We start from the raw sequence: 57671 nt of genomic DNA, 5'->3' as shown, positions 1-57671 counted from the left end.
ACACGAGAAAAACTGGTTGCGTCTGGCTGGATTTGCCCTGCGACCAGGATTTGGCGATCCAACTGATCCTTGGCGTATGGAACAAATGTGGAATCTGTATCAACAAGGTATTCAATTCCAAAATCATCAAGGCTGGAGCGATTGGTGGGTATTTTGGCGGCGTGTGGCTGGCGGACTGAGTCAAGAGCAACAAGAAACGATTCTAGCGGATATCGCTAAGTATCTTCACCCTAGCGCAATCAAAAATCCAAAATCAGCTCAAGAAGCGCACGACAAAGGGTACGAAGCCATGGTACGGCTTGCCGCTTCGCTGGAACATCTAGAAGTGGAAGATAAAGTATTACTTGCAACGTGGTTTTTGAACAAAGCGATTAATAAAACTCAATGTGAACAAGCACACTGGTGGGCCGTTGGGCGGTTAACCTCTCGGACGCTACTGTATGGTAGTCAACATTCAGTCATCCCAAGAGCGCAAGTGGAACAATGGTTACCGAAGTTGCTTGATCAAAACTGGCAAAAAGAACCGATGATTGCCTTTGCCGCGGTAATGATGTGTCGCAAGACAGGAGATCGTCTTTTTGATATTAGCAATGATGTTCGTCAGCTCGTTTTAGCCAAGATAAAGCAAAGTAAGGTTCCAGAAACTTGGTTTACTTTGGTGAATGAAGTGCATGACCTGTCTGACACAGAATCCAAACGTGTCTTCGGTGATACTCTGCCAAGTGGGTTGATACTGCTTAAAAAATGAATCGACCTAATTTGACCACTCTCGTTGCTATGATGACGAGAGCGGTCAAAGATAACGCTGAATGTAGATTACAATTTCCTAAAAATCGCTTCGCAATCCGTTTGCTGCATGTATTTTGGCGCAGGATAATTCCAAAACGCTTCACGAAAAGCTTGTTTGGCCAATTCTGGAATATGCTCTGGCATGAGCCCCTGTAACTGTGTAGGTATATGCAGTGTGTGATTGAGCTCTTTCACATACCCAATGAAGGCGTCCGCTTTCATTGAATCGGTCAAATGTGGATCGGTTATTTTGAGTACGTCGGCCAGTTTAGCCAGCTTATCTTTCGCCGCCTCTTTGGAGTATTCCAATACATGTGGCAACACAACCGCATTCGCTAAGCCATGCGGGAAATGGTATTTCGCCCCAACAGCATGGGCGATGGCATGTGTATACCCTAAACTGGCTTTGGTAAAAGCAAGTCCAGCGTAATAAGAGGCCAGTGCCATGTTTTGTCTCGCCGTCAAATTTTGGCCAAAGAACGCCGCTTTTTCCAAGTTATCGTGGATCAGTTTAACCGCAGCGATAGCATAGCGATCAGTCTCTGGCGTGGCATTACGTGATATAAAGGCTTCCACTGCATGCGTGAGTGCATCCAACCCCGTTTGCGCAGTAATATGAGTAGGTAGGGCCATCATCAGCATCGGATCTAACGCTGCAATAAGTGGCACAAGTTTCGGGTCAGTAATCGGTGTTTTTTGCTGAGTTTGAGGGTCAGAAACCACCGCAATGACGGTCACTTCAGAGCCCGTACCTGCCGTGGTTGGGATCACAAACAGCGGCGCAGGTGTTTTCCATACTTTTAACAACCCCACTAAACGTTTGATCGACTTGCGGTTAGTAGCACAAGCGGCGATCACTTTTGCACAATCGATTGAAGAGCCGCCACCAATAGCGACAACGCCTTGGCACTTCTCCAATCGATACTGATGGAGGCCGGCTTCAACTTGATCATAAGTAGGATCAGGCAATACATGGTTAAACACCACACAACTGACACCAACGCGCTCAAACTCAAAGGTTAGTTTTTTTACATAACCAAGCTTTTCAATGCCTTGGTCTGTTACGACAAGCACGCGTTCAATACCCATCAAAGAAACCGAATAACAGAGTTGCTTGAGCGATTCTTTACCAATAAACAAGGTTGGCTTGGAGATGGGCAGAATCGCTGCGGCCAATTTGAGCACTTTCATGTATAGCTTATGCTGCCACTGCTGGTACTTGATCTCCATGATTGGTCTCGAGTTGTGAAGTTCTATTAGCTAGACTAGGCAATACAACGAGTTATCTCTACCTAGAAAGTCAAATTTTGCAAGATAAGGCAAATAATCGCTGATCATTATTAGATTTAACGCCAACTTAAGCTCGCATTTTAATGCAAACCTTGTAAAATCCACCTCGCTCACTTTTTATACTTATAATTGAAATCATTAGCTGAGTACTCTGCACATAATTTTATGTGTCATAAAATAATCGACACGTCGTTTGGCTTTCGTCTTTGAGGTGCATTCCCTGCACTCAAATGGCATTCAAAAATTGTATTTTATTCAACCAATTACTGTAGAAGTCATGAACGAAGATAAGTTTACCAATGTCTATCGCTTGCCTGGTTCATTGCAAATTCGCATAGCCACATGGCAGCAAACCTTTAAAGGCACTTCTGATTTAGTGCTTCATCAAGTATTAACCGCTAGAAATAATCAGTATAAACAGGCTGACTTTTGGCCTAAGGGCTGGTGTGTGAATCTGTTTGATGAGAGCGATATTTCCATTACGCAGCACGGTACTTACATTCAAACCAGTATGCGAACGATGATTGATCGCAAAATATCGTATAAGCGTGTTTATCTCTCTCGGCTACCTTTAGAAAAAGCCGAACCCGCCTTGCTTCGCTTTAAGAAAGAGTGGATCCGCAACTACAATAATGTCGCCCAAGAGTATAACAAGAGGAAAAAGAAAGAGTTTATGGCCTTTGCCAGGGAAGAGGTCGAAACACTTTATCCTGCCATTTCTAAAGAACCTTTTGATAAAGCGCTATGGAACCGTTTAGTGGTTTCAATTGTTGGTCACGCCAATAAATTCAACAATCCTTACTTTGTTAAACATGCTGATTTTTAACGTAATAAAATTTAGCGTAATAAAAAAGCCAGAGTGGTTTCACTCCGGCTTTTTTGTCAGACATCGCAAATGAAAAGCACTGGCTGAATAACGTAGAATAGAAGAGCAATTAAGCGTAATTGGCATCCACTAATTCACCAGCAACAACTTTGCTCACTTCAGCACGATTTTCTAACCATTTTACAACCAACGCTTTATCTTCTTCTGTTGCTGAACGGTAGCGATCGGCTGCGCACACAAAGCCGTCAAAAATCTCTAATCCACCACCACCGAAACAAAGACCGATGTTATCAACGTAATCAATAAACTCATCAACGAAGAGATCGTATTGTTCAAAGTCTTTGATAGACGTTGTACAGCTAACTTCAAAACCGAGGATCGCAAATTCACCTAAAAACAGTTTCTTACGGATACGGCGGTTTTTATTTTCTAGCTTGTCGATTTTCATCATATTTTCTCTCTCTGTTTGAATGCGGCATTTATACACCTTTCAGCACCATTTCCAAAATGATTCTTTATATAAACCGCCACAAGCGGACACTTTCACAACAAATTGTTTCAAGATATGCCAAGGCAAAACAAGTTAAAACAAGCCGCTCGTCAAGCTTAGTGACGTCAAATTAAAGTCAAGAAAATCATAATTATTGACTGCTTCGCAACTTAATCTAAAAACTTCGCACAACTTTTGAGCCTGCCACCCATGCACATTTTTATTTCATAGTGCATGGTTAAATCAGCTCATTTAGCCCTTGTAAATCGTATTTTTTGAGGTGGATTTATGTTTGATTTAAACGGTGAATGGCGATTGAGCTCACCCGAGTATCCCGATATCCAAATCGCGATGACACTGCCCGGTGACCAATATCATGCATTACTGCAAGCGGGTTTGATCCCTCATCCCTATTATGCATCCAATGAGTCTCAGGTTCAGTGGGCTGGTTTATGTCATTGGGTATTAACAAAAGCGATCACTTTAAATGCGGCAGACCTTCAGTGCCCAAACCACTTACTGGAGCTGAATAAGGTCGATACGTTTGCTGATCTATGGATCAACGGACAGAAGGTTTTACAGTGCCATAATGCTTTTCAAACCTATACCGTTAATATTCGCCCTTATCTGCAAATTGGTGTAAATCATTTTGAATGGCGATTTGAACCTGCCGCTTCGGTAGCCAAGCAAAGAGCCGATGAGCTGCCCTTTCCCATTCCGTGGGCGCAAGGGAATAATCAACTTCCTCACATGAACACAGTGCGAAAACCTCAATGCCACAGTGGTTGGGATTGGGGTATATGCCTTGCTGTTTGTGGTATTTTTGCACCAATGCAATTAAAAACGGTACAAGAATATTCACTGCTGGGTGTGGATATTGAACAAGTTTGGCATGCTTTAACACACGTTACGCTGCACGTGAGAATACGGCATAGCGAATCGCTCTCCACACCCATCACACTTACTTTTGGCGATCAAACTATTACGATCGATAGTGAGGCATTTTGCAACCAAAGCAGTGTGGATATTGATGTTCACCATCCGCATCTCTGGTGGCCAAACGGTTACGGTGACCCTTATTTATACACACTGTCTATTACCATGGCACAGCAGCAGATCAATCGCCAAGTTGGCTTAAGACGTCTCACGTTGCGCACTGAGCAAGATTCCATCGGCAGTGAAATGACCTTTATCGTGAATGAGGTCTCGATATCAGTGAAGGGCGCGAATTGGATACCAATGGACGCCATGCCAAGCAAAGTCAATTTTTCCCGTTATCAACAGCTGTTACGAGCCGCACAAGAAGCTCACATGAATATGATTCGTGTGTGGGGAGGAGGTGATTATGAACACGATCATTTTTATCAACTTTGCGACCAACTCGGATTATTAGTCTGGCAAGATCTGATGTTTTCCTGCGCACAATACCCTTCAACACCGAGTTTCTTAGAAGAGGTAAAGCAAGAAGTCACACAACAAATACAACGTTTGAAGCACCATGCTTGCCTTGCCATTTGGTGTGGTGATAATGAGGTGATTGGTTCATTAACTTGGTATCCAGAATCTCGAGAAAACCGTGAAAAATACCTAGTCAATTACGACCGACTCAATCGTTTTTTAGAAATCCTCGTCAATGAACAAGATCCAAGTCGCCGTTTTTGGGCAAGCTCACCTTGCAATGGTGAATTAGATTTTGGTGACGCTTGGCATGATGATAATAAAGGTGACATGCATTTTTGGGATGTGTGGCATTCAGGTAAATCTTTTGACGCTTACCATTCAATATCCCCACGATTTTGTTCAGAATTCGGTTATCAGTCTTGGCCTTCATTTAGTGAAGTGAAGCAGATTATCCCAGAAAGCGACTGGAATATCAGTGCGCCTCATTTTGAACATCACCAAAAGAATGGTCGTGGTAATAGCATCATCACCGAAATGTTTACTCGCTATTTCCGTTTCCCGAATGGCTTCCAGCAGATGCTTTATTTGAGCCAAGTTCAGCAAGCCATGGCAATTAAAACGGCTGTCGAAGCGTGGCGGGCAACCTCACCGATTTGCCGTGGCATATTATATTGGCAACTCAATGACAACTGGCCCGTCGCGTCTTGGTCAAGCATTGAGTATTCTGGACGCTGGAAGCAATTACATTATCACGCCAAACGGTTTTATAACCCGCTTTTGGCCTGTTTTTCTGAAGATGAGAAACACCTATCACTGAGAGCCATTAATGATGCGCCCGGTGAGCAATACCTTGTAGGTGACATATATTGGTTTGGATGGGAAGGAGAATTGCGAAAGCATTGGTCAATCAATGAACGACTGCCCCAAGAGAGTAACCAAATCGTGTGGCAACACACAATAAGGGATTTCACACCAGAAAAAGGCGCGATCTACTTTGTCAGTACGGATGGCCAACGGGATAATTTTTGGCTGCCGGATGTACCAAAACGTTTGCCCTTAAAATCGGCTCGCATATTGTGTGAATATCGTGCGGGCAGTCTCTGTTTGACTACTGACCGACCTGCACTTTACGTTCACCTAGAACATGACAACGTACTACAATTTTCTGATTCCAGCTTCTTTTTGCTCCCCAACCAAATGCGGACAATCGCCTTTAGCTCAGACGATAAATCTTACTTAAACTGTACTATTTATCAACTTGCTGAATGAAGACAAACGCTCAGCCTTAAGGAAGGAAACGAAAAAGAGCTGCGTATCAAGCAGCTCTTTGCAAGCTAAACCATTTTTGCTAATGCATGTTCAACATTGGCTCATGTCAAACACTGACTAATGTTGAACACCAGATGGATTTTCACCAAATTCAGTCTGTTGATAAATATCTGCAAGGGTTTTTGCACGTTTTGCTGCCTTGCGTCGTTTCGTTGGTTCAAAGTATTGCTCGACCTGCTTCAATGTCTCTTCATGGTCTTGCGCGGATTGGACAAAGTCTGGGTTGGCTAACGCTTCTTGGCGAAGGCGGTTAACTCGTTCTAGCGTTTCCCACAACATATTTCACCTCCAACTTAACTGTGCATACATACAGCTTAGTAAAGAGTGACATAATGTCAAGCAATTAACTGTGGATTTATACAGTTAATTAAAATAAATGCTCATTATTTCAATGAGTCATTAATCTACGAGGCCTCTTAAGGTGCACACGTTGATTCTCGAAGCACCAGCTTACCTAGATAGCGATGTATCTTGGCATCATCCGAGCTCTTCCCTTCAGCCAATTGTAGGGCCAAGGCTACTGCGTCCTTCGTCAGTTGCTCAATGGGAAGCGATATTGTTGAGAGATTGGGCACCGAATACGCAGCAGCAGGCTCATCATCAATCCCCATCACAGAGACCTGATTGGGTACCAAAATGGCATGTTCGTAAAGTGCGCGCATTGCTCCTAGTGCCATATCATCGTTACAGGCAAAAATAGCGCTGAACTCACTCTGTTGTTCTAATAACCGTTGAACCGCGACATAACCCGCCAGCATAGAATTATCACCTTCAACAACGAGCGTGTGATTGAGCTCAATACAAGCCTGCTGTAAGCCTGACTGGTAAGCAGCAAATCGCTGTTGTCCTGTATCACTGTCCAAAGGGCTAGTGATGCAAGCAATGCGACGATGGCCAAGTTCAAGCAAGTGATTAATCGCTAAAGAAGCGGCTTGATGCTGCTCAAAACCAAAACTATGCAAACCGACTTCTTCCAAGGTTCGATTGAGTACAATCAGTGGCACTGAAACATCAGATTGCAATGATGCCAGCTCATGATTCGACAAATGGCGGCTGTAAAGCATGATGGCGTCACAACGCTGAGTGAGCAATGAGCGCACTGCTGCTAATTCGCCTGCCGCGTTATCGTGACTGTCCATGACAAGTAAGGTCTTACGTGCTTGCTCGGCACCTTGTGCTGCTTGATGCAACAAGCTGCCAAAATAACTCCCTTGAAACTGAGGAAGTATCAGCCCAATCGCATTTGCACTGTTTGTGGCTAATGCTTGCGCCAACACATTAGGCTGATAACCCAAGGTGGACATGGCTTGTAAAACGGCTTCTCGCGTACTTGCTTTTACTTGGCCAGTTTGATTGAGTACGCGCGATACGGTGGCTTTAGACACGCCCGCTGCTTTACAAACGTCATTGATTGTCGCCATGGTGACTCCTAATAAAAACCCCCGACTCTTGGAAGCCGAGGGAGTTTACCTAATTCCCTAAGCTGGATGAACGCTCTCAATCAACAATTATTATCGTTATTCTACGTTTATAATTGTTCGCCATTGGTTTTGATCACGGACTGATACCAGTAAAAGCTTTTCTTTTTACTGCGAGCCATTGAACCAGAACCATCATCGTGTTTGTCTACATAGATGAAACCGTAACGTTTTTTATATTCACCAGTGGTGAACGACACACAATCGATGCAGCCCCAAGGGGTGTAGCCCATGACATCAACGCCGTCTATAGCAATGGCCTTCTTCACTTCTCGTATATGTGCTTGTAAATACTCAATCCGATAATCGTCTTGCACTTGGCCTTGTTCATCGACTTCATCGATCGCCCCAAAACCATTTTCGACAATAAAAATCGGTTTCTGGTAGCGTTCATACAATTCAGAAAGCGCGTAGCGAAGCCCTACCGGGTCAATTTGCCATCCCCAATCAGACGCTGTGAGATAAGGGTTTAAGCGACTTTGTTTAAATAAACTGGTTGTTTCACCTTCAGCGTTGCGATCATCAGAGACAATATTCGTCATGTAATAGCTGATCGCAAGGTAGTCGGCACAACCCTTACGCAGTATCGCTTCATCGCCATCTAGCATATCAACGGTTATCGATTTTCGCTCCCATTCACACCAAATATAGCTTGGGTAATAGCCACGAACTTGCACATCGCTGAACAAGTACTTCTCTCTCATCATTTCTTGAGAGCGGATCATATCTTCTGGACGACACGACGCGGGATAAAGCGGCATCATATGAATCATGCTACCCATTTGAAATTGAGGGTTGATCTTATGACCGAGATCGACCACTAAAGCACTGGCAATAAATTGGTGATGCATGACTTGGTACATCACCTGCTCTGGGTTGTCATGTTCAGTGAAGATCACCCCTGAGTTACAGTAGCCAAACAGTGGGAATTCCCAATTTCGCTGGTTATTGATCTCATTGAAGGTAATCCAGTATTTCACTTTCTGTTTATAACGCTCCATCACCACTTGGCTAAAGTTAACGAAGAAATCCACAAGCTTGCGATTTGCCCATCCCCCGTATTGTTGTACAAGGTGGAATGGCATCTCAAAATGCGAAAGCGTAATAACTGGCTCAATGCCGTATTTCAGCAATTCATCAAAAAGATCATCATAAAATTGTAGCCCTGCTTCATTGGGCGAGACTTCGTCACCTTGTGGAAAAATACGAGTCCAAGCAATTGAGGTTCTAAAACATTTAAAACCCATCTCAGCAAAAAGTGCAATGTCACCTTTGTAATGACTATAAAAATCAACGGCTTCATGATTAGGATAGAAATAATTTGCATCCACACCGGAGGTCATCACCCTAGGTACTTCATGCGCTCCTTTTGAGAGCACATCGACAATGCTGACTCCTTTTCCACCTTGGTTCCATCCACCTTCAACTTGATGTGCTGCTACAGCCCCACCCCATAAAAAATCTTTTGGAAAACCATTCGTTGCCATCGTCATCTACCTCGTCTTCATTTGCTGACTCAATGTACCCTTATGTCGATCTAATATGCTATTTCACGCCATGTGGACACGTTGTATAGAAATACATCATCGCTTTGCTACTTTGCGTGACATCATAAACGATTATCGTAAAAATGTAACCGGTTTCGGAAACCGGTTACATTGAAATTAATAATTCTAATGTTCTCGGAAGAAAATACGCACTATTTGTTACTGACAAGTGGCAAACAGAGACATTCCGTAGCACTTTTGCTGTGACTACTGTATGCTTGCGCCTTTCCGCAACGTGATGCGGATCACTTCCTTATTTACATATCGAGACATTTTAATGAGTTTTGCCTCTCTGGGTTTATCCCATGCCATCCTGAAAGCCGTTGCTTCTCAAGGTTACGAAACACCATCGCCAATTCAGGCGCAAGCTATTCCAGCCGTTCTTGAAGGCAAAGATGTGATGGCAGCGGCCCAGACAGGTACCGGGAAAACAGCAGGATTTACCCTGCCCATTTTGGATCTATTAGTTAAAGGCCCAAAAGTAGGCCCCAACCAAGTGCGTGCATTAATTCTGACGCCGACACGTGAATTAGCCGCGCAAGTTGCCGACAACGTGGCAACTTACGGACAAAACCTTCCACTACGCTCTGAAGTTATTTTCGGCGGTGTGAAAGTTAACCCACAGATGATGAAAATGCGTCGTGGAGTAGATATTTTGGTCGCGACACCGGGTCGACTGTTGGATTTATACAACCAAAATGCGATTAAATTTAACCAATTAGAAATTTTGGTCTTAGACGAAGCGGATCGCATGTTAGACATGGGCTTCATTCGTGACATTAAAAAGATCCTTGCACTGCTGCCAGCAAAACGTCAAAACCTACTCTTTTCGGCCACTTTCTCTGATGAAATTCGCCAACTTGCGAAAGGGTTAGTTAACAACCCAGTCGAGATTTCGGTTACGCCACGCAATAGTACCGCCAAAACTGTCAAACAGTGGGTACATCCTGTAGATAAAGCGAAAAAACCAGCACTATTGATTCAACTAATCAAAGAAAATAATTGGCAACAAGCGTTGGTATTTACACGAACTAAACACGGCGCTAATCGCTTAACCGCACAACTTGAAGGCAGTGGCATCAGCGCCGCCGCGATTCATGGCAATAAAAGTCAAGGCGCACGTACTAAGGCATTGGCCAATTTTAAAAGTGGTGAGATCCGCATTTTAGTAGCAACGGATATTGCCGCTCGCGGCATTGATATTGACCAATTACCACAAGTGGTAAACTTTGAATTGCCTAACGTCCCTGAAGATTATGTTCACCGAATTGGCCGTACAGGCCGCGCAGGCGCTGAAGGAAATGCGATCTCTTTGGTCTGCGCCGATGAAGCAAAAGACATGTTTGCCATTGAGCGTCTTACCCAAAATTTACTAGAACGAATTGAGGTTGAAGGCTTTGCGCCAGTGAACAAATTACCGGCATCTCCTTCGCTACAACCGATTAAAGCGAAAAAGCCGAAAAAGAACAAACCAGAACATAATGACGGACAGCGCTCTGGTGATGTAGCAAAAGGTCACAGCATAAGCGCGAATACCAGAACTAATGACAGAAAGCCGAAAGCGGCCAATTCCACTCGTTCAAACAGTAACAAACCAAGTGCAAACCAACCCACGAGAAGCGGATCGGCTGGACAAAATAGACCTCGTAGAGCAAAAAAAATCGCGGCGAGCTGATATTACTCACTGACTACGACTCTCTGATTAAAAAGTAAAGGCCACTCTCATCTAGTGGCCTTTTTGCTTTTACGCGCCTTTGGGCGGTGTGAATGCAGTTAGAGGAAGTGGCTCTCCTACATATTTCTCTATTTTCACAATTGAAGAGTTACCAGCACAGCCATTGGCTAACCTTGACGTAGGTATGTCAGCGGTCAGTACGTTGCATCCTCCGTTTTTACATAAACCATGAGGTTGATCAAAATCAGGCCATGCCCCTTCATGAATACAGACCGAACCTTGCTTAATTCCATCCGTGATCAGCGCGCCAACTAAGACTTGGCCACGTTGATTATAAGCACGAACAAGATCGCCATCTTTGATCCCTCGAACTTTTGCATCTTCTGGATGAATCCAGATCGGTTCACGGTTTGCTATCGCATATTGCTCGCGTAGTGCCGCGTAGTTTAACTGGCTATGGAGACGATGAGCCGCATGCGATGTCATCAATTGCAGTTCATCGGCTTGAGCATTCCCTACCCACTCCGTTGGCGGCATCCACATAGGATGTGGCGGGCAATCGCTATATTTGAAGCCTTCGATGGTTTTGGAGAAGATCTCAATCTTGCCACTTGGTGTACCAAGAGGGTTCAGGATAGGATCCTCTCTGAAAGAGGAATAACGAACAAACTTCGCGTTCGCTTCGTTCCATTTCATCTCAATGAGCTGATTTTGTTTCCAAAAATAGCTGAAGTTAGGCATTGCAATCCGATTCTGGCGACCGATAGCTTGAGCTCCTTTATAGAAACCAGCCAACCATTCCATTTCGGATTTATTTTCCGTATACACTGCACGTCCGCCCGGTTTTAACAGCTCCGCCATATCAGCAAATACATCAAAATCATTTCGCGCTTCAAATTGAGGCTCAATTGCTTGTTTCATCGGCACTAAATGTTGATTGCTATAATCCCCTGTCATGGTGAGATCATTACGCTCAAATGACGTCGTGATGGGCAGTACAATATCAGCGTGTTTTGCGGCCGCAGTCCAATAAGGCTCAGAGATAACGATGAGTTCCGGCTTTTGCCACGCTTTAATCAAACGGTTGGTATCTTGGTGATGAGTAAAGTTTGCACCGCCCGCCCACCAGATCATTTTGATGTTAGGAAACGTTTTCTCATGCCCGTTGTGTTGATATTGACCGGATGGGTTTTCCAACGCTTCTACAATACGAGCCACAGGAAAACTATTTACTGCTCCAGAAACGGCCCAATCATTACCCGCAGATGAACCACCATCAATGGCCGCTGATATAGCAGGTAAAACACCCGCAGTCCGCGTTGGGTTACCGCCATTGGAATAGTGATATGAAAAACCAAACCCACCACCGGGTAAACCGATCTGCCCTAGCATTGCAGCCAGAGTGACAAGCATCCAGTGTTTTTGTTCACCATATTGCTGACGTTGGATTCCCCAACCAGCCATGATCATGGTTCTATTTTTGCTAAAAATATCAGCCAATAGCTCTAGTTGTTTGGCAGGAACGCCACAAATTGCCTCAGCCCATTGTGCTGTCTTTGGCGTGCCATCAGAATGACCTAGCAGATAAGCTTCAAACTTGTCGTAACCAGCGGTGTATTTATTCAAAAATTCGAGGTTATGTTGGCCCTTTTCAACTAATGAGTGGGCGATCCCCAACATCATCGCAACGTCAGTACCAGGATGCGGTGCAATCCACTGAGCGTTTTCACCAAAAAATTCGATGGTTTCCGAACGCATAGGATCGATAGCGATAATGGTTTTTTTAGAATGTTTGAGTTGATTAAAAAACTCAAGCCCCGCGCCGTCGGTACTGCTCCATGCTATTTTCAGTGTATTAATAGGGTTAAGCCCCCAAAGCACCACAACATCACTACTTTCAAGTACAACAGGGTAAGTTGTTTGTTGTTCATACACTTCTATTGAGCCTACAACGTAAGGCATGATGACTTGCGCAGCACCCGTAGAATAATCACCTAAATGACCCGAATAGCCTCCCGCCATACTCATATAGCGTTGCAGTAGGGTTTGGGCTTTATGTAAAATCCCACTGGATCGCCAGCCGTAAGAGCCCGCAAAAATTGACTCGGCTCCATAAGCAGTGCGAATACGGGCATGCTGTTGGTGGATTAATTGCAGCGCTTTTTCCCAACTAACGCGGACGAACTCATCGTCTCCTCGTTTACCATCTGGCATATGGGGATTGGCTAGAAAACCTTTACGCACCATCGGGTATTTGACCCGCGCTTGAGTATGCACTTGATCTGGCGCTGAGGTTTGTAGACTATTGGGTACGGTTTGCGGCAATGCATTCTTGGAGGAAATAATTTTCCCATCCTTAACTTCAACCAGCATAGCGCCCCAACGCCCAGCAGTCAGTACACCAGCTCCTCGCGGTGCGGAAGCGAGAACTGGCATAGGTTTAACCGAAAAAATAGCGACCGCACCTGCAGTTGCACCAGCGCTTTTTAGAAAACTTCGACGTGTGAGAGTAGTCATCACTGAATCCTTATTTCATTTTTTATTGGGCAACAACATCTTTCGCATTGTATTGGAAATATTTCGTGAGGATTTCTAGATCCTCTGCGGAAATAGAGGTACGGTCCCCCATACTTTTTGCCACAGAAGGCCACGCGTTAACCGTAAAATGGTTACTCGGAATTTTGGCATGACATGTTGAACAGTAAACATTGTCCAATTGCTCAGCGTATGCCCAAAGCGAATCCATTTTACCCAACACTGGCGTGTCGATGTCCCCGGCAAGTGTTACTTGACGCCACTGATTTCCGTAGGCATCTTCGTTATACTCTTTTACGCTCAATGCTTTTTGCCCTGCTTCAGTTAACATAGCAATCACAGCACGCTTACCTTCACCCATATACAAGACTTGTTCTGCACCTTGCATCTGATAACCACTCAATTCAACGGTGCGTTTGCCATCGCTTTCATTCAATACTTTCAGCGGCGTCGCTGGATTGATCGTTCCGAAATCAGAAATGGACGTAGATTGCATCGCATAAACAATAGAAGTGCCCACAGGGGTTAACTTGGCCTCTTCGACTAAATGGGCTAATGCTTGGCTGTCCATTTTGACTTCAGGAAGCATGTGCGCCACACCTTTATGGCAATCAATACAGGTTTGATTATTGTCGATACCGTACTGATGCATTTTTTGTGCTTGCGCCGTTTGGTCGTAAATCTCCATCGCATCTTCACTGTGACATGAACGACAGGTCGCAGAATCGTTCGCTTTTAATTGCGCCCAGACAGTTTCAGCCATCTCGGCTCGATGCGCTTCATACTTTTCAGGTGTGCTGATCTTCTTGGTAATGAACTCATGATAGATATCTTTGGACGCCCTGATTTTAGTGACTAAATAATCCATAGTATCAGTGGGTATATGGCAATCAGCACATTCTGCACGGATGCCTTTGGCATTGCTGAAGTGTACCGAGCCTTGATACTCCTGAAAGGGTGCTTGCATAGTATGACAAGAGAGACAAAATTCCGTACTCGACGTTTTTTCTAAGATGACATGAGTCCCTCCAAGGCTTAACCAACCGAGCAGCACCCCAATAGCAAGAACTCCCACTATCATTCTTTTTTTAATATTCATTATTCCTCACAAATCTCAACGGATGTGGTTTTGACAGAACACGTTGCATTTATGTGATGCGCATCGTATTCCATAAGGAAATCATACCCCCAAAGAGGGATGTCAACTTGACAGTAGTCAATTTAGACAAGGAACAGGCGTGACCTATGTCACCTTTCCTATAAATTGATAAAATAGAAAATAAATAGCCACACAAATTATAGAAATTAAAAACACATAAAACATAACCGATTGATATTAAAAATAAAAGACAAAAACCCCAAAGATAGGCAGAGCCTTATCACTGATAATGTTGACTAAAAATGGTTTGAAAAGTAACAAAAATCACGAATAACCTGCTCAGATTCCTAATACTCAATTATTTTAAAATAAATGCTTTACTTTGATTGAGGACCATGCGATTATGTGTCCGCTCTGTTGAACAGGGTTATTAATGTAACAAGTAAGCCAAAGTTCCCTTTCAGATTCAATTCAAAGTGTCCTCTAGTTTCATGGTCTCATTTAAATAATTCGTCTCAAAGCAACACCTGTATTTTAAAATTTTTTATTTTTATAAGGGACATAACATGTCTAACACTACTACTGGCACTGTAAAATGGTTCAACGAAACTAAAGGTTTTGGTTTCATTTCTCAAAGCAACGGCGGTCCAGATGTATTCGTACACTTCCGCGCTATCGCTTCTGAAGGTTTCAAAACTTTAGCAGAAGGCCAAAAAGTATCTTTTGTTGTAGAACAAGGTGCTAAAGGTCCTCAAGCTGCTAACGTACGTGCTGAATAATTTCGCATGAATGTGTGAGCGTTGGCACCACGCCCGCGCTCTTATTTTTACCTAGATTATAAATTATAGTTATCAACGTTATCGCTCAAACTTCTGCTCCGTTCCCTCTGCTTATCCCGTTCGAACATTCAGCCATTTTTGCATAAACCGTTTTGACAATCCTATTTCTATCTATGTAATATTTTCATTTTTACAAAGGAGATCTACTATGTCTCGTACAACTGGTAGAAAGCGTTTTTGGTTTGCTAAATCTAAAGCAACACAAAAATTACGCTCACTATGAATATTCATTTTAATATTAAACATTGCTCTTGGAATGCGACTATTCATCAACTTAATAGTGACATATTGACACGTCATATATTAAGTCAGATAAATTGCAATTTAGACACTCTTCATCTCAATTTTATTTATGATGAAGAATCTTCTCAAGGACAAATATTGAATGCTGATGACAAGCTTATTGGCCATTTTAATATCATCGATTAATACCCAAACACTTTAATAGCCGCCGTTAAAGTTATTTGGGCATTATTCACTTATCTCAGTTTTGCTAGCACTATTTTCTGATCTAATTCGTTGTGATAGTCTTTATAATCTAAACCTACTTCAAAGATGAATTCTGTCACTAAAGTGCGAACACAATCTACCAGCTCTTTTGCATTCCACGGTTTCTCAAAATACCTATTTACACCTGCAGTGTTAATCGCATTGATCGTATCTGTGTGTGTTGCTTGCCCTGTTAACAGAATTTTCTTTGTTTTCTTAAATCTGGAATCTGCTGCGACCTCGGTTAATAATTCGACTCCTGTCTTTCCTGGCATCACATGATCTGACATCAGCAGCGCAATATGCTCACCTTGTTCGTCAAACTCATCCATTAGATCCAATACTTCATAAGCCGATTCACAATCTTCAATATTCAACCAAGAAGTGAGTGGTTGAATATCTTGCAGTATCGCACTTAATACTTCCCTTTGATCATCGACACAAATGATATTAAGCTTCTCCATAATCGCTCTCCGTGGGTAATTTAATTCTAAATATTGTTCTTTCATTGTCACTTTTGAGTACGACATTTCCACCATACCCAGAAACAATGCGTTTCACTATTGATAACCCTAGTCCCAAACCAAACGACAACCCTCCTTTTTTGGTGGTGAAGCTTGGTTGGAATATTTTCCGTCTAGTGGCTTCGTTAATTTCAGGACCATTATTAGCAATGGTTACCAATATACGTTGTTTACTTAATTTGGTTTGTATCTCTATCATTGGCTCTGCTATGTTAACCATGGCATCACAGGCATTTTTGATAATGTTTACCCAAATTTGCACCAGTTCTGTCTGAGATCCTTTAAATAAGGGTAACGCAGCAGGCCTAATACGAACACTGACACGTCGTAAATCACTCTGTAATAGTGCCAATGCTCGATTGATCGTATCGTTAATATCGAACTCTTCATCTTGAGTAATTTCAGTTCGGCCCAGTTGTTTTACTGATTTAACAATGCCAACAGTATGTTTAGAGGCCAAACGTAAATCATGCAAGTCACGGCCCATTTGCCAATAACGGATAGCTAAATGTGGATTTTTCAGCCAGTGCGAAGATAAGTAGTCTTCTGGAACCGCTTTTGCTAAATCTCTTGCCACATTTTTAGGCAGGGCGTATTGCTTTTCGAAAAGAGCACCTCGCCTTCTAGCTTCGTTTGACGATACTTTCTGACCATACATCAAGCCAAAATCGAAAAATAGGCTCGCTTCAGGATGAACCTCTTCGAGCAGCTCCATAAACAGTACTTCTAATCGCTCAGATTTGCTACTCACTACCCCGATGGCATTGTTCAATTCATGGGCAATGCCCGCCGCTAACTGGCCTAAGGTCGTCATTTGCTCAGCCGAATATAACCTTTCTAATGCTTTTTCTTTTGCCACTGATTCTTGAGTTGCACGTCGTTGACGGCGGGATAATTCATTCACAATAACGGGGGTAAACTGGGCGGTTAAAGGTCCATATTGATCTTCTTCTAAGACGGCCGTAGTTCGGTCGATCCAGGCAAGCTCTACCGTAGATTCAGCCACCACTGTTGAAGAAGCTATCCATTCACCAGAAAAAAAACTGTGCACGCCAATAAAAGCACCCGCACCGGCTGAAAAAACTTTTATCGGTTTATCGCCTTTTTCATTGTAATAGCCACTCAATTCTCCCGACCATACGAAATAGAGTCGATCATTATAACCTTCTTGCTCAATGACAATACTTCCCGAAGGCAGTTTCACCATCCGTTCAGGATGGCGAAAATAACGATCAATGAGTGCAACAAGTCTTTTATCCGACATAATGCTACCTAACCGATATGACCAACCGCATGAAGTAACCAAACCATAACAAAACTGAGCAGCACCCCAATCACACCGAGGACAACCCCTACTTTAGCCATTTGGTTACTTTGAACGTGCCCGGTAGCATGCGCCAACGCATTAGGTGGTGTACTGATAGGTAATGACATACCAAGTGATGCAGCAAAGGTAACCACGAGAATCAACGTAATTTCTCCACCTAATGGAGTAAGCGAAGTCATTGAAGCGCCAAGCGCGGCCATAATCGGCATTAATAAGTTCGCGGTGGCGGTATGTGACATAAAATTGGCCATAATGAGGCACAAAAATGCCGCACCAAATAAAACAACGTAAGGTGAATACTGTGCAAAAGGAATGCTGTTCACCACTAGTTGCGCTAACCCCGTTTTGTCTAATGCAAGTCCTAGCGCAATACCACCAGACACTAACCACAGCACATCCCAAGAAATTTTCTTTAGATCTTCTTTGTTGATGATGCCAGTAAGAGAAAAGACAGCCACAGGTATCAGTGCAACAGTATAAGAGTTCATACCATGGGTTGAGCCCATCAACCAAAGAAGAATGGTCAGAGCAAAGGTGACATACACAATAATGGCTTTTGGTGTTTTTAAAAATTTACCTTTAATGGTCAATTCAATTTTTTGTTGCTCTGCTTTAAACATGGCGCTAATCAATACCCACGCGAGTGCCATCATTATGATCACAAACGGCACCCCAAAGGCCATCCATTCACCAAAGGTAATTAAATTTTCACCGACCAGATATTTCAATGCGATCGCATTGGGAGGAGTACCTATTGGCGTACCTATACCGCCAATATTAGCGGCGACAGGAATACACAAAGCAAAAGCAATTCGCCCTGGATCTTTTGGGCCAAACACTGCGATGACTGGCGTTAAGATGGAAAGCATCATCGCTGTTGTTGCGGTATTGGACATAAACATCGAGAAGATGCCAGTAATTAACATCAAGCCTAACATGACATACTTAGGGTTCTGGCCAAATGGTTTGAGCAGCACTCGGGCAAGGTTGACATCCAAGCGATACTTAGTGGCGGCCATGGCTAAGAAAAAGCCACCCAAAAACAACATAATAATTGGGCTGGCAAACGTCGCCATGATATCAGTATGTTTTAGCAAGCCACCAAAATGAGCTTCTCCCTCAGCAAGCCTCATAAACCAGATACCTTTATCCGATACCATTAGGAGCTCTAGCACGATCACGACTACCGATGTGGCATAGATTGGGATCGGTTCAAATACCCAACAAAGAGCGGCGAGCAAAAAGATGGCAATCACTCGCTGCTGTATTACGGTCATCCCTTCAAAAGGGAAAGCGGTCATAGGCAACAATAAAATAAGTAATGGAACTAAAATAGGGATTATAAATTTTAAGTAAGGACGCGCCATATAAACTCTTCCTGAGTACTCATAGAAACGATAATTAAAGGTGTACTTGAATCTCGAACAACGTTGCCATTATGTTACAGTTACTCAGCAAAAAGTTTGGTGTTAGATCAATGAACAATGATTACCACTAAGGCAAATACTCAGAATGAGGGGTCGCTTGCAAATCCTCTCACCACTCTTAGGTGTTAAACCAATAATCAACCACCCTCACATCATTAAAATTAATCAATCGTTTTATCTTTGCACAATCAAACATCTGCTACTTTAATAGTATAGGTATCGTCAATTTATAGATAACATGATAATATCCGCGACCAATTAGGATATAGATCACATTGTCGGTAAATGGATGTTGTTCGCTCAAGCGACTTTTGACAAAAACAATCAAAGGTAACTCATTCATGTTTTTAAAAAATCTCTCCATCAGACAGAAAATTGCAGGCTCATTTAGCCTCATCGCTTTAATCAACATCCTCTTCGCTTGGTTTTTATATAGCGAACTCCAAGAAGTCAAAAGTCAGTTGGTGAATTTTGCCGACGATACACTGCCTGCACTACAACACGTAGATTCTATGGGAGATAAACTTTCCTATTGGCGTCGTACGCAGTTTGCTTCCTTGCTCACCGATGATATAAACGAAGTGAAACAACGCCTAGTGACTAGCCGTCAATTACAACAAGAGGTTGATGCAGGTTTAAAACAGTATGGAAAAAGTGTTTGGCCAGGAGAAGAGGAGCAAACATTCAAGAGTTTGATGGCTAATTGGGATAGTTACACAACGATCATGACTCAGTTTAATCAGGCTTTAGCGAACAATGACAAAAATAGTGCGCATAAACTGCTAAACCAATCTCTCGATAATTTTCGTCATATTGAAGCCGACATAAAAACGCTGATTGGCATCTTGCAAAAAGCAATGGATGGCAACAAAAGCTATATTCTTAAAGCAGTTGACACACTGAACACTTCATCAAGTATCAGTAATGTTTCCATTATCGTCGTCATGGTCATTATCACCCTCTTCTTGACTCGCATAATTTGTGGACCTTTACGATTAGTTGTTGACCAAGCAAACGCGATTGCAGAAGGTAACTTAGCAAAACAGATCGATCGTAATGCTATTGGCAATGACGAATTAGGTGAACTTGCCGATGCCTCACAAAAGATGCAGAACAATTTACGTCAACTGATCGAAGAGATCATCTCCGCTGTAACACAACTGAGTAGTGCTGTGGAAGAGATGAGTCAAATCTCCAATATCTCAGCTCAAGGTATGAAAGAGCAGCAATATCAGATCACACAAGTCGCAACAGCGATGACGCAAATGAAAGCCGCAGTGGCCGATGTAGCACGCAACACGGAAGACTCAGCATCACAAGCAAGTAGTGCCAACACTAAAGCCAAAGAGGGTGCGACAGACAATGCCGCGATGGTGAGCTCCATTCAACAAGTGGCTACAATTATTGGTCAGGCTGGCGAAACCGTTGCAAATTTAGAACAACAATCCACACAAATTAACGTGGTACTTGACGTTATTCGTAACATCGCTGAGCAAACAAACCTATTGGCACTGAACGCTGCGATTGAAGCAGCCCGCGCTGGTGAATCTGGCCGAGGCTTTGCTGTTGTTGCCGATGAAGTGCGCACCCTTGCGGGAAGAACTCAAGCTTCAACTGGCGAAATCACAACCATTATTGAAAAATTACAAACCATGGCAGGCGAAGCAAAAGAAGCAACCGAACGTTCGCGCGTCAACATTGACTCTTGCGTCGTTCAAGGAACCCACTCGCAGCAATTGATGGTTTCAATTGAAAACTCAGTAGCTCAAATTGCGGATATGGGAACACAAATCGCCAGTGCTTGTAGTGAACAAGATTCCGTTGCCGATGAACTAAGCCGCAACATTGAAAATATCCATACGGCTTCACAAGAAGTCGCGCAGGGTTCAGAACAAACGGCGCAAGCTTGCCACGAACTCAGTCAATTATCGGTCACATTGCAAGACGCAATGGGGCGTTTCAAACTTAACTAAAATAGAGTCAGCCCCTAACGGGGCTTTCTTGTTTTTACTTACCTAGGAGATAGAATGAATTTCAAAGCCTCTTTTCTTACACTGTCAATTGCCATGGCTTTACCCTCTTTTTCAGCGACTTCTGCACCTTTGAGCCTTAACGTCAGTGAGCCTTCTATACAAGAAATTCAGCAATCCAATACTTGGCTTGAGATCGATCTTGGCCAATTCAAACAAAATATTGAGCAGTTTAAGAGCCACATCAACAGCCAAACTAAAATTTGCGCCGTGATGAAGGCTGATGCTTACGGCAACGGTATTCGCGGTTTAATGCCAACTATTCTCGCGCAAGGGATCCCTTGTATCGCAATTACCAGTAATGCAGAGGCTAGAGCCGTACGTGAGAGCGGGTTTAAAGGCCAGTTGATGCGTGTTCGCTCTGCGAGCATTGATGAAATCGCACAAAGTGTCGAGTTAGATATCGAAGAGCTCATCGGTAGTAAAATACAAGCTGAGCAACTCGCTCAGCTAAGCCAGCAAAAAGGTAAAACGATAAGAGTACATTTGGCATTAAATGATGGCGGTATGGGACGCAATGGTATCGATATGTCAACCGATGCAGGAAAACAAGAATCGATTGCGATTGCTACTCAAAGTGGCATACAAATTGTTGGGATAATGACGCATTTCCCCAATTACAACCCAGACGAAATCCGCAGCAAGTTGGCCAGTTTTAATACCAATTCAGCTTGGTTGATTCAGCAAGCAAACCTAAAACGCGATGAACTGATTTTGCATGTTGCCAACTCCTACACTGCTCTCAATGTACCGGAAGCACAACTTGATATGGTACGTCCTGGCGGCGTCCTATATGGCGACTTACCAACTAACCCGGAATATCCGTCAATCGTCTCATTCAAAACACGTATTGCGTCATTGCATCATCTTCCTAAAGGAAGCACCGTTGGCTATGACAGTACATACCGCGTAACCAAAGAGAGTGTTTTGGCGAACCTGCCTGTTGGCTATTCAGATGGTTACCCAAGAAAAATGGGCAATCGCGGTGACGTATTGATTAACGGTCAACGAGCAAAGGTGGTTGGAGTAACCTCAATGAACACCACATTGGTTGACGTAACCGATGTGAAAGGCGTCCTTCCTAATCAGGAAGTCACCTTGTTTGGCGCGCAAAAGCAAGGCCGAATCACTGTCAGTGAGCTGGAAGAAAATGCAGAGCTCATATTCCCTGAACTGTATACGATTTGGGGAACGGCAAACCCTCGTTTCTACATCCACTAAGCCAAGCCCACTTAATTTATCTTTTGGTCCGTGAGTGTTTTGCACTCACGGTATCCCCTTTTAATTCACCGCTCGTTGTTCCTATTAACCCCTTTATTTTTCAGGCATAATCGGCCCGTTCCTTTTATTTCATATGGATGCGCATGCAACCGATTAAATCCCCTATATTCTTGGCTGTGTTAACTCTACTCTTGGCCATGACCACCATTCAATCTGGCGCGTCACTAGCCAAGCAGTTATTTCCTATTGTTGGCCCAGGTGGAACAATTGCACTGCGCGTTGGTCTCTCTGCATTAATACTGTTAATGATTTTTCGCCCATGGCAGTTACGACTTTCTCTTTCACAATGGCGCTCAATGATCATTTACGGAGCAAGCCTAGGTGGCATGCAACTGATGTTCTATTTTGCTATTGAACGAATTCCTCTTGGTATTGGGGTTGCGTTGGAGTTTTCTGGGCCATTACTCATTGCATTTCTCTCATCTAAACGCAAAAAAGATCTGATTTGGGTTGCGCTTGCTATTTTGGGCATTGTTTTTTTATTGCCCGATCTAACGGGTGTCGATGCACTTGATCCGATTGGCGTTGCACTGGCTTTAGCGGCCGGCGGATGCTGGGCAGCCTACATATGGTTTGGTCAAAGGGCGGGCAGTGTCGGTTCTGGAGGCTCAACCGTTGCGATAGGAATGACGATTGCGGCCCTGTTTGCGTTTCCAATCGGCGTTGTATTATCAGAGGCGTCTATTTTTACGTGGTCAATACTGCCTATGGCGTTATCTGTCGCGATTCTTTCAAGCGCCGTACCTTATTGCCTAGAAATGTCGGCTTTAAAGCGTTTGTCTACACAACACTTTAGTGTGTTAATGAGCTTAGAGCCCGCCATCGCCGCATTAGCTGGATTAATTATTCTTCAAGAACAATTAAGCTTAACGCAATGGATCGCCATTACGATGATCATCACGGCCTCAATGGGTAGCACGCTATCGGCGAAGAAATAAGGTGAACCGTTCAAAATAGTTCGGCACTACTGTCCCCCTCTTCGTTTTCAATGAATACACCGCTCCGCAACAAGTCTTCATAACATTGTACTTGATTGCGGCCGTGGTTTTTGGCGAAGTAGAGTGCTTTGTCTGCTCTATCTAGAATCGTTGAGAGATATTCTCTTGGCGAGATAGAGCAGATACCAATGCTAAGCGTGATATGTTGAACCTGAGGAAAACGAAACTGCTCGATGTGCTGTCTAAACCTCTCGGTTCTGTTTAGCACGACCTCATACTCACTGGCAGGAAAAATAATGACGAACTCTTCTCCACCAAACCGAAACAGTTGTTCTTGATTAAGAAAAAAATTCTGCATTTGCTGAGCCACCAAGAGCAAAACTTCATCGCCAATCAGATGGCCAAAATTATCATTGATCCGTTTAAAATGGTCGAGATCAATGATGGCAACCCAAGGCATCACTGAGCCTACTGTCGTCGTTTCAGGAAGCACATCAAAGCTAAGGCGCAACCTATCCTCTAACGTCCTTCGATTCAACAACCCTGTCAGCTTGTCACGCTCATTTTCATGCAATAATAAAACGTAATTTTGGTAAATTTTAACAAAGCCTTCAATGAGCATTCGATATTGTTTGGGCGGAACTTTTAGAATCAGAGACAACCTAGCAGAAAAACTATCGTTGATCGCAATAGGGTAAATGCAATGGTATCCGTTTGTACCTAAATCTTCTATTTTGGGCTCGATATCAGAATGGTTATGTCCATAGCTTGGAACCGTCTCGCCCTCATATTCCCAGTTAATTTCAAATTTTCCAGGTATACGGCTACAGATAGTAGCTTTTGCAATGACATAGGAATGAGGTCCAATGTAATGTTCTAAGCAGGCCGATTTCAGAGGCAACATCTCGACTAGAGCGCTGATGACACAATAACCCAATGACACCGCATTTTTCTGCCCCGTAATTTCAACAACAGATTGGAGAATTTTATCGTCCATGCGCCCTCCCGAACATCTCTTATGATCAGTATAGGAAAGAATGGGTAGCGCGATGTTACAAAGTTTGTATCAATTAAATAACTTTCGAGTACTGTAGAACGAATAAAAAGCAGCCTAGGCTGCTTTTTATTCGTTTATTCGTTACTTTCTATTACCCAATTTGACTTTGCCATTTGAACCAAACCATAACGCTTGAGCGCGGCGACGCCCCAATAAGATTGGTCCATCATCGTAAAATAAGAAATTTTTCCAGTATTTTTTAAATACCGACCATTGGGTTTCGATAATATTGTACTTTTCATAACAAAAATAAACGGTCACGTCATTTTGCCAATCAATATGGGCCAAAATATCAACGGGTAATGATTCATCGTCACTTTCCCATTCTTTCATCCAACTGATTTCATTGATCCAACTGCCTGCTTTACGAGGCCAATCTTGAGAACTTAACCTCTCTGAATCTGGGCTTTGAGCACTGATATTTTCCAGCCAAAACTGAGCCGCTCTGGCTTGAGACATGGGTTTAATATGCACCAGATCTTGCTCAGGAACTGGCATTGATTGGTGAGTGAAAATCCATTTTCTTTGGTATTGATCCAAAGGCAAATACGACATTGAATTTCCTTAATGTTTTAGCTGACTTGTGAATATAGCCGCTTTACTTTTAAAACGATAAGCCATTAGCTTGGGCGCCAATCAGCATTAACCAATGCTGTTAGGTTGTGATCTTCCCATTGGCCATCAATGAGCAAATAATTTTTAGCGTGACCTTCGGCCTGAAAGCCCATTTTCATCAACACCGCTTCACTGCGTTTGTTGATTGGCATATAACCAGCCATGATACGGTGTAGGTTTTGTACCTTAAACATGTAGTGGCACGCCATTTTTAATGCACGGCCCATGATGCCTTTACCTTGTGCATTCTTCGCTAACGAATAGCCGAGATTACAAGCATAAAATGGAAAGCGTGAGAGGTTACTAAACGAAATGGTGCCAAGCATGTCACCACTGTTAAGATCGATGATGAGCAAATAATAGCCTAATTGCATTTTATGCAGCTCACCAAGTTTAATCAGCCGCTGTGCCCACCCGTGAGCCTCAAAAAACGCCGCTTCTCGCTTAGGTTCCCAAGGCCGTAAATGTTCACGATTACTCGTAAAATAGGCGGCGATCATCTCCGCATCTTCAAGTTTTGCGGTTCGCACTAAAATATCATTGTCCACTTCATACACTTGGGACAAGGTGCTGCATGACTGCATCAATTTTTCCTAATTCCGTAGTCGCGTAGCTTATTGGCGATAGAGGTGTGTGATACGTTTAAACGCTTGGCCAACTTACGGCTTGAAGGGAAAGACTGATATAAACGTTCCAAAATTTGAGATTCATACTCTTTCATGATGTCATCTAATGAGCCATCAAGATTGACATGGGTATTACCAGTATGAACGGTTTCAAGCTGCGGCAGATGGAAGAGATCCACTGTTAACTGATTATCAGACATCTCCGTTAGCGCCCTGAGCACCATGTTGTCCAACTGTCGTACGTTACCTGGCCATTGGTAATGAGAGAGCTGATCCGCCAAATCTTCCGCTAGTAGTGGTTTGGCCATACCCATTTTCTTAATGTGTTTCGCCACGAACAGTTCAAGCAATGGCTGAATGTCGTTAGACCGCTCACGCAAAGTAGGAATACGGAGAGTTAACACATTCAGACGATAAAAAAGATCTTCACGAAATGCGCCTGATTCGGCTAAATCCGCCAACTTGTGACGCGTCGAGGCAATCACACGAACATTAACATGAACTTCATGCTCCTCACCAACGCGGCGGAATGTACCATCTTGCAAGAAGCGCAGTAGTTTAATTTGTAAATGAGGGCTCATCTCCCCGATTTCATCGAGAAAAACAGTGCCGCCATTCGCCTGTTCAAAAATACCTTTATGGCCTTGTTGATGATTAAATGACCCTGGCGCATGACCAAACAACTCCGTTTCCGCAACATCATCCGGCATTGAAGCACAACTCAGAACTAAGAAAGGAAAGGAGGCACGGTGAGAGCGATTATGACAAGCCTTGGCCAACATCTCTTTACCCGTTCCGGTTTCGCCTTCTATAAGCAAAGGTTGATCAAGCATTGACAGCTTCTTAGCTTGGCTAATGAGCGCTTTATGGCGGTTAGAGACTCCGACAAAATGTTCAAAACCAAGGTTATTGTGTAAGGGCAAAGCATCATCGACGACGCCGCTAGGGCTTTTAGAACGAATCATCATCATGGTACTTGCCAAGGTGGATTCTTTCGACTCACCCGTAATATAAACAGGCATCATCTCCATCAGATAATCGAGACCATCGTGCACGATCTCCTCACGTTGGCGTGCTTTGTTGCCTTCAAGCCAGCGTGATAGGTTAAAGAAAGGTAATAATGCAGAAATCGGCTGCCCTATCACCTCTTTCTCTGTTTTGTTAAACAGCGATAGTGCTGAATAGTTTGCCATATCAACAAACCCTTTCAGATCAATCGCCAGCACAGCATCAGGCACGTTGTTGAGTAATGAAATTAACTCGGTGTTATGCCGCTCCATGGGCATGAATTGAATTTTCCGAACATCTTTTACGCCAGAAATTCGGCGAATTTCAGCCATCAATTCACTGAATGTTTCAAAATCAATGTCAGGGCAGTTGAGGTAAATAATGCCGATGACATCGATTTCAATCCCACGCAAATCAATGTTTCTCGATGCAAGAATATCGAGCAGTTCTCGGGTTAGGCCGAGTCTATCTTCACAAGAGACTTCAAGACGCACTTAAAAATCCTAATAAAAAGTGTCAGGAAAAGTTGACAGTAGTTTCTATCAAGCCTTGTATGGCGTCAAGTTATCTCATGTTTTGAGGTTCACATTCGGGCATATTATTTGATAAATGTTGCTTATTTCACCGTAAGCGCGGCGATTCTTGCGACGATCTGTTTGCGAATCGCCCCTAATTTTACTTTTCTGTCAGGCTGCCATGTCATCGGCCTGAGCAGTGCCATGGCTTTCAAACCAAGACGAGCGGTCAATATTCCCACTCCTAAACCTTGCCCTGCCCGCGCGGATACTTTTCCGGCTAAATCCATAGAAAGAAGATCCATGCTGGCGTCGATGGCGAGTTCGCTGGCACCTGCCGCTGCCATATTAACCAATACTGACTTAAATAAAGAGAGACGAGACCAGTAACCCAATGGCACTCCATACAGTTTTGCCAGTTGATCAATCATAGTGAAATTACGCCATGCCACTAACAACATATCTGCGATGGCTAAAGGGCTAATTGCCACTAGTGCTGCCGCTTCTGTTGAATATTGTGAGACGATTTTGGTTGCTTGTTTATCTTGTTCACTCACCACCATAGCATCGTACATATCGAGTATTTCAGCATCGCTGTGTGAAGCATTAACGCTGTTTAACCAACGATCATAGGCTGGGCTTTCGGTTTTTATGCCACTTTGTTTAGCTAGAGCTTGGCAGAACGCGAGCCCATGGCCAACGCTGTCGGTTTGCATAAGCTGTTCGCTTTGCTCTTGAATACTAAAATGATGGCGAAGTGCTCGTAACTTCCACAACTCTTTGATTAAGGTACTTAAGCCTAACGATGCCAAACCAGCAATAAATCCCGCCCAGCCTAATGCTAACCAGTCCGCTGATTGAATCGCCGTGATAACTGAATCGATAGCTTGCCAACCGATTAAACCTGCAAAGCTTATAACTAATGCCGCAGCTCGCCATTTCCGACCTTGTGGTGGGCGAATAATTTGCTCCAACTCTTTTTCCGCAACACTCTCTTCATTGCTGATCGGCATTGGAATGAAGGCTTCATTATTTTGAAATTGCTGTTGAGCCGTAAGCTCTGGCGTACTCTTCTGTTGTGGTTCTAATTTTTGATTAAAGATTTGCTTGGTTTTTAAATCACTCATTTCAGCTTATCTCCAATTAAATATTCCAACGCTTTATCTAAACGGATATGAGGGCAAGGTTCATCACAGCTAAATGCTCTTGGTTTAAAACTGGTGAATTCAAACCCTTGATGCTGCCAATACTCTTTGTTAGGTAACTTTTTCGGCACATCACCGGGGAAAATGGTCAAAGTTTCGCCATTGAGCGTCACACCTTGTAAGGCTGGAATGGTGCGCTCACCGCTATCAATAAAACCCGCTTGTGTGGCCTGTATCGATGCCATACTGATGCAACTCATCTCAATATTCTCATAGGCGGCGCTTTGCCAAGCAGGATGAACCATCTGCTGCAGTAACGACACCAAATGCGGGTGTTGTTCAGGGGTGACATGATCCGCTTTGGTTGCGGCAAACAGCACTTTGTCTATCTTGGGTGCAAACAGACGCTTGAGTAAACCATTACGACCATAACGAAAGCTATGCATAATCTGTTCAAGCGCACGACGCATATCCAAAAAGGAGTCGTAGCCGTCATTGAGTGGAGATAAGCAATCGACTAACACAATCTGCCGATCAAACGTGGCAAAATAATTTTTGTAAAAAGCTTTCACAACCTTGTTTTGGTATTCTTCATAGCGTGCTTTTAACATGCTGTAATTACTATTGGGAGCAGGCTTGTCTTCACCGTACGGATTACGGCATGGGAAAAATTGCAGAACAGGCGCACCTTCTAGCTCTCCCGGCAACACAAAACGCCCCGGTTGCACCCAATGCAAACCGGCATTTTTACACGCGTGCAAATACTCCTTAAACAGCATCGACAGTGAAGCAAGCTTTTGCTCATCGGTATCATGCGTTACATCAAGTTTAGCTAACCCCTCAAGCCACGGCTCGGCTAATGAGGAACGTAGCTCACTTAGCGCTGAAAACTGCTGTTCTGACCACTGTTCATAGGTCATTTCGAGCAGAGGCAGATCCAACAGCCATTCCCCCGGATAGTCGATGATATCGAGATAAAGTGTGGCCGTGTGACCAAATAATTTTTTACTGCGCTTTTTAGGTTTGTATTTGATCGCTAGGCGAATCTCGCTGACGTCACGAGTGGGCACAGGCCAATGTGGCGGTTCGCTGTGTAACTGTGACATCGCTTCATCGTAAGCAAAGCGTGGAACCATTAAGTTAGTTTGAGGGACACGTTTTGCACCCACAATACGTCGGTCACGCGTTGCGGAAAATAGCGGTAAATTATCATGGGTAGAGGTGTGCAGTAATTGGTTCACTAAGGAGGTAATAAAAGCCGTTTTCCCCGCTCGCGATAACCCCGTGACAGCAATTCGAACGTGCGAATCTAATCCACGGTTAATTAAATCAGTCATTTCTCGACGAATGTGCTTCATTCACTCACTCCACTTCATTTGATGACGCTACTTTATGTGTATTCACCTTAATCAGAGATGAACAAAAAGCCCCTGACAAGAATCAGAGGCTTAGGCTTTTTTGGCCAAAAAATTCGCTGTTCTGTGTTGAGCCGCTCACATCGGCTCAATCATCTTCTATTAATTTATAAATCACAAACAATGCAGCCTCAAGCATCACCCATAACACGCAGGTGATTGTGACGTACTTATCATCGAAGATGCTGATGCCATGTAGAATAAGGTCATAGCCGAGGAAAACCCCAACCACAATAGCGATAATAATTTGTAATATTTTAATAAAACGAGGCATCTACCCTCCTAGTTTTGCAAATGAGCATTTCAATTATCTACTGATTTATAGACGATAACTGCAGCCTAAGCTGCAGTTATCGTGAGAACGCGATGAGATCAGATTAAGCTTTCTTTTGAGCTTCGGCAATCTTCACTTTCCATGTGTCTGGGCCTATTTGGTGAGCATTCGCGCCACGCGAGTCCACCGCAATCGTGACTGGCATGTCTTCAACTTCGAATTCATAAATGGCTTCCATACCTAAATCTTCGAATGCCACCACGCGTGCTTTCTTAATCGCTTTCGCCACTAAGTAAGCCGCGCCACCCACCGCCATCAAGTAGACCGCTTTGTGGTTTTTGATTGACTCCACCGTCGCAGGTCCACGCTCTGCTTTGCCTATCATCCCCATAATGCCCGTTTCATCAAGCATCATGTCGGTAAATTTGTCCATACGTGTCGATGTGGTCGGGCCTGCTGGACCAACAACTTCATCACCCACCGCATCAACGGGGCCAACGTAATAGATAAATTTACCTTTAAGATCGACGCCTTTAGGCAGCCCTTCGCCATTTTGCAACATTGCTTGGAGTCGTTTATGTGCGGCATCGCGGCCCGTTAAAATCTTACCGGAAAGAAGCAGTGTTTCACCGGTTTTCCATTCTTGAACCTCTTCTTTAGTAACCGCATCAAGGTTGACGCGGCGCGCGCTTGCTCCTGCGTCCCACACAATTTGTGGCCAATCTTCTAGCTTTGGTGGTGTAAGTTCAGCAGGGCCCGTACCGTCTAGCGTAAAGTGAACATGGCGGGTCGCCGCACAGTTAGGGATCATACAAACAGGTTTAGACGCGGCGTGAGTCGGCGCTGTTTTGATTTTTACATCCACAACGGTGGTTAAGCCACCAAGCCCTTGCGCACCAATGCCTAAACGGTTCACGCGGTTAAAAATATCTAACCGCAGTTCTTCTTCCGCATTTTGTGGACCACGATCAATCAGTTCTTGAATATCGATATGCTCCATCAGTGATTCTTTAGCAAGCACAGCCGCCTTTTCCGCGGTGCCGCCAATACCAATGCCGAGCATACCCGGAGGACACCAACCCGCCCCCATCAAGGGTACGGTTTTTTCTACCCATTCAGCAATGTCATCGGAAGGATTGAGCATTACCATCTTGGTTTTGTTCTCACTGCCGCCGCCTTTGGCTGCGATTTGGATGTCGACTTTATTTCCTGGCACCATATTGATATGAACGACAGCAGGCGTATTGTCTTTAGTATTAATACGCTTACCAGCAGGATCCATTAATATAGAAGCTCGCAATGGGTTATCTGGATTGGTGTACGCTTGACGAACTCCTTCATCAATCATTTCTTGCACCGTGAGATCAGACTCCCACTGCACATTCATACCAATGTTAACAAAACAGGTTACGATGCCGGTATCTTGGCAAATGGGTCGATGCCCTTCTGCTGACATGCGCGAGTTAATGAGAATTTGTGCGATCGCATCTTTCGCAGCTTGGCTCTCTTCTCGATGATAAGCCTTTTCTAGCGCTTGAATGAAGTCCAGAGGGTGGTAGTAAGAGATATATTGAAGAGCGTCAGCGACACTGCTGATCACATCCTGCTTGCGAATTACCGTCATTGCGTGCCTCGTTATTGTTATGCTTCCCTTGACTGTTGCGTGTTCCTCATTCAATAAGCGGTAAGCTTCTCAGCAAAAAATCAACTTATTGATGTGATTCAATCAAGTAGCAGCTTTTAATTTGCATTTTATGATACTCTTGCTTTACTCAACACGCCATGCAGTGATCGGTCTCTTTGTCACAAATTACGCAAATGAACAACAACGAATTCAATCATATCCAAGTTAACGCACTGACTTACCATGTCGAACTCGCTCACCAATTGTTTTCTAAAATCGAAGACTGCCCGTGGGCTATGCTGTTGCGCTCCGCCTCTAAGACGCATATCGATAGCCGTTTTGATATTTTAGTCGCTGAACCACTGGCCACCTTAGTGACACAAGGGGATAAAACGACGGTATGCGAACCGCAGTCTCGTTATGATTCTCAGGCAGACCCATTCCAACTGATCAAACAGTTGCAGCAGCAGTATTTGCCCGATGTTCAAAGCGATATAGACCTTCCTTTCGTGGGCGGTGCACTCGGTTATTTTGCCTATGACTTAGGGCGGCAGATAGAACGAATTCCAACGCTCGCTGAGCACGATCTATCCACACCTGATATGGCGATTGGTCTCTATCAATGGGCTGTGGTCGTTGATCATTTGCACCAAGCCGCCTATGTGGTAGGCAATCATATTGATGAGGCATGGCAATGGCTCAACACTCAGAACCCCAAAAACAACGGCCATTTTGCATTGCGCTCTGATTGGCAATCCAACATGAGTAAAGAGAGCTACCAACGGAAATTTGAGCAAATCCAGCACTATTTGCTCAGTGGTGATTGTTATCAAATCAACCTTGCACAGCGTTTCCAAGCGCATTATGAAGGCAGTGAATGGCAAGCTTATCAAAAACTGGAAGCGTTTAATTGCGCACCATTTTCGGCTTTTATTCGCTTAGAGAAGTCAGCGATTTTGAGTGTCTCTCCCGAACGTTTTATGCAGGTCAAACACAACATCATCGAAACTAAGCCGATAAAAGGCACCCGACCAAGAAGCGATAACCCCAGCATTGACGCCGCTAACGCGGCAGACCTTGCTTGCGCAGAAAAAGATCAAGCAGAAAACTTGATGATCGTTGACCTATTACGAAACGATGTTGGCCGTGTGGCAAAACCGGGGTCTGTACATGTGCCTAAGCTGTTCGATATTGAAAGTTTTCCTGCCGTGCATCACCTTGTGAGTACCATTCGCGCAGAACTTGATTCCACCTATTGCGCGGCCGATCTATTAAGAGCCAGCTTCCCCGGAGGCTCAATTACTGGCGCACCAAAAGTACGTGCAATGGAAATTATTGAGGAGTTAGAGCCTCACCGCCGTAGCGCTTACTGTGGCAGCATCGCCTATATTAGCCGCCACGGGACAATGGACAGCAGTATTACTATCCGAACTTTGGTGGCAGAGAAGCAACAACTGCACGTTTGGGCTGGTGGCGGTATTGTTGCCGATAGTCAGTGTGAGCTTGAATATCAGGAGACACTGGATAAACTGAGCCGAATTTTACCTGTGCTTGAACATTCTCGTTAACCTTTCCAAGGTTTATTGAACTAGGCTAAAAAGAGGTAGACGCAAAATCCAAATAGGTAACGAAAATGAAGAGAAACAGCGTACAGACTGCGACCCCCTTGACAAAAGATCGGCTTATCCAGCGCTTTCAGTTGCAACAACCTGTGCCTTATCATGAAGAATCTATCCGTCGTGTGGCACACCTTGCTCCTCAAACCCTACGCAAGGCTTCAGTGTTAATTGGTTTTGTTGAGCGGAAGAATGGTTTAAATGTGGTATTAACCAAAAGAGCTGCGCACCTTAAACATCATCCGGGACAAATCAGTTTTCCTGGCGGGAAATATGAGGAAGTCGATGGCTCACTGCAGATCACTGCGCTTCGTGAAGTAAGAGAAGAAATTGGAATTCTAGCAAACGACATCACTATTTTTGGGCAACTGCCTGAATTGGTTACCGTCAGTAAATTTGTAGTGACGCCCTTTCTTGCTTTTATCAACCCCAATTACAAGGCCATTATTGATACCAATGAAGTGGACGAAATATTTGAAGTTCCCGCCCACCACCTGTTTGATCGAAACAAACTCTATAGCGAATTATTTCAAGTAAAAAATCAACGACATCGCGTTTTCGCCATCCCTTATCAACATCATTTTATTTGGGGGATGACAGCGCAGATCATTCATGTTTTGCAAAAACAAGTTATTCAACCTCATTAATATTCAAACTATTCAACCATAAGTTTAAATAACACGGATGATTATTTTTCCTTATCCCGCCCAAAAGCAAACGTTTGGCATGAATAAATGTTAATCGAAGCATTATATTGATAACTTTTACTAATCCAAATCATTAACATTACTCACATGTAGCACGCCATTTTCGTGATCAAAAATGGGTTTTTGACATATCATTCAATAAGCCAGAACGTTACATGATTTAGATCTAGTTTTCGAATGAGAAAATTATGCAAAATGCGCTCGACTTATTTCCTGTTCCCAAAAATGAGTAATACAATATGAACACAACAACTTCGTCGGCATCTGCCGTACAATCCTCTAGCAAGTGGACTTATAAAGATTTCACTTGGTGTCTTTCACTTTTTGGTACAGCCGTTGGTGCCGGTGTACTTTTCCTTCCAATTAAAGCTGGTGCGGGTGGTTTTTGGCCATTAGTAATGTTAGCCCTAATTGCGGCGCCAATGACTTGGTTCGCACATAAAGGCTTAGCTCGCTTTGTTCTTTCTTCAAAAAATGTTGATTCTGATATTACTGACACAGTAGAAGAGCATTTTGGTAAAACTGGCGCAAACCTTATTACTTTCGCATACTTTTTCGCCATCTACCCTATCGTTCTTATCTACGGCGTTGGTATCACAAACACCGTTGATTCCTTCCTTGTTAACCAAGTTGGCATGGAATCGATTCCTCGTTGGTTACTTTCTGGTGCGCTGATTGTGGCAATGACGGCTGGCGTAGTATTTGGTAAAGAGCTGATGCTAAAAGCAACGTCTGCCATGGTGTATCCATTGGTTTTCATTTTATTAGCACTTTCTTTCTACCTTATTCCAGAGTGGAACACCTCTATGATTGAAGTCGCACCTGATTGGTCTGCGATGCCAACCATCGTTTGGCTTGCAATTCCTATCATTGTGTTTTCATTCAACCACAGCCCAATCATTAGCCAGTTCTCTAAAGAGCAACGCCTACAACATGGTGACAACGCGGTTAAGAAAACCGATATGATCACTGGTGGCTCGGCCATGATGCTGATGGGTTTTGTGATGTTCTTCGTGTTTTCTGTTGTGCTGTCTCTGTCGCCAGAGCAACTCGCGTTAGCAAAAGAGCAAAACATTTCTGTGCTTTCTTACCTAGCAAACATCCATGAATCACCAATCATCTCTTACATGGGTCCTCTTGTTGCCTTTGCAGCGATTACCTCTAGCTACTTTGGTCACTTTTTAGGGGCACATGAAGGCCTAGTTGGTTTGATTAAATCTCGCTCAAATAGCTCAGTAAGCAAGATTGAAAAAATGTCACTGATCTTCATCGTGTTGACAACTTGGATCGTAACGATTGTAAACCCAAGCATCCTAGGCATGATTGAAACCATGGGCGCACCGATGATTGCTGGCATCTTGTTCCTGCTGCCTGTATTTGCAATGCACAAGATCCCTGCAATGGCTAAGTTCAAGACTTCAGCACCAGTACAGATTTTCACAACTATCTGTGGTCTTGCTGCTATTACTTCTGTAATCTACGGCGCTCTTTAATCTGGTGGTTATATCAACCGTCATGAATACTGCATACAGAACATAACTATAATAATGAGCCTCCCTCTTAGCTAGGGGGGCTTACTTTTGAGGTAATCGATATGATTAGTGTATTTGATATCTATAAAATCGGTGTTGGTCCTTCAAGCTCACACACAGTGGGACCGATGAAAGCGGGTAAAGAGTTTATTGATGATTTACGTTCAATGGGAAAATTGCGCGACATCACTAAAATCACCGTGGACGTTTATGGTTCATTATCACTGACAGGGAAAGGTCACCACACAGATATCGCTATCATCATGGGTCTTGCTGGTAATACCCCTGAGAAAGTTGATATCGATGCTATTCCAGGCTTTATCGCACGCGTTGAAGAAACCGAGCGTCTTCCCGTTGGTATGCACTGTCATACCGTATCATTTCCTAAAGAAGGTGGAATGAATTTCCACAAAACGAATTTATCCTTGCACGAAAACGGCATGCAGATCCACGCGTGGATCGATGATGAAGTCGTTTACTCAAAAACCTACTACTCTATCGGCGGTGGTTTTATCGTTGATGAAGAAAACTTTGGTAAAGAAAAAGAGAACCCAATTAAAGTTCCTTATGTCTTCACTAGCGCTGACGAGATGATGAACCAATGTAAAGAGAGTGGTCTTTCCATCAGTACGCTGGTTATGGCTAACGAAAAAGCACTGCATTCTGATGAAGAAGTTCGTACTTACTTTGCCAATATTTGGAAAACCATGCGCGAATGTATGGACCGTGGTATGAATACTGAAGGTATCTTACCAGGGCCTCTTCGTGTTCCACGCCGAGCGGCAGCGCTTCGTCAACAGTTAATGACCTCAGAAAAAACCACCAACGACCCAATGGCGGTCGTTGACTGGGTAAACATGTACGCTTTTGCAGTGAACGAAGAAAATGCCGCGGGTGGGCGTGTGGTGACAGCACCTACTAATGGCGCATGCGGTATTATTCCTGCAGTGTTAGCCTATTACGATAAATTCATTCAGACCGTTACTGAAAAAGACTATATCCGTTACTTTGCCGCCTCTGGAGCTATCGGTGGGCTTTACAAACGTAACGCTTCTATTTCTGGTGCGGAAGTGGGTTGTCAAGGTGAAGTAGGTGTTGCCTGTTCGATGGCAGCCGCGGGCCTTGCAGAACTGATGGGTGGAAGCCCTGAACAAGTTTGCATGGCCGCTGAAATTGCGATGGAACATAACTTGGGCTTAACCTGTGACCCTGTCGCGGGACAAGTACAAGTGCCTTGTATCGAGCGCAATGGTATTGCTGCAGTGAAAGCGATCAACGCAACGCGTATGGCGCTACGCCGCTCATCGGCACCTCGTGTTTCGCTTGATAAAGTGATCGAAACCATGCTTGAGACAGGTAAAGATATGAACGCCAAATATCGTGAAACGTCCCAAGGTGGTTTAGCGATTAAAGTCGTTTGCTAACGAGCACCTATCTATTTAAAAACCTCGTTCATTAAAACTTAACGCCACTCGCTTAACAGCGAGTGGCGCATTTTACGACTTTACCTCACGATCCAGTGAGGAACTTAAAACTGACCGAGATATTCCCAGCTACTGTTGGTTGGATTGGGATCGGTTGGGTAAGGGAAATAACCGTACTTAGTCACTTTCAAGCGGTAGTAATGATAGCCGCCACGGAAAGCGTATTGATAAATATCGTTCACTTGACCACGCTGGCCATCACTGCCCCACACGCCCATCGCATCTTGTTGATACCACTCCAGTAACGAACGTTCAAAGCTTGCTAAATCACGATTTAATTCCGCAAGATAAGCTTGAATGGTGCTGTCGCTGCCAAGGTAAACCCAATCTAGGTTTGACTCTCCGAGCATCGGGAAAGCTTCCCCCTCTCCTGGGCGTTTTTGGATAAAGTAATGGTTTTCACCATCGATTTGCCCAACAAACACCGCATTTTGCGCCTTATCCCAAGTGGTTGAGGTACGCTCATCCCATGTCAATAAGCGAGATACACCAAAGTAGCTTTGTACACGCGCTTCAATGCTCACACCAACCGCTCTATTGAGCTTGATTGGGTTGAAAGCAAAGTTCACATAGCGATCTGCCGAACCTAGGTATTTCCAACCTTGATTACTGGTTTGATCGGCCGGGAATGCGCCAGCATCTACCATACGCATTACAAAGTAATCACGCATCCCCGTTTCTGGGTTCGGGTAGACATACAATGCCCCCGATCGGCGATCCGCTTTCGTCACGCCATTGTTTAGAACGCCACGCCCATAGTGTTCGGCCACAAAAGCATCAAACTCAGCGATCGTTGCAAAATCCGTGTTCAGCAGAGTTTCATTCTGTGCGAAGGTTGGTGTCATATCGACCACTTGGCTGTAACCGTACTCTTGGCCAATGATGATTGGGCCTTTGAGCTTATCCAGCAGCGGGTTCTGATCTGGCGTCATTCGAATCAGTTCTGTTTCACCACCGCGATCCGAACAATGCAAACTCACTTGAGTTGGTACTCCATTCTCCATCGATAAGTTAACGTGGAACTTGTTACTTTCATTGCCAGCGTGGCGAGAGGCACTTAATCGAACTTGTTCGTGGATCCCATCTGCAAATTCAACATCCAACTGACACTGGCCCTGAACCTGGTAAGTAGGACGCAACACTTCATCGCCACGAATGGCATAGCGCCACGTTTGGCCATTTTTATGCATCACACCTGCAACCTGTTCACATTGGTTACCGACGACAAATCCAGCTCCATCGTGATCATTTCCAGACTTATTGAGTGTACATAGGCTCACTTCACCGACATCGGCCGTCGGTGTGTAAGTCACCGTTCCGCGACCATACTTGGAAAGCAGTTCATACTCGCCTTGTGCAGAAGTCATGTTCACGTTGATGTTCCATGTCACATCGCGTCCAACAGAACAACGGTCGGTACTGGGTTCAACTCCACCGACAAACTGCGATCTATCGCCATTGGCCGCTTGGAAAGTAAACTTACACAAACGTTGCAGCTCACCATCTATGCGTAATGTTTGCCAAATATCGCTATCGAGCTGTGCCTGAGTCAGGTTCGCCACCGCTTGCCAACCTTCCAACTGATAATCCCCTTGATCTGGCTGTGGCAGCTCAAACACGTTGCCATAATTCGAGTAAATCAGAGGATATATTTGGCTAGGGTTCTCATTCTGCGGATCGTAAATCCCCAATAAAGTAACTACGGGTACGCCCACTTGCTGCGGTTTCGGTGTATCGGTTTCTACCGCTTCATAACGTTGGGTACTCTGATCCCACTGCACATAACCGCTTGGGCTGTTGCTATCAAGGTTAAAACCGTTGTTCATCCAACGCTGTGCTTTGCGTGACTGAGCCGGATGCTCCAAGGTAAAGCGGCTGATGGTGCCCACGTACTCTTGTTCACCGCCATTTTGCGCATCACGCAGGAAACGGAAGGCATCTTTAAACGGTGGCACAATATCATCACCTTGCTGTTGGGTATAAACATCGCCTTTCCAGTGTAAGTTACCAATAAAGCGTTGGTGGAACGCATCCCACCCCCAACCGGACTCCAGATCGTGAATTGAGGCCATGTACGGCCAATGACCTAAACCATAGTTATGCCCAAGCTCATGAGACCACTCGTTACCTGTCGTCGCTTCCAGTGTCACGATGCCGCCACCGCCACTGCCGCCATGAACCACAACTTGAGCTAAATCTGTACCTTCTTTGGTATACACCCCGACGTTGGTGTGTGCGGTAATGTGGTTGTAGCGGCGGTTGTATTGCTGCGAATAACCCGCACTACTCACAATGCCGACGTTGGCGTTGTTAACACCTGTAGAGACCAACGCTTTACCGATCGCTTCACGCATATCGCCGCTGTGCCAACCACCCGTACTCGCACTCTTATCGGTGTACACCACACCATTTGGCATAGTGACAACAGGAAAATAGGCAGGAGTGTAGTCAGCCATCACCAATTTAGACGCGGGTATTTTTTGGAAATAATCCGCGGCCAAAGTTGGAAGATTTTGAATCATCGTATTGCGGTTACGCGGTTGAGTCAGCATGCCCATGTCGATATTTTGAATCACCAACTCAGGCGCACCACCAAACTGGATGTCTCCTTGGCTGAGCACACCTTCACGGCCTAAATTGTCGGTCAAGCGCAGTGAGAGCTCCGGCTTCATCCAGTTCCATTGCAGCGGCAGTGACCAAGCGTGATGAGAGAACACCACCTTCATACGGCCATTCTCTGGCTGATCCGATGCGGCCAGAGCACTGGGCGGCAGCATCAAGGTGGTGTGCACTAATTCGCCATCGAGGAACACTTCGGCGCGGACTTGGTTAATCTCTTCCCCTTGTTGCGGGGTAAACAGCAGCATCGCTTCACGGTTCATGATCACGTCCAAATGACCTTGACCAGTTAACTCATTGCTATTCGGCGCGACTGATGTATGGGTTTGAGTAATGCCCAACCCACCCTCTAAACTGCCTTGCAAATGGTTCGGGGTTGGGATTTCATCGGCAAAACCGACTCGAGCATCTTGAGTAGTAAAGCGCACTACCTTGGGCTCAGCACAATCCACTGAATTACACGAGTTCAACACCATCTCATATGATGTGCTTGGCTTAAGGTCACCGATAAAAAAGCCCGCAGAAACCGAATCATAGCGGCGAACATCCTTCGCATCACTCAAATTGGTTAAGGTGAGCTGAGTCTTATCGGCTTCATTTTGCCCAAGCCAGTCAAATGACACACCGACATCAGACAGGCTCGAGACGGTTAACGAGGTAATCTCTGGCTTCACTAACGCACCACAATCAGAGGTTTCGGTACGATAGATGACATCACGTTGCCAAATATAGCTACCATCGGCGCGCTTAGACCCGTGTGCCGCAGGAATGTATTCCACAAAGCAGCCTTGCTCGTCCGATTCGTAAACACCAAATTCGCGGCTCATCAGATAAAAACCGCCGTCGTACACCATGAATTCCCAACTCTGATCGACAAAATCGATCACATTGCGATAAGGCGTATCATCGCCACTTTGATAAGGTATAAAGGGGAATTGCAGATCATTTTTGTAACTAAGCCGATAATCGAAGCCTTTATAGTGGATCCAACGCTCACCGTTGCGTTCAAACACCCCTTCTCCACGTTCGGCGGTCGCTTTAATCGATTCTAATCGCTCGACGATTTTTTCCCCGATCTGGATCAAGGTGAGCTCATTTTGCGCCCAAACGGGTGCGCTTCCCAGTAGCCCTGCTACCAGAAGCGTTAATGGTTTCTTATTCATCATTGGATTGCTCATTTTAGTTTATAGTGACGTGCCTGAATTTCAGCAGCAGCAACCCACGAAATCTGCGCTGGTTAAGCAACAATCGATTCCGGATATAGACAACTGGGTTACCGATTCATTATTAGTTACCTAATTTCATTTCGATAGAATCACTATGTCCGTAACGAGATAAGGGTTCCAACCCAATGAGGTTGACGTCTTGAAAGTGAGAATTCACGCGAAAAAGTGTGCAACAAAAATGCATACAAACAATAAATAATTTTATTAAAATCAATCAGAAACAATGATACTTAAGAATATAACACGCACACCAAAAGAGAATGATTACGATTGTTCATGAGCATTGAGAGGATTAAGCGATCAACTTTTTGGCGATTTTATCGCACAGATATTGACTAAATGGCAGCGTGTCAGTCACGGTAAGAAAAGAGATTGTACATATGCAGACTGCGTAGGTTTTTATGTACACCTTTTTGCACAGCCTTCTGAACGTGAGATCTCCTGCATAAATAATGAAACATCACATACATAACAAATTAAAATGCGATATAGGTTTAATTTATTGACTGAGCAAATGGTTATCTTAGTTGCGATTTAACTATCCAATGAGAAAATTATGACAACGAAAATTTCATACCTTACCCTACTGGCACTGCTTTGCTCTCCCCTTACCAGTGCGCAGACAGAAAATAGTAACGCTGAGCAACCATCAAGCCATGTGACATGTCGCGCTCACAACCTGACTCTGAATTTAACCACCGATCAATACGCTTCTGAAACAAGTTGGGAAATAAAAAACAGCCTCTCACAGGTTATTTATGCGGGTAATAATTACTCAGACTCCACATCTTATAGTCAAGAAATATGCTTATCGGATGGTGAATATCAATTCACCATCCATGACAGTTATGGTGATGGTATTTGCTGTGGCTCTGGCAATGGCCTTTATTCCTTAGCCAAAGGCTCGGAAATACTGGCCTCTGGTGGAGAATTTCAATACAACCAATCAAACAGCTTATTACTTGGTGAATCAACACCTCCCGCTAACCATGACTATTATCAAGCCGCGATAGGAAAAACAGGTTTTGAACTAAAAACGGCCTTATACAACATCATAAAGAATCATAATAGCCGCGGTTATTCCGCAATTTGGACACTATTACAAAATGCAGACATAGATAACTACTATGAGAATGACGGTTCAATGTTAGATATCTATTCTGAGAAACCTGACAACAACGACAGTGTTAGTTTTACTAAAGTCAGCGATCAGTGTGGTCAGTATCGACGAGAAGGCGATTGTTACAATAGGGAACACTCATTTCCTAAAAGTTGGTTTGGGGGCAGCGTTGAGCCAATGAATTCCGACGGTCACCACTTGTTTGCCACTGATGGTTTTGTTAATGCAAAACGCAGTAACTGGCCATTTGGCGAAGTTGGTCATATCACTTATACCTCAAGTAATGGTTCAAAACTTGGCAGTGCAAGCAATACGCTAGGTTATAATGGCACCGTATTTGAGCCTATTGATGAATTTAAAGGCGATCTAGCGCGCGCCTATTTTTACATAGCAACCCGCTACGAGAACCGTATCGGCAGCTGGCAAGGAAATACTGACAACGCTGATGCCATACTTGATGGTACTAGTACCGTGGTTTTTGAAGCTTGGGCTCTGGCGATGCTAAAGCGTTGGCACCAAGAAGATCCTGTGAGTGCTAAAGAACGCCAGCGCAATGACGCCGTTTATCAATTTCAAGGTAACCGAAATCCCTATATCGATCATCCTGAATATGTAAGTCAAATTTGGGGTCATTAGGCTCTTTATATTGGGTAAGTAGATAGGCGCGATAGTAGTGCCTATCTACTTGTTATTTATTGTTTATTGTTTATTGTTTATTGTTGGGAATTATCTGCTGGTATTAGCCTTTATAAATACAACCCGCCGTGCAGGTTTCTTTAATTTCAACTTTGCTGAGCAGTGGTAAGCTTGGCTTTAATTGTTGCCAAATCCATTTCGCAAGCACTTCACTGGTTGGGTTCTCTAACCCTTCAATGTCATTCAAGTAATAGTGATCTAAACGATCATAAATAGGTTTAAATATCGCTTTAATTTCAGAAAAATCAATCACCCAACCAGTATGAGGATCGACCTCACCTTCTACATACAGACGAACTAAAAAAGAGTGCCCATGTAAACGGCCGCACTTATGCCCTGCAGGTACATGAGGTAAACGATGCGCGGCTTCAAACATAAACTCTTTGTATAATTCTGTTTTCATCTTGGTTCTCAAGCTTTTAAAAGAGAGGCAATACTAAGGAATATAGACTCACGAAACAAGTTTCTAGACAGCTTTGTTTACATTGCAAGACAGATGAAGCAGTACAATTTATCACGGTGATACAACGGAAAATCCCACGCCTTTGAGTGATATTTTAAGCATTAATAGGGAATCATGACGTGCCACATCACATTTGTTAAACCTATAATATGTATAGGGTCACACTCCAAAGACTACAACTTTTGCACTAGTGCATATTAACGCTATATTTACACTGTCATCCTCTCAATAATAATAAAATTATCATGAACTCAACAATTACGTCTAAATTGCTACTTACGCTCATCACCGTTTTTGCTTTTGTATTAACGGTATCAACCAGCTATCAATATATACAACAACGTGACCTGCTCAATTCGGTGTTGAGCGAGCAGTTACACGATAAAGCGAGTAACTACTTTGATAGCCTCAATATGATGATGTTGACTGGTACCATGGCTCAGAAAGAGACCTTGCGCCAAAAGGCACTCGCGCAAGATGGTATTGAACAGGTGCGAGTGTTACGTTCAGAGGCGGTCAGTAAACTTTATGGTCCTGGAAAAGAAAATCAACAGCCAATGGACGAGATAGATAAACGCGCACTGGCCGGGGAAACCGTCATTGAACCATTCAATGCTTCCTGGGGGAAAGGATTGGTCGTCGCCTTACCGATGAAATCAAGCCTAGATTACCGAGGCACAAACTGCGTATCTTGTCATATGGCGGAAGAAGGAACCGTTTTAGGAGCTATTCGTCTTGAATATAACCTGAGCCATGTAAACCAAATGATCAGTACTCACACTGTCATTGCCGTTATTATTATGGCTTCCATTGCCTTTATCGGATTTATGATCACGCTTTTTTTGATCCGCAAGATGATTGTTCGCCCTATCCAGCATACGTCACGATTCATGTGTGAAATCAGTAAGAGCAAAGATTTATCAAAACGACTTATCAGCACCAAAAAAGATGAACTCGGACAACTCGCGGTCTCCATCAACTCTTTAATGGACACGGTTTCGGACAGTTTGGCAAAAGTGCAAGAGACCTCTCATTCGCTTGCCGATTCAGCAAACCAGTTAACCGACGTAGCACAAACAACCAACCAAGCGGCAAAAAATCAGCAGCGTGAAACCTCTGACGTTCAGCTCAATATTGAAGAGATGCAATCTCAACAACAGACGGTTAATCAAGCTACCGTTGATGCATCAAAGCTTATCAAACATACCGCTAATGTCGCTCAACAAAGTGCACAGCAAGCACATACAGCTAGCGCAGATATCAAAGGTTTGGTAAGCGATATCGAGTCCGTGAAAGATAAAATTTCTGAACTTAATAATCAGACAGGGCTGGTTTCCTCCATTCTTGAAACGATTAAAAGTATCGCCGAACAAACTAATTTGCTGGCTTTAAACGCGGCGATTGAAGCAGCACGAGCGGGTGAACAAGGGAGAGGCTTTGCGGTCGTGGCCGATGAAGTGCGAAAACTCGCCTCACGAACAGCAGAAGCGACTGGAAACATTGAGAAAATCATAGCTCAATTCCAACGTGACAGTGAAACATCGCTCGCCTCAGTTGATTTGGTTTGCTCACATGCGCATCAACGTTCAAATGAAGTCGAAGTTTTATCTTCCGCAATGAGTAATGCCGTACAAGAGATGCAGCAGGTGCTTGATCATGCAAACAATATTCAAGATCAAACACGAACGACCACACAAGTCAGCCAAGAAATTCAAGGGAAGATCGAAGTCATTACTCGACATGCTGATGATACGTCTCAATCGGCAACGCAAACCCGAGAAATCAGCGTCAATTTAAAACAGCTATCGCAGCGCTTAGAAACATTGATGAATCAATTTACGCTTTCTGCTAAGAATTCGGCCACGAATCGACAATAAAGGTTGATGCGAACGAATTGACAGGTAATATGTGCCATTGAATTAAAAAGTAATAAGCAACCCAATGTTTCGCTTGTTTTTTGTCCACTTTATATAGTGAGAATACCTTTGAACATTGGGTTGAATTTTTACCTCAATGGAGACTATATCAAACATGACTTACGCGCCTGTAACAGACGTATTGAGCGGTAAGCTGGCCGTTGACAGTGAAGTGACTGTCCGAGGCTGGATTCGTTCTCGTCGTGATTCCAAAGCTGGAATCTCTTTTCTTGCCATTTATGACGGCTCTTGTTTCGACCCGATTCAGGCCGTGGTCCCTAATAATCTGAATAATTACAATGACGAAGTGCTAAAGCTCACTACTGGCTGCTCTGTCGAAGTAACAGGTAAGATTGTTGAGTCCCCAGCTTCTGGTCAAGCATTTGAACTTGCAGCAACTGAGGTGAAGGTTGTTGGCTGGGTTGAAGATGCTGAAACCTACCCAATGGCAAAAACTCGCCATTCAATTGAATATCTTCGTGAAGTGGCGCATCTTCGCCCACGCACCAACGTGATTGGCGCAGTGGCTCGTGTACGCAACTCCCTTTCTCAAGCCATCCACCGCTTTTACCACGAGCAAGGTTATTTCTGGATGTCAGCGCCGCTGATTACCGCTTCTGATGCAGAAGGTGCGGGTGAGATGTTCCGTGTTTCAACGCTGGATTTCGCTAACCTTCCTCGTACTGAGCAAGGCAATGTCGATTTCAATGAAGACTTCTTCGGCAAAGAGACATTTCTTACAGTTTCAGGACAGTTAAATGCCGAAGCGTATGCTTGTGCATTAAGCAAAGTGTACACTTTTGGCCCAACGTTCCGTGCTGAAAATTCAAACACGAGCCGCCACCTTGCAGAATTTTGGATGGTAGAGCCAGAAGTCGCGTTTGCTGATCTAAACGATGTCGCGAAACTGGCTGAAGATATGCTGAAGTACGTCTTCAAAGCCGTTCTTGAAGAACGTCGTGATGACCTTGAGTTTTTTGCTTCGCGTATCGACAAAGAGGCAATTACTCGTCTTGAGCAGTTCGTTAATTCAGATTTTGCGCAAGTAGACTATACCGATGCTGTGAAGATCCTAATCGATTCAGGTCGTAAGTTTGAATTTGATGTTGAATGGGGCATTGATCTTTCTTCTGAACACGAGCGCTTCCTTGCTGAAGAGCACTTCAAAGCGCCTGTGATCGTCAAGAACTACCCTAAAGACATTAAAGCATTTTACATGCGTCTAAACGACGATGGTAAAACTGTCGCTGCAATGGATGTTCTTGCCCCAGGTATTGGTGAAATCATCGGTGGCTCTCAACGTGAAGAACGTTTAGATGTTCTTGATGCGCGTATGATTGAAATGGGCATAGATCCTGAACATATGAGTTGGTATCGCGACTTACGTCGTTACGGTACTGTACCACACGCGGGTTTCGGCCTTGGCTTTGAGCGCTTAGTATCCTATGTGACCGGTATGGGCAACGTGCGTGATGTGATTCCTTTCCCACGTACACCACGCTCTGCAAACTTCTAAAAATCAAACACGATTTTTGTAAAAACCACCGACGTTAAACTCGGTGGTTTTTTTATTTCCCCAACAATCAGTGTTCACTCTCAATAACAATAGAGTGAATTTCAAATAAACATGAGATCAAAATCACCTCAATTTCATCTTCCTTTGTTACATTTAGTTCAATTACATGATCATGTTCACTCTATTGTGCTATGCAACCGAGTTACATTAACCACGTATTCAGATCGATCCATGACGAGAACTTATATGAAAAAAAATGATGTAGATAATTTGCAGTACAATGGTGAAACAAACGGTGTTCATGGCTGGATGACCCCTTCTGGTCAACCTTACTACTGGCATCCTGATTGGCTTCATATCGCAGAAGATGCTACTGGCTTAAAGCCTAAACAAGCGTTAGATGTGGCAGAAAATGAGCAAGCAACAAAAAAACATGCCGTGTCGGCTATTTTGAAGCATATCAATCAATGGGCTTCAGAAAAGCTCGCCGAACACCCTGAAATAGAAACCGAAGCCATCGAATCTCAAATTGGCTTAAAAAAGTAACTACTACGACTTGTTGGGAGCGTCTCAACAAGTCGGTTTCAACTAAAAATAAATGAAGATCTGATCTATAAGTGCCTCGATGAAGCTCGTTGCAATATTTCCTGCGCTATTTGATTGAGTGGTAGCACCGAACAAGCACCACCACGTTCGATTGCCTCTTTGGGCATACCAAAAACGATACAGCTTGCTTCATCTTGTGCAACTGTATAGGCACCGCTCTCTTTCAACTCATGCAAACCTCGTGCGCCATCATCTCCCATTCCCGTCAAAATAAAACCGACAGCGTTAGGGCCTACATGTTTTGCCGCTGAGCGAAAAAGTACATCGACTGATGGTTTATGCCTGTTAACTGCAGGGCCATCTTTGATTTCGACTTGATAATGTGCACCACTTCGATTCAGTTGCATGTGACGGCCCCCCGGAGCGATCAATGCCAACCCCGGAAGAACTCGGTCGCCATTCTTTGCTTCCCTGACCTCTATTTGACAAAGCCCATTGAGCCGGTCAGCAAACATCGCAGTAAATTTTTCGGGCATATGTTGCACGATAACAATCCCCGGAGAGACTGCTGGCAATGCTGTTAAGATCGCTTCTAAAGCTTGTGTCCCACCTGTAGATGTGCCGATCACGACCACTTTTTGTGTGGTCTTCAATGTTAATGTCGAGTGATTCGGATTCGGCATTGTTTGCTGTACTTTCTTGAGTACATGAGGTTTGGGTTTAACAATATTTTCTAGCTTTGCTTGTGCGGCGGCGCGCACCGCACTTAACATTTCCTGCCGACTTTCTTGTAGAAAATCTTTCAACCCTGCTTTGGGTTTAGTGATAATCGTCAACGCACCCGCTTGCAATGCTTGCATAGTCACTTCCGCACCACGTTCCGTCAGTGTAGAACAAATGATGACAGGCGTCGGATGCTCCGCCATCAGTTGCTTAAGAAACGTAATACCATCCATACGAGGCATTTCTACATCTAAAATAATCACATCTGGCCATTGAACAGCCATTTTTTTTTGAGCGAATATGGGATCAGAAGCGGGAGTAAGCACTTCAATATCAGGTTCATTACTCAACAAAGCGCTGATCACTTGCCGAACAACCGCGGAGTCATCCACGATTAATACTTTTATTTTTTTCATGTAATGCCTCTATAAGTCGACACTCAATGGCTGATTAATAAGCTACCTCTCTTGCAGAAGATCGCCCATATTGAACCCAAACATCACCATTTTGGACATCAAAAAATACTTTACGATAACGCTTTCCACCCACATCATTGCGGCTTACTTGAAAACCGTGCTCTTTCAGTAACTGCATACCCAGTCGCACATTTTGTTGTGCAACATTTATCGAAGCGACTTTGCTGTAGTGACCTGCAAACATAGTGCTACCTCCAAATACTTTAACAACACATTCCTTAGGATTGATTTGATGTCGTCGACACTGAAGGGAAAAGTACGCCACAACATCGCTAGCATAATAGCCTTCAGGTTGTTTGGCCTCTTCACCTAGGGCGGATCGCTGGCTCAACAGATAATGGCACATACCCACTAACTGCGTTTTTGGATGCCATAACGTAATGGCAACGCACGAACCCAGCAGCGTATGAATCCAACCTCTGTGATGACCAAAGAATATCTCGCCAGGCATCAAGTTCAGAGCCTCTGTTTTAGGTAAAAATTCGTTCGCCATTAATCACGAATCCCTCGTTTTTGATAGATAGACGGCTGCAGTAATTGCAAGTCATCGCAGTTGAGTCCGTTTAATGTTTCAGAGTGGCCTATTAATAAAATACCGCCACTTTTTAATCGGTTCGTAACGTTACTGATGACTCTTTGTTTGGTATTTTGATCAAAATAAATCATAACATTACGTAAAAAAATAAGATCAAAGTGACCAAGTTCATCCAACTGATTTTGTAAGTTCGCTAATCCGAATTTTACTTTTTTCCTTAATGAATTAACAATTTTCAATGTGTCATGCTTGGTATCAATGCCTTTTCGGCAATACGTCTTGAGATAGGCTTTCGGTATATGTTCATGGCGTAGCATCGGATAAATACCTTGTGATGCAATTTGCAACACTTGACTATTGATATCGGTACCAACTATTTGCCATTCTCCTTGGTAACGGCTGTCTAATAACATTGCCAGAGAATAAGCCTCTTCACCTGTCGAGCTTGCTGCGCTCCAGCAACGGATCTGTTTTTTCCCCCATACAGTGAAGAGATGGTGCTGGATATAAGCAAAATGGGCCTCTTCTCTGAAAAAGTACGTTTCATTGGTGGTCAGCAAATTGATGGCTCGTTGCTGTTCAAGTTTACGTACTTGCTGATCGCTAAATTTCGTCAAATACTCAAAATAGTCCCGATATGAACTTATACCGAGCTCTCTTAAGCGCCCGCTTAGACGCCCAACCACCAACGCTTTCTTACTGGGTGTTAGTGCGATACCTGCAGATTGATATATCCAGCCACGATACAACTCAAAGTCTGCATCACTGATGATGGACATTTGCTCCATGGCTGAATTCCCAAGTTGCTGAGATTTGTGCTTAACTTGCAAGTTCATTCTGCTCTTTGACCTGTTCCATCATGGCCAACTCTTCAACAGATAGGACTTTATCCTCCGCTAAAATAATGACAAACTCTTCATCGAATTGAGCCATACCACAAATAAATTCGGTCCGGATCTTGGTACCAAAATTAGGGGCAGGTCTCATAAACTTACCTGATATTTCAATGACTTCAGAAACACTGTCAACCATAACACCTAGGTCTTGACGCTGTTCTTCATTCGTCACTTCGATAATGACAACACAAGTCTTTTTATTCACTTCTTGCGGTTTAAGATAAAAACGCCGAGCTAGATTGACGACAGGTACCACTTCACCACGCAAGTTAATAATGCCTTGAATGTAGTCAGGCATCATTGGCACCTGAGTTACTTTGCCATACTCTAATATTTCCTTAACATGCAAAATCGCAAAGGCGTACATTTCACCATTGAGCTGAAATGTTAAGTACTGTTGATCTTGTGCTAATTCTGTATTGGACTTAGCCAATATCATCGAGTTAGCCTCAACCGGGATAAGATTAGCCACATTCACCTCCAGCCACTAAAAGCGCACATACTCAGGTTCATCGTCCATAGAGACAAACTCAACATCTTTCTTCTGTTTAGGGCGTTGCTGCTCGTGGTGAACTGAAGATTTATTTACTGCTTCACGGCGATTATTTTCTGTTTTGAAGAAGGTCATTAGTTGCTGGAGCTGCTGTGCTTGGCTGCTCATCTCTTCAGAGGTCGACGCAAGCTCTTCTGATGCGGAAGCACTTTGTTGCGTGATACTGTTGAGCTGTTCCATCGCTTGGTTAATTTGTGTTGCTCCGGTTGCTTGTTCCATTGAAGCTGCGTTGATCTCTTGTACTAAATCGGATGTTCTTTGAATAGAAGGCACCATTTCATCCAGCAGTTTTCCGGCTTGTTCCGCTAAACCAACGCTATTTTTAGCGACCTCACCAATTTCTTGAGAAGCAACCTGACTGCGCTCTGCCAATTTTCGGACTTCTGCAGCCACCACTGCAAAACCTTTACCATGCTCGCCAGCTCTAGCAGCTTCGATTGCGGCGTTGAGCGCAAGTAAGTTAGTTTGATAAGCGATATCATCAATAATACCAATTTTCTCAGCTATCGATTTCATCGCTAACACGGTTTTAGCTACCGCTTCTCCACCTTCTTTCGCTTCTTTAGCCGCTTTACCTGCCATGCTATCGGTCACTTTCGCATTTTCAGTGTTTTGCGCGATTGAGGCTGACATCTGCTCTACCGACGAGGTAGTTTGTTCAACACTGGCCGCTTGTTCGCTCGCCCCTTGACTTAAGTTCTGAGCGGTAGCTGAAACTTCTTCGGATGCCGAAGCCAATGCATTACTTGAGCTATTCACTTCACCTACGATGTCTGACAACTTGGCCACCATTTTTTGCATGGCTTCAAGCAAGCGACCTAATTCATCGCCTGACGTCGCTTCAATTTTACCTGTTAAATCACCCACAGCGAGTCGGTTAGCCAGCGACACTGCTTGCTCTAAAGGATTACAGATCCCGCGGATCAAGGTAACCGCAAATCCAATACCAAACAGTAGCCCCAATATAATTGATCCAATGGCTATCATTTGTAGGTTGTCATAAAGCTCAACCTCATGGTTATAAACATTCTGCGCTTCATTAGATTGCAGCTGAATTAATGCATTTACTGTTTTTTCAACGGGTGCATAGAGTGGGCGTACTTTATCAACCGCAAGGCGAGTCGCTTCATCAATGTCTAAACGTCGCAAAGCATCAATGGTGGGCTGTAGAGCTTGCTCAACAAAGGCTTTGTTCTGTTCCTCAAACTGTTTGGCTAACTCAGCTTCCTCTTTAGTTAAGTTAGTTAACTTGTATTTGCCCCATTTGTCATCAATCACTTTGAGGTGGTTCTCAACCGTCTCAATCTGAGCACGAATAATATCCGCTTCTGGGTACAGTTGTGAGAAAGCCAGCGCTATACGATTGCTCAGAAGACGAGATTTAATGTCACCGATAGACAGTGCTGGTACGGTTCGGTCATAGTAGACCGTTTCTAGCCCATGCAGTGTTTTTTGCATGCCATAAAGCCCGAGTGATCCGACCACAATGAGTAACAAACTTAAGATGCCAACTAGCATACTTAGTTTGAATTTAACTGAAATATTTTTAAACATAGCCTATTCCTTTCTGACGATGTAATTGAGCCAAGTTAGTGCATTGCCAATAAGCGATGCTTCGACTCTTCCTTCATAATATGTTGCGATAAACTGGCGATATCTAAGATAAGAGCAATATCCCCGCTGCCCAAAATAGTCGAACCGCTGATTCCTTTAACCCGTGAAAAAATCGGCCCAAGTGGCTTAATTACGGTTTGTAATTCCCCCAACAAATTATCCACGATCAAACCAGCACTTTGCCCCGCACTACTGACCACCACCACATTTTGGCGTTTTGAGCGACGCGCAGTGAGGTTAAATTGCACTCTTAAATCAATTAAAGGCAGCACTTGTCCCCTGAGATTAATATAAGGTTTGCCTTGGCCATCTTTGAGCCACTGGTCATCAAGTTCGACGCATTCTTGAACGGCATCCAATGGCACAACGAAGGTTTCGCTACTCACTTCAATTAGGAAACCATCAATGATCGCGAGTGTGAGCGGCAATACAATGCGGATAGTTGTTCCTCGATTAAGTAGGCTGTGAATCTCTACTCGACCTCGCAAATCAGTAATATTTCGCTTCACTACGTCCATACCGACACCGCGCCCTGAAATATTGGAAACCTGCTGGGCCGTTGAAAAGCCGGGCTCAAAAATGAGCTGAAAAATCTCGTCATCGCTCACGAGTTGGTTTTCATCAAGTAGCCCTTTTTCAATCGCTTTGGCGCGCAATTTTTCGCTGTTGAGCCCTTTTCCGTCATCGCTCACATCGATCACTATATTGCCTGAGTCATGGTAAGCATTGAGCGTGATGGTGCCGTGAGAAGGTTTACCATTTGCGACACGCTCTTCCTCTGTTTCAATGCCGTGGTCAATCGCATTGCGCACTAAATGCATTAAAGGATCGCCAATTTTTTCAATCACTGATTTATCTAATTCGGTATCCGCACCGGTAATCGTAAGATGAATACTTTTGTTTAGCTCCTTCGCCATATCACGAACAACGCGTTGAAAACGGGCAAATGTCGCACCGATAGCCACCATTCTAAGCTGTAGTGCCGCGTCTCTGACTTCTTCGAGAAGGCCATTGAGCCGTGCAACAGATTCAATCATTACATTTTCGCCAATTAGCTCCGCCTGTAATGCACTGCCGGCACCTGCGGTGACCAATTCCCCGACTAAATTAATTAAGGTATCTAACTTTTCAGCATCCACTCGCAAGCTTTTTTGCTCTTTGGTTAGCGCCTCTCGGGCTTTACTTTGTTTATCGACCGCCGCATTGAGTACGGGTGCTAATTGAGCATCAGCCTGAGTGATAATTTCGCCTATGGGTATCGCGTCCGAACTCGCTTCTCGCCGCTCACTTTGTTGCTGCAATGCACGCTTCAATTCAGTCTCAGTGAGCGCGCCACAACGAACTAATATTTCGCCAATTCTATAATTTTCATCGGGCATTGATTGAATGTGCTCAATGAAGTCACCCACTTTGGCACTGGGTGGAAAGATGCGAACGTCACCTTCTTCACGAATGAATTCAAACACGTCTTCGATTTGTTGTTTAGATGCCGGCGAATAGAAACGCAGTTCAAAACCCAAATAACAACATTCCGGATCAAAGTTGTGCCAATCAGGTAATTTTCGGTCGACCGCCTCGATATAAATAACCTCTCCCAGCGTAGTTAAATAAGAAAGAAAAGAGAGCGGATCCATACCATCTTGGAATGCATGAAGCGGGAAAGTTAAAGAGATATGCCAGCAGAAATTGTCGAGTGCGGTGTGATCAGGTTCAGATTCCGTGGCTGGTGAATGACTTTCTGGTTCAGATTGACCTAAAAACTCAGACAATCGGGCTCCTAAGCGCTGTCCGGTAACGTCATCTTCTGATGACTCTTGCCCCGTTTGAGCATCATCAATCAAGCTCACCATGTGATCGCGGCACTCAAGCAACAAGGAAATATGCTTTTCATGCAACTTAAGTTGTTCTGAGCGCAATAAATCAAGCAAGCTTTCTACTTTATGAGTAAAACGAACGATCTCATTTAAGTTAAATATCCCTGCTGAGCCTTTTACAGTATGCGCTGCTCGGAAAATTGCGTTTAATCGCTCATTTAAGCCATCAAGATTCCCGCTATCCAGTTCAAGAAGGTCAGATTCCATCCCTTCAAGCAACTCCCTACTCTCATTAAAATAAGTTTGGAGCGCCGCAGCCATCATTTCGTCCATAGTATCTCCCTGGGGCTTCGTCATTAGCTTGTCACTTTGTCTTATTGTGAACTCGAAAGAACGATAGGGTCATGAAACCATCCCACTAGCCCCAGTTTACCCAGCACATCCACCACGACTTCACTGTGATGAATCAGTTCACATCCCTGTTCTATTCTTGCTTTTTTAAATGCCATCAATACTTGTACGCAACTGCTGTCCAGAGCAGTGACTTGGGAAAGTTCAATGGCGATCTTCTCGCTATGAGACACAAAAGGGGTCAGCTGCTCAAACAAATTTCGAGCCTCATAAATCGTCAGTTCACCGTCAAGTTTTAACATTAATTGCTCATCGGTTTGGTGTGGAGTCAGCATAATCCCCCCTTAGGCTTGGATCAGTTTTGCTACGGCGGCAAGCATCTGTTCAGGTGCAAAGGGTTTTACAACCCAAGCTTTCGCACCCGCAGCACGACCCTGTTCTTTCTTCGATGCCTCAGATTCAGTTGTAAGCATAATCACCGGCGTAAATTTTGTGTCTGGCCTTTGCTTCAGCTCTTTAAGTAAGGTAATGCCATCCATATTCGGCATATTTACGTCGCTGATGACCAAATGAACACGATTCCCGGCCAATTTGGATAATGCATCTTTACCATCATGAGCTTCGATCGTCTGATAGCCTGCTCCTTTTAAGGTCATACTCACAACCTGCCGAATTGAAGCCGAATCATCTACAACAAGTACCGTTTTGTTCATCACAGAGTTCCTCATTTATTCATTTACGGTTCTCAAAAGAAAGTAATGTCCGTGCTAGTCACCTTGCTTTTCACCTCAGTAACCTTGCCTTTGTGGCTTTCATGCTGTTCTATCATGGTGTAGTTCTTGGTCATTTTTTCCAGCCATTTTTGCGGGGATAATTCGCCTGCGATCGCATGATTGCTGTCTTGTTTGAGCAGCTCTAATGAGTCACTGAGTTCTTTGAGATTGGTGCTGATTTGCTCTAATATTTGGCTTACTCGGTCTTGAAATTGCAATTTCACAATCACACTACTGATTGTTTCCTTCACCGAAAATGCATCTTCTTTTAACCGCTCAGACTGTTGCTGTAAGGTTTGTGCCATATCTTGGAAGTGGTTAATGACATAATCGATACGCTGCTCGGTTTGTTCCATTTGTTCACTCTCAGCCGCAATAGCCATTTCAGCCGTCTTAAATGTAGTATTAATCGCATCACTGACAACGTTCACTTTCTCCGTCATGCTGCTAGCGATCTCCCTTGAACGCTGTGAAAGGTTACGCACTTCATCGGCCACCACTGCAAAACCTCGACCTGCCTCTCCTGCTCTGGCTGACTCAATGGCAGCATTAAGTGCTAATAAGTTGGTTTTTTCAGCAATGCCCACCACATCGGTTGCCATTTTTTTTAAATCGACTGTGTATTGATCAAGGCTGCGCATTTCATCAAGCATATGCTCTCTTGTCTTTTGGCTTTCTCTAAGCTCATCAACCGCTTTAGAAAGCATGGCTCGACAACGCTCAATTTCGCTCATTAAATTACGCTCATCTTTTAAGGTTGAGCCTTGCGAGAAGGAGAGTGCTTGTGAAAGCTGCGTGACAAGATCACCAAATTGCTGGCTCAGTTGAGTAACAGAATCGGTAAGTTGCACATTGGCTAAATCAATATGACGAGACCACACTGGCAGAGATTGAGCAAAGAGAGGCTCTAAAGAATGATATCCATCCAGTTGGATCTCTTGTGTTTGAGAAAGGTGTTCAATCGTCTTTTTTTGAGCTTTGACTTGGGAAATGAAGGATTCGTAATTCCAAATTGCATAGCTAACACTAGCAAAAGTAACAAATAATAGAGCCCAAACACCAAAATGTGTTGGCTGTGGCATAAGAGCAACTATCGACAATAGCACTAAGGGCACGTAAACACGTACCAGCCTAATGAGGAGCATGATTTATTATCCTTTAGCCATAAAACACTGACGAAAGCTATGACGTTATGTAAGAAGTTGTTATGCAACGCCTAGAGCTCATAACTAAAGATAGGAAAGCTTGGAGGAATCTGCAATGTAGTCGGTAGATGTAATTTTACTTTTGTTGTGTTAGGTAATTTTAAACAGTCCACTCTTATCAGTCAGAGTAACGATTGACTTTCGTTAAGTTCGGCTCAGTAACGTCATTGGGCCCTCTCCTCTGTTCTCATAACATGACGCACTGATCGGATCACATGGGCTTTATTTTATTTAGCTATCTTTCCTAGAAATACATCACTAGAATCCATCGCTTTTCTGATCCTCCGCACATCGGTTAATCACGAAAACACAACATCGAACAAATTGAATCACCTAAACTTAAGCATCACATACTGTAATGAAATCAAATTCATGAATAATACCAAGCGAAACAACAGCCAACTCGCCGCACTGCTCTACCTCTTAGCTGCGCTGCTATTTGCCACCTATGGCGGACGAATCTGTCCGATGTTGTCCAGTTTAAGCGCATTAGAAATCACAGCCCATGTGACGATTAGTGTATTTTGTGCATGGGTAATGCGTCGATATCTCTTTATTCACCACCAGTGGGCAAAAACAGAACAGTATGCGAAACTCGATAGTGTTTTGTTTTTTCTTGTCAGTATTCCACTCGCTCTTTATTACAATCAGCACTATCAATTCACTATCGATAGCAATGTAAAAATTCTATTTGGTTTAACACTGTTTGGTTTCTTTACCGGAAGCTTATTACAACTCATCGCTAAACGAGCTCAATATCGCCAGCACGCAGTACAATTGAATCGTCAACAACTCCAAGGTGAAAGGCATTCGATTGTTAAGCAGATGATCGGGTTAATGATGCTGATGATCATCACTCTGACAGCCACACTCACGATGGTCGCGGTGAAAGATCTTTTTTGGCTTGAACATAACCCTGCCAGTTTAATCAATGGACATGGCAAGATAAGTATTATTAAAGAGTTTATTTATGTTTCTTTGGTTTTGGGCGGTTATGTAATCGCTATCCTCTGGCAGTGGGGAAAGCTGATGAAGCAAATATTGCACGCTCAAGAGCATTCGCTATGCCAAGTAACTCAAGGTGATATAGCGCAACGCTTACCGATTTTTGAAAATAACGAGTTAGGCTCTGTGGCTTGGTTGACCAATAAAATGTTGGATAGCCTACAAAACTCACAGGATGAAGTAAAAACCACGCGTGATGTCGCTATCGTCAGCCTGGCCGCTTTAGCTGAATCTCGCGATAATGAAACTGGCGCTCATATTTTACGTACTCAAGAATATGTCAAAGTACTCGCGCAATATCTAAGCCAAAAACCGAAATATCAGCCTTTATTAACGCCCACTTATATTGATTTACTCTACAAATCAGCCCCATTACACGACGTTGGCAAAGTCGGTATCCCTGATGCCGTCCTACTGAAACCGGGCAAACTCACCGATGATGAGTTCATTATTATGAAGGGGCACCCTGAGATCGGCGCACAAGCGCTGTCGATTGCCGAGCAGCACCTTGGCACAAGTTCCTTTTTAGCAATCGCGAAAGAAATCGCCCTCACTCACCATGAAAAATGGGATGGTTCGGGCTATCCAAAACAACTCAAAGGGGAAGAGATTCCACTCTCAGGCCGTTTAATGGCACTGGCTGATGTATATGATGCGCTCATCTCAAAGCGCGTTTACAAACCCGCGTTTTC

At 44.0% G+C, this 57671-nt stretch carries 47 protein-coding genes (2 of these 47 running past the window's edge); 18 read left to right on the top strand and 29 right to left on the bottom strand.

Annotated elements, in window-relative coordinates; genetic code table 11:
* On the top strand, positions 1–748 hold the end of the coding sequence (locus tag AACQ75_RS06015) for an Hsp70 family protein (protein ID WP_170888398.1). 2057 nt of this gene lie to the left of the window's left edge; 748 of the gene's 2805 nt are visible here — the last part of the coding sequence; its start codon lies off the left edge, out of view; the stop codon is at positions 746–748.
* Between the two features lie 68 nt (positions 749–816).
* On the opposite strand, the gene AACQ75_RS06010 is transcribed toward AACQ75_RS06015, so the two are convergent.
* Entirely contained in the window at positions 817–2019 is a 1203-nt protein-coding gene (locus AACQ75_RS06010; RefSeq protein ID WP_013856800.1) for an iron-containing alcohol dehydrogenase, read from the bottom strand.
* Between the two features lie 253 nt (positions 2020–2272).
* Between AACQ75_RS06010 and AACQ75_RS06005 the strand changes: the two genes are divergently transcribed.
* The gene (locus AACQ75_RS06005) at positions 2273–2905 is read left to right on the top strand and encodes an MSHA operon transcriptional regulator (RefSeq protein WP_170888397.1); all 633 of its coding nucleotides are present in this window, start codon (positions 2273–2275) and stop codon (positions 2903–2905) included.
* Positions 2906–3014: 109 nt separating this feature from the next.
* On the opposite strand, the gene AACQ75_RS06000 is transcribed toward AACQ75_RS06005, so the two are convergent.
* Entirely contained in the window at positions 3015–3353 is a 339-nt protein-coding gene (locus tag AACQ75_RS06000) for a YggL 50S ribosome-binding family protein (RefSeq protein WP_026028717.1), read from the bottom strand.
* Between the two features lie 330 nt (positions 3354–3683).
* On the opposite strand from AACQ75_RS06000, the gene AACQ75_RS05995 reads away from it, so the two are divergent.
* Entirely contained in the window at positions 3684–6065 is a 2382-nt protein-coding gene (locus tag AACQ75_RS05995; protein WP_170888396.1) for a glycoside hydrolase family 2 protein, read from the top strand.
* A 117-nt stretch (positions 6066–6182) separates the two neighbouring features.
* Here the strand turns inward: AACQ75_RS05995 and AACQ75_RS05990 are convergent, their stop codons facing one another.
* The 3 genes from AACQ75_RS05990 to AACQ75_RS05980 all read right to left on the bottom strand — a co-directional run bounded on the left by AACQ75_RS05990 (position 6183) and on the right by AACQ75_RS05980 (position 9090).
* Positions 6183–6404, bottom strand: coding sequence for a hypothetical protein (locus AACQ75_RS05990; protein WP_010319365.1), 222 nt, complete (start codon positions 6402–6404; stop codon positions 6183–6185).
* A 137-nt stretch (positions 6405–6541) separates the two neighbouring features.
* Entirely contained in the window at positions 6542–7546 is a 1005-nt protein-coding gene (locus AACQ75_RS05985; protein WP_094133733.1) for a LacI family DNA-binding transcriptional regulator, read from the bottom strand.
* Between the two features lie 107 nt (positions 7547–7653).
* The gene (locus tag AACQ75_RS05980) at positions 7654–9090 is read right to left on the bottom strand and encodes a 6-phospho-beta-glucosidase (protein ID WP_069212177.1); all 1437 of its coding nucleotides are present in this window, start codon (positions 9088–9090) and stop codon (positions 7654–7656) included.
* 274 nt (positions 9091–9364) lie between these two features.
* Between AACQ75_RS05980 and AACQ75_RS05975 the strand changes: the two genes are divergently transcribed.
* Complete coding sequence (locus AACQ75_RS05975; protein WP_170888395.1) at positions 9365–10825, top strand: DEAD/DEAH box helicase; 1461 nt, start codon at positions 9365–9367, stop codon at positions 10823–10825.
* 69 nt (positions 10826–10894) lie between these two features.
* Here the strand turns inward: AACQ75_RS05975 and AACQ75_RS05970 are convergent, their stop codons facing one another.
* Together AACQ75_RS05970 and AACQ75_RS05965 are read right to left on the bottom strand one after the other, a co-directional pair.
* Complete coding sequence (locus tag AACQ75_RS05970; protein ID WP_170888394.1) at positions 10895–13342, bottom strand: molybdopterin guanine dinucleotide-containing S/N-oxide reductase; 2448 nt, start codon at positions 13340–13342, stop codon at positions 10895–10897.
* Between the two features lie 22 nt (positions 13343–13364).
* Complete coding sequence (locus AACQ75_RS05965; RefSeq protein WP_170888393.1) at positions 13365–14459, bottom strand: NapC/NirT family cytochrome c; 1095 nt, start codon at positions 14457–14459, stop codon at positions 13365–13367.
* 566 nt (positions 14460–15025) lie between these two features.
* Between AACQ75_RS05965 and cspE the strand changes: the two genes are divergently transcribed.
* Both cspE and AACQ75_RS05955 read left to right on the top strand, forming a co-directional pair.
* Complete coding sequence (gene cspE, locus AACQ75_RS05960; protein WP_010317961.1) at positions 15026–15238, top strand: transcription antiterminator/RNA stability regulator CspE; 213 nt, start codon at positions 15026–15028, stop codon at positions 15236–15238.
* 279 nt (positions 15239–15517) lie between these two features.
* Entirely contained in the window at positions 15518–15727 is a 210-nt protein-coding gene (locus tag AACQ75_RS05955; RefSeq protein WP_013856790.1) for a hypothetical protein, read from the top strand.
* Between the two features lie 50 nt (positions 15728–15777).
* On the opposite strand, the gene AACQ75_RS05950 is transcribed toward AACQ75_RS05955, so the two are convergent.
* The 3 genes from AACQ75_RS05950 to AACQ75_RS05940 are packed head-to-tail and all read right to left on the bottom strand — an operon-like array spanning position 15778 to position 19005.
* Positions 15778–16251, bottom strand: coding sequence for a response regulator (locus AACQ75_RS05950; RefSeq protein WP_170888392.1), 474 nt, complete (start codon positions 16249–16251; stop codon positions 15778–15780).
* Positions 16238–17575, bottom strand: a complete 1338-nt coding sequence (locus tag AACQ75_RS05945) for an ATP-binding protein (protein ID WP_170888391.1) — start codon at positions 17573–17575, stop codon at positions 16238–16240. The genes AACQ75_RS05950 and AACQ75_RS05945 overlap by 14 nt, the downstream gene beginning before the upstream one ends.
* 8 nt (positions 17576–17583) lie before the next feature.
* Positions 17584–19005, bottom strand: a complete 1422-nt coding sequence (locus AACQ75_RS05940) for an SLC13 family permease (RefSeq protein WP_170888390.1) — start codon at positions 19003–19005, stop codon at positions 17584–17586.
* 401 nt (positions 19006–19406) lie between these two features.
* Here AACQ75_RS05940 and AACQ75_RS05935 point away from each other — a divergent pair, with 401 nt between their 5' ends.
* From AACQ75_RS05935 to AACQ75_RS05925, 3 genes are all read left to right on the top strand, one after another.
* Positions 19407–21038, top strand: coding sequence for a methyl-accepting chemotaxis protein (locus tag AACQ75_RS05935; protein ID WP_170888389.1), 1632 nt, complete (start codon positions 19407–19409; stop codon positions 21036–21038).
* A gap of 54 nt (positions 21039–21092) precedes the next feature.
* Positions 21093–22316 (top strand): alanine racemase, encoded by a 1224-nt coding sequence (gene alr / locus AACQ75_RS05930; protein WP_013856786.1) that lies wholly within the window; start codon positions 21093–21095, stop codon positions 22314–22316.
* Between the two features lie 143 nt (positions 22317–22459).
* A complete protein-coding gene (locus AACQ75_RS05925) occupies positions 22460–23314 on the top strand; it encodes an EamA family transporter (RefSeq protein WP_170888388.1) in 855 nt (284 codons plus the stop codon).
* Between the two features lie 10 nt (positions 23315–23324).
* Here the strand turns inward: AACQ75_RS05925 and AACQ75_RS05920 are convergent, their stop codons facing one another.
* The 8 genes from AACQ75_RS05920 to AACQ75_RS05885 all read right to left on the bottom strand — a co-directional run bounded on the left by AACQ75_RS05920 (position 23325) and on the right by AACQ75_RS05885 (position 31593).
* The gene (locus tag AACQ75_RS05920; protein ID WP_170888387.1) at positions 23325–24311 is read right to left on the bottom strand and encodes a GGDEF domain-containing protein; all 987 of its coding nucleotides are present in this window, start codon (positions 24309–24311) and stop codon (positions 23325–23327) included.
* 141 nt (positions 24312–24452) lie between these two features.
* Positions 24453–24926 carry a DUF2947 domain-containing protein gene (locus AACQ75_RS05915; RefSeq protein ID WP_010320690.1) on the bottom strand — a complete coding sequence of 158 codons (474 nt, stop codon included), beginning with the start codon at positions 24924–24926 and terminating at the stop codon, positions 24453–24455.
* Between the two features lie 65 nt (positions 24927–24991).
* Complete coding sequence (gene rimJ / locus AACQ75_RS05910; RefSeq protein ID WP_170888386.1) at positions 24992–25573, bottom strand: ribosomal protein S5-alanine N-acetyltransferase; 582 nt, start codon at positions 25571–25573, stop codon at positions 24992–24994.
* Positions 25570–27114, bottom strand: a complete 1545-nt coding sequence (gene tyrR / locus AACQ75_RS05905; protein WP_017047584.1) for a transcriptional regulator TyrR — start codon at positions 27112–27114, stop codon at positions 25570–25572. The genes rimJ and tyrR overlap by 4 nt, the downstream gene beginning before the upstream one ends.
* 122 nt (positions 27115–27236) lie before the next feature.
* Positions 27237–28262 carry a YcjF family protein gene (locus tag AACQ75_RS05900; protein ID WP_094126914.1) on the bottom strand — a complete coding sequence of 342 codons (1026 nt, stop codon included), beginning with the start codon at positions 28260–28262 and terminating at the stop codon, positions 27237–27239.
* On the bottom strand, positions 28259–29638 hold the full coding sequence (locus AACQ75_RS05895; protein ID WP_170888385.1) for a YcjX family protein: 1380 nt from the start codon (positions 29636–29638) through the stop codon (positions 28259–28261). Before AACQ75_RS05895 ends, AACQ75_RS05900 begins: the two co-directional genes overlap by 4 nt.
* A gap of 145 nt (positions 29639–29783) precedes the next feature.
* Positions 29784–29969: a hypothetical protein gene (locus AACQ75_RS05890; protein WP_010320694.1), complete on the bottom strand. Its 186-nt coding sequence runs from the start codon at positions 29967–29969 to the stop codon at positions 29784–29786.
* Between the two features lie 103 nt (positions 29970–30072).
* The gene (locus AACQ75_RS05885; RefSeq protein ID WP_170888384.1) at positions 30073–31593 is read right to left on the bottom strand and encodes a fumarate hydratase; all 1521 of its coding nucleotides are present in this window, start codon (positions 31591–31593) and stop codon (positions 30073–30075) included.
* Between the two features lie 176 nt (positions 31594–31769).
* On the opposite strand from AACQ75_RS05885, the gene pabB reads away from it, so the two are divergent.
* The 4 genes from pabB to AACQ75_RS05865 all read left to right on the top strand — a co-directional run bounded on the left by pabB (position 31770) and on the right by AACQ75_RS05865 (position 36872).
* Positions 31770–33161: an aminodeoxychorismate synthase component I gene (gene pabB, locus AACQ75_RS05880; protein WP_170888383.1), complete on the top strand. Its 1392-nt coding sequence runs from the start codon at positions 31770–31772 to the stop codon at positions 33159–33161.
* Between the two features lie 65 nt (positions 33162–33226).
* Positions 33227–33856 (top strand): CoA pyrophosphatase, encoded by a 630-nt coding sequence (locus AACQ75_RS05875; RefSeq protein WP_017044764.1) that lies wholly within the window; start codon positions 33227–33229, stop codon positions 33854–33856.
* A gap of 299 nt (positions 33857–34155) precedes the next feature.
* Positions 34156–35409 carry an aromatic amino acid transport family protein gene (locus AACQ75_RS05870; RefSeq protein ID WP_017047579.1) on the top strand — a complete coding sequence of 418 codons (1254 nt, stop codon included), beginning with the start codon at positions 34156–34158 and terminating at the stop codon, positions 35407–35409.
* Between the two features lie 101 nt (positions 35410–35510).
* Positions 35511–36872 carry an L-serine ammonia-lyase gene (locus AACQ75_RS05865; RefSeq protein ID WP_013856773.1) on the top strand — a complete coding sequence of 454 codons (1362 nt, stop codon included), beginning with the start codon at positions 35511–35513 and terminating at the stop codon, positions 36870–36872.
* Positions 36873–36976: 104 nt separating this feature from the next.
* On the opposite strand, the gene AACQ75_RS05860 is transcribed toward AACQ75_RS05865, so the two are convergent.
* Entirely contained in the window at positions 36977–40714 is a 3738-nt protein-coding gene (locus tag AACQ75_RS05860) for a M66 family metalloprotease (protein WP_170888458.1), read from the bottom strand.
* Between the two features lie 619 nt (positions 40715–41333).
* Here AACQ75_RS05860 and AACQ75_RS05855 point away from each other — a divergent pair.
* The gene (locus tag AACQ75_RS05855; protein WP_064625287.1) at positions 41334–42533 is read left to right on the top strand and encodes an HNH endonuclease signature motif containing protein; all 1200 of its coding nucleotides are present in this window, start codon (positions 41334–41336) and stop codon (positions 42531–42533) included.
* Positions 42534–42636: 103 nt separating this feature from the next.
* On the opposite strand, the gene queD is transcribed toward AACQ75_RS05855, so the two are convergent.
* Positions 42637–42996 (bottom strand): 6-carboxytetrahydropterin synthase QueD, encoded by a 360-nt coding sequence (queD, locus tag AACQ75_RS05850; protein WP_010320709.1) that lies wholly within the window; start codon positions 42994–42996, stop codon positions 42637–42639.
* 305 nt (positions 42997–43301) lie between these two features.
* On the opposite strand from queD, the gene AACQ75_RS05845 reads away from it, so the two are divergent.
* From AACQ75_RS05845 to AACQ75_RS05835, 3 genes are all read left to right on the top strand, one after another.
* Complete coding sequence (locus AACQ75_RS05845; protein ID WP_017048608.1) at positions 43302–44933, top strand: methyl-accepting chemotaxis protein; 1632 nt, start codon at positions 43302–43304, stop codon at positions 44931–44933.
* A 154-nt stretch (positions 44934–45087) separates the two neighbouring features.
* Positions 45088–46488, top strand: a complete 1401-nt coding sequence (gene asnS / locus AACQ75_RS05840) for an asparagine--tRNA ligase (RefSeq protein ID WP_026028293.1) — start codon at positions 45088–45090, stop codon at positions 46486–46488.
* A 246-nt stretch (positions 46489–46734) separates the two neighbouring features.
* Positions 46735–47034: a hypothetical protein gene (locus AACQ75_RS05835; RefSeq protein WP_017043621.1), complete on the top strand. Its 300-nt coding sequence runs from the start codon at positions 46735–46737 to the stop codon at positions 47032–47034.
* Positions 47035–47099: 65 nt separating this feature from the next.
* Here AACQ75_RS05835 and AACQ75_RS05830 read toward each other — a convergent pair whose 3' ends face one another.
* Genes AACQ75_RS05830 through AACQ75_RS05790 form a run of 9 tightly spaced genes read right to left on the bottom strand, consistent with a single transcriptional unit; the run spans position 47100 to position 55914 of the window.
* On the bottom strand, positions 47100–48173 hold the full coding sequence (locus AACQ75_RS05830; protein ID WP_013856766.1) for a protein-glutamate methylesterase/protein-glutamine glutaminase: 1074 nt from the start codon (positions 48171–48173) through the stop codon (positions 47100–47102).
* 34 nt (positions 48174–48207) lie between these two features.
* Entirely contained in the window at positions 48208–48726 is a 519-nt protein-coding gene (locus AACQ75_RS05825) for a chemotaxis protein CheD (RefSeq protein WP_013856765.1), read from the bottom strand.
* Positions 48726–49604 carry a CheR family methyltransferase gene (locus tag AACQ75_RS05820; RefSeq protein WP_064625292.1) on the bottom strand — a complete coding sequence of 293 codons (879 nt, stop codon included), beginning with the start codon at positions 49602–49604 and terminating at the stop codon, positions 48726–48728. The genes AACQ75_RS05825 and AACQ75_RS05820 overlap by 1 nt, the downstream gene beginning before the upstream one ends.
* Positions 49588–50136: a chemotaxis protein CheW gene (locus tag AACQ75_RS05815; protein ID WP_231564188.1), complete on the bottom strand. Its 549-nt coding sequence runs from the start codon at positions 50134–50136 to the stop codon at positions 49588–49590. The genes AACQ75_RS05820 and AACQ75_RS05815 overlap by 17 nt, the downstream gene beginning before the upstream one ends.
* A gap of 15 nt (positions 50137–50151) precedes the next feature.
* Positions 50152–51771, bottom strand: a complete 1620-nt coding sequence (locus AACQ75_RS05810) for a methyl-accepting chemotaxis protein (RefSeq protein ID WP_115339829.1) — start codon at positions 51769–51771, stop codon at positions 50152–50154.
* Positions 51772–51806: 35 nt separating this feature from the next.
* Positions 51807–54002: a chemotaxis protein CheA gene (locus tag AACQ75_RS05805; protein ID WP_170888382.1), complete on the bottom strand. Its 2196-nt coding sequence runs from the start codon at positions 54000–54002 to the stop codon at positions 51807–51809.
* A gap of 17 nt (positions 54003–54019) precedes the next feature.
* Positions 54020–54331: an STAS domain-containing protein gene (locus AACQ75_RS05800; RefSeq protein ID WP_013856760.1), complete on the bottom strand. Its 312-nt coding sequence runs from the start codon at positions 54329–54331 to the stop codon at positions 54020–54022.
* Positions 54332–54340: 9 nt separating this feature from the next.
* Positions 54341–54724 (bottom strand): response regulator, encoded by a 384-nt coding sequence (locus tag AACQ75_RS05795; RefSeq protein ID WP_013856759.1) that lies wholly within the window; start codon positions 54722–54724, stop codon positions 54341–54343.
* Between the two features lie 17 nt (positions 54725–54741).
* A complete protein-coding gene (locus tag AACQ75_RS05790; RefSeq protein WP_013856758.1) occupies positions 54742–55914 on the bottom strand; it encodes a methyl-accepting chemotaxis protein in 1173 nt (390 codons plus the stop codon).
* A 432-nt stretch (positions 55915–56346) separates the two neighbouring features.
* Between AACQ75_RS05790 and AACQ75_RS05785 the strand changes: the two genes are divergently transcribed.
* On the top strand, positions 56347–57671 hold the 5' portion of the coding sequence (locus AACQ75_RS05785; protein WP_170888381.1) for an HD domain-containing phosphohydrolase. 130 nt of this gene lie beyond the right edge of the window; only the first 1325 of its 1455 coding nucleotides appear in the window; it begins with the start codon at positions 56347–56349; its stop codon lies beyond the right edge, outside the window.

Source organism: Vibrio sp. B1-2 (assembly GCF_963888445.1).
Classification (GTDB): Bacteria; Pseudomonadota; Gammaproteobacteria; order Enterobacterales; family Vibrionaceae; genus Vibrio; species Vibrio anguillarum.
Note: the sequence above shows the minus strand (reverse complement) of the source record. Positions and strands in the feature narration are given on the sequence as shown.

Bases quoted from the DNA above. Each gene is read 5' to 3' on its own strand.
- AACQ75_RS06010 (WP_013856800.1), bottom strand. From the start codon at position 2,019: ATGGAGATCAAGTACCAGCAGTGGCAGCATAAGCTATACATGAAAGTG.
- AACQ75_RS06000 (WP_026028717.1), bottom strand. From the start codon at position 3,353: ATGAAAATCGACAAGCTAGAAAATAAAAACCGCCGTATCCGTAAGAAA.
- AACQ75_RS05995 (WP_170888396.1), top strand. From the start codon at position 3,684: ATGTTTGATTTAAACGGTGAATGGCGATTGAGCTCACCCGAGTATCCC.
- AACQ75_RS05990 (WP_010319365.1), bottom strand. From the start codon at position 6,404: ATGTTGTGGGAAACGCTAGAACGAGTTAACCGCCTTCGCCAAGAAGCG.
- AACQ75_RS05985 (WP_094133733.1), bottom strand. From the start codon at position 7,546: ATGGCGACAATCAATGACGTTTGTAAAGCAGCGGGCGTGTCTAAAGCC.
- AACQ75_RS05980 (WP_069212177.1), bottom strand. From the start codon at position 9,090: ATGGCAACGAATGGTTTTCCAAAAGATTTTTTATGGGGTGGGGCTGTA.
- AACQ75_RS05975 (WP_170888395.1), top strand. From the start codon at position 9,365: ATGCTTGCGCCTTTCCGCAACGTGATGCGGATCACTTCCTTATTTACA.
- AACQ75_RS05970 (WP_170888394.1), bottom strand. From the start codon at position 13,342: ATGACTACTCTCACACGTCGAAGTTTTCTAAAAAGCGCTGGTGCAACT.
- AACQ75_RS05965 (WP_170888393.1), bottom strand. From the start codon at position 14,459: ATGAATATTAAAAAAAGAATGATAGTGGGAGTTCTTGCTATTGGGGTG.
- cspE (WP_010317961.1), top strand. From the start codon at position 15,026: ATGTCTAACACTACTACTGGCACTGTAAAATGGTTCAACGAAACTAAA.
- AACQ75_RS05955 (WP_013856790.1), top strand. From the start codon at position 15,518: ATGAATATTCATTTTAATATTAAACATTGCTCTTGGAATGCGACTATT.
- AACQ75_RS05950 (WP_170888392.1), bottom strand. From the start codon at position 16,251: ATGGAGAAGCTTAATATCATTTGTGTCGATGATCAAAGGGAAGTATTA.
- AACQ75_RS05945 (WP_170888391.1), bottom strand. From the start codon at position 17,575: ATGTCGGATAAAAGACTTGTTGCACTCATTGATCGTTATTTTCGCCAT.
- AACQ75_RS05940 (WP_170888390.1), bottom strand. From the start codon at position 19,005: ATGGCGCGTCCTTACTTAAAATTTATAATCCCTATTTTAGTTCCATTA.
- AACQ75_RS05935 (WP_170888389.1), top strand. From the start codon at position 19,407: ATGTTTTTAAAAAATCTCTCCATCAGACAGAAAATTGCAGGCTCATTT.
- alr (WP_013856786.1), top strand. From the start codon at position 21,093: ATGAATTTCAAAGCCTCTTTTCTTACACTGTCAATTGCCATGGCTTTA.
- AACQ75_RS05925 (WP_170888388.1), top strand. From the start codon at position 22,460: ATGCAACCGATTAAATCCCCTATATTCTTGGCTGTGTTAACTCTACTC.
- AACQ75_RS05920 (WP_170888387.1), bottom strand. From the start codon at position 24,311: ATGGACGATAAAATTCTCCAATCTGTTGTTGAAATTACGGGGCAGAAA.
- AACQ75_RS05915 (WP_010320690.1), bottom strand. From the start codon at position 24,926: ATGTCGTATTTGCCTTTGGATCAATACCAAAGAAAATGGATTTTCACT.
- AACQ75_RS05900 (WP_094126914.1), bottom strand. From the start codon at position 28,262: ATGAGTGATTTAAAAACCAAGCAAATCTTTAATCAAAAATTAGAACCA.
- AACQ75_RS05895 (WP_170888385.1), bottom strand. From the start codon at position 29,638: ATGAAGCACATTCGTCGAGAAATGACTGATTTAATTAACCGTGGATTA.
- AACQ75_RS05890 (WP_010320694.1), bottom strand. From the start codon at position 29,969: ATGCCTCGTTTTATTAAAATATTACAAATTATTATCGCTATTGTGGTT.
- AACQ75_RS05885 (WP_170888384.1), bottom strand. From the start codon at position 31,593: ATGACGGTAATTCGCAAGCAGGATGTGATCAGCAGTGTCGCTGACGCT.
- AACQ75_RS05875 (WP_017044764.1), top strand. From the start codon at position 33,227: ATGAAGAGAAACAGCGTACAGACTGCGACCCCCTTGACAAAAGATCGG.
- AACQ75_RS05870 (WP_017047579.1), top strand. From the start codon at position 34,156: ATGAACACAACAACTTCGTCGGCATCTGCCGTACAATCCTCTAGCAAG.
- AACQ75_RS05865 (WP_013856773.1), top strand. From the start codon at position 35,511: ATGATTAGTGTATTTGATATCTATAAAATCGGTGTTGGTCCTTCAAGC.
- AACQ75_RS05860 (WP_170888458.1), bottom strand. From the start codon at position 40,714: ATGAATAAGAAACCATTAACGCTTCTGGTAGCAGGGCTACTGGGAAGC.
- AACQ75_RS05855 (WP_064625287.1), top strand. From the start codon at position 41,334: ATGACAACGAAAATTTCATACCTTACCCTACTGGCACTGCTTTGCTCT.
- queD (WP_010320709.1), bottom strand. From the start codon at position 42,996: ATGAAAACAGAATTATACAAAGAGTTTATGTTTGAAGCCGCGCATCGT.
- AACQ75_RS05845 (WP_017048608.1), top strand. From the start codon at position 43,302: ATGAACTCAACAATTACGTCTAAATTGCTACTTACGCTCATCACCGTT.
- asnS (WP_026028293.1), top strand. From the start codon at position 45,088: ATGACTTACGCGCCTGTAACAGACGTATTGAGCGGTAAGCTGGCCGTT.
- AACQ75_RS05835 (WP_017043621.1), top strand. From the start codon at position 46,735: ATGAAAAAAAATGATGTAGATAATTTGCAGTACAATGGTGAAACAAAC.
- AACQ75_RS05830 (WP_013856766.1), bottom strand. From the start codon at position 48,173: ATGAAAAAAATAAAAGTATTAATCGTGGATGACTCCGCGGTTGTTCGG.
- AACQ75_RS05825 (WP_013856765.1), bottom strand. From the start codon at position 48,726: ATGGCGAACGAATTTTTACCTAAAACAGAGGCTCTGAACTTGATGCCT.
- AACQ75_RS05820 (WP_064625292.1), bottom strand. From the start codon at position 49,604: ATGAACTTGCAAGTTAAGCACAAATCTCAGCAACTTGGGAATTCAGCC.
- AACQ75_RS05810 (WP_115339829.1), bottom strand. From the start codon at position 51,771: ATGTTTAAAAATATTTCAGTTAAATTCAAACTAAGTATGCTAGTTGGC.
- AACQ75_RS05805 (WP_170888382.1), bottom strand. From the start codon at position 54,002: ATGACGAAGCCCCAGGGAGATACTATGGACGAAATGATGGCTGCGGCG.
- AACQ75_RS05800 (WP_013856760.1), bottom strand. From the start codon at position 54,331: ATGCTGACTCCACACCAAACCGATGAGCAATTAATGTTAAAACTTGAC.
- AACQ75_RS05795 (WP_013856759.1), bottom strand. From the start codon at position 54,724: ATGAGGAACTCTGTGATGAACAAAACGGTACTTGTTGTAGATGATTCG.
- AACQ75_RS05790 (WP_013856758.1), bottom strand. From the start codon at position 55,914: ATGCTCCTCATTAGGCTGGTACGTGTTTACGTGCCCTTAGTGCTATTG.